Annotated in this window: 38 protein-coding genes and 1 other RNA gene; 27 read left to right on the top strand and 12 right to left on the bottom strand. The window is 72.1% G+C overall.

The window, feature by feature from the left end:
• The first annotated feature begins 116 nt into the window (after window positions 1–116).
• Together DEJ05_RS14395 and DEJ05_RS14390 are read left to right on the top strand one after the other, a co-directional pair.
• The gene (locus DEJ05_RS14395; RefSeq protein ID WP_111110750.1) at window positions 117–956 is read left to right on the top strand and encodes a DUF1684 domain-containing protein; all 840 of its coding nucleotides are present in this window, start codon (window positions 117–119) and stop codon (window positions 954–956) included.
• A 101-nt stretch (window positions 957–1,057) separates the two neighbouring features.
• The gene (locus DEJ05_RS14390; protein WP_111054616.1) at window positions 1,058–2,080 is read left to right on the top strand and encodes a transporter; all 1,023 of its coding nucleotides are present in this window, start codon (window positions 1,058–1,060) and stop codon (window positions 2,078–2,080) included.
• Between the two features lie 69 nt (window positions 2,081–2,149).
• On the opposite strand, the gene DEJ05_RS14385 is transcribed toward DEJ05_RS14390, so the two are convergent.
• On the bottom strand, window positions 2,150–2,710 hold the full coding sequence (locus DEJ05_RS14385) for a histidine phosphatase family protein (protein ID WP_111110749.1): 561 nt from the start codon (window positions 2,708–2,710) through the stop codon (window positions 2,150–2,152).
• A 103-nt stretch (window positions 2,711–2,813) separates the two neighbouring features.
• Here DEJ05_RS14385 and DEJ05_RS14380 point away from each other — a divergent pair, with 103 nt between their 5' ends.
• The 3 genes from DEJ05_RS14380 to DEJ05_RS14370 are packed head-to-tail and all read left to right on the top strand — an operon-like array spanning window position 2,814 to window position 6,573.
• Window positions 2,814–4,052 (top strand): LLM class flavin-dependent oxidoreductase, encoded by a 1,239-nt coding sequence (locus tag DEJ05_RS14380; RefSeq protein WP_111110748.1) that lies wholly within the window; start codon window positions 2,814–2,816, stop codon window positions 4,050–4,052.
• Window positions 4,049–5,434: an NtaA/DmoA family FMN-dependent monooxygenase gene (locus DEJ05_RS14375; RefSeq protein WP_111110747.1), complete on the top strand. Its 1,386-nt coding sequence runs from the start codon at window positions 4,049–4,051 to the stop codon at window positions 5,432–5,434. Before DEJ05_RS14380 ends, DEJ05_RS14375 begins: the two co-directional genes overlap by 4 nt.
• Window positions 5,431–6,573, top strand: a complete 1,143-nt coding sequence (locus tag DEJ05_RS14370) for an LLM class flavin-dependent oxidoreductase (RefSeq protein WP_111110746.1) — start codon at window positions 5,431–5,433, stop codon at window positions 6,571–6,573. The genes DEJ05_RS14375 and DEJ05_RS14370 overlap by 4 nt, the downstream gene beginning before the upstream one ends.
• A 214-nt stretch (window positions 6,574–6,787) precedes the next feature.
• On the opposite strand, the gene DEJ05_RS14365 is transcribed toward DEJ05_RS14370, so the two are convergent.
• Genes DEJ05_RS14365 through DEJ05_RS14355 form a run of 3 tightly spaced genes read right to left on the bottom strand, consistent with a single transcriptional unit; the run spans window position 6,788 to window position 9,733 of the window.
• Window positions 6,788–7,804 (bottom strand): transporter substrate-binding domain-containing protein, encoded by a 1,017-nt coding sequence (locus DEJ05_RS14365; protein WP_111046890.1) that lies wholly within the window; start codon window positions 7,802–7,804, stop codon window positions 6,788–6,790.
• A 40-nt stretch (window positions 7,805–7,844) separates the two neighbouring features.
• Window positions 7,845–8,618 (bottom strand): amino acid ABC transporter ATP-binding protein, encoded by a 774-nt coding sequence (locus DEJ05_RS14360; protein ID WP_111110745.1) that lies wholly within the window; start codon window positions 8,616–8,618, stop codon window positions 7,845–7,847.
• Complete coding sequence (locus tag DEJ05_RS14355) at window positions 8,618–9,733, bottom strand: amino acid ABC transporter permease (RefSeq protein WP_111110744.1); 1,116 nt, start codon at window positions 9,731–9,733, stop codon at window positions 8,618–8,620. The genes DEJ05_RS14360 and DEJ05_RS14355 overlap by 1 nt, the downstream gene beginning before the upstream one ends.
• Window positions 9,734–9,887: 154 nt before the next feature.
• On the opposite strand from DEJ05_RS14355, the gene DEJ05_RS14350 reads away from it, so the two are divergent.
• The 4 genes from DEJ05_RS14350 to DEJ05_RS14335 all read left to right on the top strand — a co-directional run bounded on the left by DEJ05_RS14350 (window position 9,888) and on the right by DEJ05_RS14335 (window position 14,230).
• Complete coding sequence (locus DEJ05_RS14350) at window positions 9,888–10,139, top strand: DUF4287 domain-containing protein (RefSeq protein WP_111110743.1); 252 nt, start codon at window positions 9,888–9,890, stop codon at window positions 10,137–10,139.
• 86 nt (window positions 10,140–10,225) lie between these two features.
• Entirely contained in the window at window positions 10,226–11,221 is a 996-nt protein-coding gene (locus tag DEJ05_RS14345) for a hypothetical protein (RefSeq protein ID WP_111110742.1), read from the top strand.
• A gap of 82 nt (window positions 11,222–11,303) precedes the next feature.
• Window positions 11,304–12,683 (top strand): alpha/beta fold hydrolase, encoded by a 1,380-nt coding sequence (locus DEJ05_RS14340; RefSeq protein ID WP_111110741.1) that lies wholly within the window; start codon window positions 11,304–11,306, stop codon window positions 12,681–12,683.
• Complete coding sequence (locus DEJ05_RS14335) at window positions 12,680–14,230, top strand: GMC family oxidoreductase (protein ID WP_111110740.1); 1,551 nt, start codon at window positions 12,680–12,682, stop codon at window positions 14,228–14,230. Before DEJ05_RS14340 ends, DEJ05_RS14335 begins: the two co-directional genes overlap by 4 nt.
• A 28-nt stretch (window positions 14,231–14,258) precedes the next feature.
• Here the strand turns inward: DEJ05_RS14335 and DEJ05_RS14330 are convergent, their stop codons facing one another.
• The gene (locus DEJ05_RS14330; RefSeq protein ID WP_111104359.1) at window positions 14,259–14,825 is read right to left on the bottom strand and encodes a GIY-YIG nuclease family protein; all 567 of its coding nucleotides are present in this window, start codon (window positions 14,823–14,825) and stop codon (window positions 14,259–14,261) included.
• 676 nt (window positions 14,826–15,501) lie between these two features.
• A complete protein-coding gene (locus tag DEJ05_RS14325) occupies window positions 15,502–16,347 on the bottom strand; it encodes a siderophore-interacting protein (protein WP_111110739.1) in 846 nt (281 codons plus the stop codon).
• An 84-nt stretch (window positions 16,348–16,431) separates the two neighbouring features.
• Between DEJ05_RS14325 and DEJ05_RS14320 the strand changes: the two genes are divergently transcribed.
• The 10 genes from DEJ05_RS14320 (at window position 16,432) to DEJ05_RS14275 (ending at window position 27,051) form a co-directional block, all read left to right on the top strand.
• The gene (locus DEJ05_RS14320; protein WP_111110738.1) at window positions 16,432–17,124 is read left to right on the top strand and encodes a heme oxygenase (biliverdin-producing); all 693 of its coding nucleotides are present in this window, start codon (window positions 16,432–16,434) and stop codon (window positions 17,122–17,124) included.
• A 204-nt stretch (window positions 17,125–17,328) separates the two neighbouring features.
• The gene (locus DEJ05_RS14315) at window positions 17,329–19,986 is read left to right on the top strand and encodes a phosphoenolpyruvate carboxylase (RefSeq protein WP_111110737.1); all 2,658 of its coding nucleotides are present in this window, start codon (window positions 17,329–17,331) and stop codon (window positions 19,984–19,986) included.
• 346 nt (window positions 19,987–20,332) lie between these two features.
• The gene (locus DEJ05_RS14310) at window positions 20,333–21,541 is read left to right on the top strand and encodes a multidrug effflux MFS transporter (protein ID WP_258370585.1); all 1,209 of its coding nucleotides are present in this window, start codon (window positions 20,333–20,335) and stop codon (window positions 21,539–21,541) included.
• A gap of 59 nt (window positions 21,542–21,600) precedes the next feature.
• Window positions 21,601–21,936 (top strand): STAS domain-containing protein, encoded by a 336-nt coding sequence (locus DEJ05_RS14305; RefSeq protein WP_017886068.1) that lies wholly within the window; start codon window positions 21,601–21,603, stop codon window positions 21,934–21,936.
• A complete protein-coding gene (locus tag DEJ05_RS14300; RefSeq protein WP_035808261.1) occupies window positions 21,936–22,349 on the top strand; it encodes an ATP-binding protein in 414 nt (137 codons plus the stop codon). Before DEJ05_RS14305 ends, DEJ05_RS14300 begins: the two co-directional genes overlap by 1 nt.
• A gap of 130 nt (window positions 22,350–22,479) precedes the next feature.
• Window positions 22,480–23,463, top strand: coding sequence for an AraC family transcriptional regulator (locus DEJ05_RS14295; protein ID WP_111110736.1), 984 nt, complete (start codon window positions 22,480–22,482; stop codon window positions 23,461–23,463).
• A 64-nt stretch (window positions 23,464–23,527) separates the two neighbouring features.
• Window positions 23,528–24,148 (top strand): alpha/beta hydrolase, encoded by a 621-nt coding sequence (locus DEJ05_RS14290; protein ID WP_111110735.1) that lies wholly within the window; start codon window positions 23,528–23,530, stop codon window positions 24,146–24,148.
• A 106-nt stretch (window positions 24,149–24,254) separates the two neighbouring features.
• The gene (locus DEJ05_RS14285; protein WP_111110734.1) at window positions 24,255–25,334 is read left to right on the top strand and encodes a hypothetical protein; all 1,080 of its coding nucleotides are present in this window, start codon (window positions 24,255–24,257) and stop codon (window positions 25,332–25,334) included.
• Between the two features lie 134 nt (window positions 25,335–25,468).
• Window positions 25,469–26,314 (top strand): Nif3-like dinuclear metal center hexameric protein, encoded by an 846-nt coding sequence (locus tag DEJ05_RS14280; RefSeq protein WP_111110733.1) that lies wholly within the window; start codon window positions 25,469–25,471, stop codon window positions 26,312–26,314.
• Window positions 26,315–26,316: 2 nt separating this feature from the next.
• Entirely contained in the window at window positions 26,317–27,051 is a 735-nt protein-coding gene (locus DEJ05_RS14275; RefSeq protein ID WP_027465445.1) for a zinc ribbon domain-containing protein, read from the top strand.
• Window positions 27,052–27,455: 404 nt separating this feature from the next.
• On the opposite strand, the gene rnpB is transcribed toward DEJ05_RS14275, so the two are convergent.
• The 3 genes from rnpB to map all read right to left on the bottom strand — a co-directional run bounded on the left by rnpB (window position 27,456) and on the right by map (window position 29,615).
• Window positions 27,456–27,816, bottom strand: an RNA gene (gene rnpB / locus DEJ05_RS14270) — RNase P RNA component class A.
• 144 nt (window positions 27,817–27,960) lie between these two features.
• A complete protein-coding gene (gene ppgK / locus DEJ05_RS14265; RefSeq protein WP_111110732.1) occupies window positions 27,961–28,710 on the bottom strand; it encodes a polyphosphate--glucose phosphotransferase in 750 nt (249 codons plus the stop codon).
• 41 nt (window positions 28,711–28,751) lie between these two features.
• Window positions 28,752–29,615 (bottom strand): type I methionyl aminopeptidase, encoded by an 864-nt coding sequence (gene map, locus DEJ05_RS14260; RefSeq protein ID WP_111110731.1) that lies wholly within the window; start codon window positions 29,613–29,615, stop codon window positions 28,752–28,754.
• 218 nt (window positions 29,616–29,833) lie between these two features.
• Between map and DEJ05_RS14255 the strand changes: the two genes are divergently transcribed.
• From DEJ05_RS14255 to DEJ05_RS14230, 6 genes are all read left to right on the top strand, one after another.
• Window positions 29,834–30,013, top strand: coding sequence for an SPOR domain-containing protein (locus DEJ05_RS14255; RefSeq protein WP_111023013.1), 180 nt, complete (start codon window positions 29,834–29,836; stop codon window positions 30,011–30,013).
• 125 nt (window positions 30,014–30,138) lie between these two features.
• A complete protein-coding gene (gene glnA, locus DEJ05_RS14250) occupies window positions 30,139–31,476 on the top strand; it encodes a type I glutamate--ammonia ligase (protein WP_027465449.1) in 1,338 nt (445 codons plus the stop codon).
• Window positions 31,477–31,512: 36 nt separating this feature from the next.
• Complete coding sequence (locus tag DEJ05_RS14245; protein ID WP_111110730.1) at window positions 31,513–34,464, top strand: bifunctional [glutamine synthetase] adenylyltransferase/[glutamine synthetase]-adenylyl-L-tyrosine phosphorylase; 2,952 nt, start codon at window positions 31,513–31,515, stop codon at window positions 34,462–34,464.
• 548 nt (window positions 34,465–35,012) lie between these two features.
• Entirely contained in the window at window positions 35,013–36,647 is a 1,635-nt protein-coding gene (locus DEJ05_RS14240) for a glycosyltransferase family 2 protein (protein ID WP_111046873.1), read from the top strand.
• Window positions 36,640–38,226 carry a glycoside hydrolase family 26 protein gene (locus tag DEJ05_RS14235; RefSeq protein ID WP_111110729.1) on the top strand — a complete coding sequence of 529 codons (1,587 nt, stop codon included), beginning with the start codon at window positions 36,640–36,642 and terminating at the stop codon, window positions 38,224–38,226. The genes DEJ05_RS14240 and DEJ05_RS14235 overlap by 8 nt, the downstream gene beginning before the upstream one ends.
• Window positions 38,223–39,650, top strand: a complete 1,428-nt coding sequence (locus DEJ05_RS14230) for a UDP-glucose/GDP-mannose dehydrogenase family protein (protein ID WP_071403961.1) — start codon at window positions 38,223–38,225, stop codon at window positions 39,648–39,650. The genes DEJ05_RS14235 and DEJ05_RS14230 overlap by 4 nt, the downstream gene beginning before the upstream one ends.
• A gap of 442 nt (window positions 39,651–40,092) precedes the next feature.
• Here the strand turns inward: DEJ05_RS14230 and glnA (DEJ05_RS14225) are convergent, their stop codons facing one another.
• Window positions 40,093–41,517, bottom strand: a complete 1,425-nt coding sequence (glnA, locus tag DEJ05_RS14225; RefSeq protein ID WP_027465453.1) for a type I glutamate--ammonia ligase — start codon at window positions 41,515–41,517, stop codon at window positions 40,093–40,095.
• A 141-nt stretch (window positions 41,518–41,658) separates the two neighbouring features.
• Between glnA (DEJ05_RS14225) and DEJ05_RS14220 the strand changes: the two genes are divergently transcribed.
• Window positions 41,659–42,114, top strand: coding sequence for an RDD family protein (locus DEJ05_RS14220; RefSeq protein ID WP_071244549.1), 456 nt, complete (start codon window positions 41,659–41,661; stop codon window positions 42,112–42,114).
• A gap of 677 nt (window positions 42,115–42,791) precedes the next feature.
• Here DEJ05_RS14220 and DEJ05_RS14215 read toward each other — a convergent pair.
• Complete coding sequence (locus DEJ05_RS14215; protein ID WP_111110728.1) at window positions 42,792–43,508, bottom strand: DUF4191 domain-containing protein; 717 nt, start codon at window positions 43,506–43,508, stop codon at window positions 42,792–42,794.
• A gap of 128 nt (window positions 43,509–43,636) precedes the next feature.
• Here DEJ05_RS14215 and DEJ05_RS14210 point away from each other — a divergent pair, with 128 nt between their 5' ends.
• Window positions 43,637–44,500 carry a hypothetical protein gene (locus tag DEJ05_RS14210; protein WP_146245114.1) on the top strand — a complete coding sequence of 288 codons (864 nt, stop codon included), beginning with the start codon at window positions 43,637–43,639 and terminating at the stop codon, window positions 44,498–44,500.
• A gap of 82 nt (window positions 44,501–44,582) precedes the next feature.
• On the opposite strand, the gene sucB is transcribed toward DEJ05_RS14210, so the two are convergent.
• A partial coding sequence (gene sucB / locus DEJ05_RS14205) for a 2-oxoglutarate dehydrogenase, E2 component, dihydrolipoamide succinyltransferase (protein ID WP_111110726.1) occupies window positions 44,583–45,694 on the bottom strand: 1,112 nt, incomplete at its 5' end.

Raw genomic sequence — 45,694 nt, 5'->3', positions numbered from 1 at the left:
CCGCCCGTGCGCGCCCGCCCCCGCCCGCCGACCCGCCCGCGCCCCCGCCCCGCCGCCCGCCGACGCACGGCGACACGATCGTCGCGCCGCCGGGCCACGAGTCGTACGGTCGACCCATGAGCACGACGACCCCGACGAGCGATACCACCCCGACGACCCCGGCCGCACCGACCTTCGCGGAAGCGTGGACCACGTGGCACGACGACCACGAGCAGGCCCGGGCGAGCGAGCACGGGTTCCTCGCGATCACGAGCATCCGCTGGCTCACCGCCACACCGGAACGCTTCGAGGACGCCCCGGGCAGCTGGTCGACGGACGAGGACGGCCCGGTGGTCGCACTGGCCGACGACGAGACGATCGAGGTCGACGGACAGCCGGTCACCGGGACGCACCGGTTCGGCCCGCTGCCGGAGCGCTCGAGCACGAACGTGGTGTGGCGCGACGGCGACGAGACCGTGGTGATCGAGGTCGCCCGGCGCGGCGGCAGTGACCTGCTGCGCCCGCGGCACCCGTCGAACCCGACCCGCGTCGAGTACCGCGGCACCCCGGCGTACGCCCCTGCTGAGCGCTTCGTCGTGGACGCGCACTTCGAGCCGTTCGACACCCCGCGCGAGGTCACCGTCGGCAGCGTCGTCGACGGCCTGCTGCACGTGTACGAGGCCCCCGGCGTCCTGACGTTCGACCTCGACGGGCCGCGGTCGCTCCTGGCGTTCAACGGGCACGGCGGGGGTCTGCACGTGCTGTTCACCGACCGCACGAGCGGAGTCACGACGTACGCGGCGAACCGGAGTCTCGACATCGCCGCGCCGGATGCCGACGGTGCCACCCGCATCGACTTCAACCGGGCGACGAACCTGCCTTGCGCGTACACCCCGCACGCGACCTGCCCGCTGCCGCCCGCCGAGAACCGGCTCGACGTCGCGGTCGAGGCGGGCGAGCAGCTGCCCGCAGCCTGACCGCGGAGCACGCACGGCCCGCGGGCACGCACGCCCCGCCGCGCGCACGGCCCCCGACCGCGCGACGCCGCAGCCGACCAGTCCACGAGAATGGGGGAGCCATGCCACGACCCACCTCCCGCATCCCGCTCAACACCCTCGCCGTCCCGTTCGGCCTCGCCGGCTTCGCCGAGACGTGGTCGTACGCCGCCCCCGTGCTGCACCTGCCCACCGTGGTGCCGCAGGTGTTCTGGGCGATCGCCGCCGTCGCGTGGGTGTGGCTGCTCGGTGCGCACATCGTCCGGGGCGCACGCGTCAGCGAACGGCTGGTCGACCAGCTCCGCCACCCGGCGCAGGGCCCGATCGCCGCGCTCGTCCCCGCGACCGCGATGCTGCTCGGCGTCGACCTCGCGCGGTTCGCCCCCGTCGCCGGGCAGGTCGTGGTGCTCGCCGCCGTGGCCACCGCGGCCGGGTTCGCCGCCTGGCTGCTGAGCACCTGGTTCGAGGGCCGGCTCGCCCTGGAGTCCGTGCACGGCGGCTACCTGCTGCCGACCGTCGCCGCGGCCCTGGTCGCCTCGGTCGCCACGCACGAGGTCGGCGTCGGCTGGTTGTCCTGGCCGGCCCTCGGCGTCGGCGTGTTCTTCTGGGGCGTCATGACCGGCCTGCTGCTCATCCGGCTGGCGTTCCGGCCGGCGCTGCCGGGGCCGCTCGTGCCGACGATGGCGATCCTGGTCGCGCCGCCGGCGGTCGCCACCCTGTCGGTGTTCGCCCTCACCGACGGCGCTGTGACCCTGCCCGTGCAGGCCATCGCGGGGCTCGGGGTCCTGATGGTGCTCGTGCAGCTGGCCCTGCTGCCGCGGTATGTCCGCCTGGCGTTCTCGCTCGGGTTCTGGTCGTTCGTGTTCCCGGCCGCCGCGGTCGCCACCGCCGCGGTGGAGTGGTTCCGGGCACTCGCGCTGCCGTCCGCCTGGATCCCCACCACCGCGTTGCTGGCGCTGCTGAGCGTGCTCGTCGCGGTCGTCGGTGCCCGCTCGATCGGCCTCGCCGTGCACCACCTGCTCGGGCAGGCCGAGCGGACCCTGCACGACGCCGACGACGAGGACGCCGCCCCCGGCCCCGTGACGGGAGCGACGCGCGTGGTCTGACGAGCGAGGCAGTCGGGCCGCGCAGGCGGCGGACGGGAGGCCCGTGGCGGCCCCGCCCCGCGCCTCCCGTCAGGTCGCGGGGACGCGTCTCCAGCCGCCGGTCGCCCGCCAGGCGGGCGCGTCGAAGTGGAAGACGCTGCCCATGCCGGGCTGGTCGAGGGCGCGCGTGATCGGGACGCCGCGCAGGTGGGCCAGGAGCAGTGCGCCGACCGCACCGTGCGACACGATCGTGACGTCGCCGGTGGCGCAGTGCCGGCGGACGGCCGCGACGATGCGCTCCTGGGCGTCGATCGCCCGCTCCCAGCCGCGGACCGACTGCTCGGGCTCCGCGAAGAACGCGTCGACGACGGCCTCGAACTCGGACGGCGGCAGGTAGCCGGTCGCGCTCCGGTCGATCTCGCCCAGCAGGGGGTCGCGCTCGACCGGCAGTCCGACGGCGCTGGCGAGCAGGTCTGCGGTCTCGACGGCCTTGCGCTCGGTGCTCGAGACGATCCGCCGGGAGACCGGTGTCCATGCGAGCCGGTGTGCGGCGGCGGCCCGGACGCGACCCTCGGGCGACAGCCCCCACGACTCGATCGGGACCGCGGGGTCGACCACCACTTCAGCGTGGGTCAGGAACGACGAGACCATCCGGCGATCCTCGCACGGTGCGCGGTGCGTCACACGGCGACACCGTCGGTCACGTTCCGCAACACCGCTTCGCCGCCCGGCCGAACCGTCCTAGCGTCGCCCCATGACCGTGCCCGACCGAATCACCCTCGTCACCGCGCTGCAGGGCGCCGGCTGGCACCCCGCCGCCTGGCGCGCCGCCGGCCCGGCAGCGCAGCGCCTCACGAGCCTCCGGCACTGGCGCGACGTCGTCGTCGAGCAGGACCGGCTCGGCGTCGACGCCGTCACCCTCGAGGACTCGTTCACCGCCGGCCCCACCGACCCCGACGGCGACCTCGACACGTCGACCGTCGTCGGCCGCCTCGACGCCCTCCTCGTCGCGAACGCGGTCGCCCCCGCGACCCGCGCGATCGGTCTGGTGCCCTCCGTCTCGGTCACGCACACCGAACCGTTCCACGTCGCCACGGGCCTCCAGACCCTCGACCACGTCTCGCTGGGGCGGGCCGGATGGCGGATCCAGGTGAGTCCGACGACCCGCGAGGCCGCGCTGTTCGGCCGCCGCCCCGGCGGCGACGACGCGGCCACGCTGTTCGACGAGGCCCGCGAGGCCGTCGAGGTCGTCTCCCGCCTCTGGGACAGCTGGGACGACGACGCGATCATCCGCGACGTCACGACCGGCCGCTTCATCGACCGCGACCGCATCCACGACGCAGCGTTCTCCGGCTCGTTCGTGTCGGTGCACGGCGCGTCGATCGTGCCGCGGTCGCCGCAGGGGCGGCCGCCGGTCTTCGCGCTCGCGCACCGCTCCGACGCGGCGGCGTTCGCGGTGGACGCCGCGGACGTCGTGCTGGTCACGCCCGGCTTCGACGGCCGGGAGGCACGGGACACGCTGGCACTCGTCCGTGGCGCCGAGCAGGCGGCCGGGTCCGACCTCCGTCGTCCCGTCCTCGCGGACCTCGCGGTGCTCATCGGGTCGTCGCCGGCAGCCGCCGCCGACGAGCTCGCCGCACTCGACGCGGCCGCCGGCGCCCCGTACGCCGTCGGCTCCGGGTCGGACACGTCCGTCCTCGCGACGACGGTGCCGGACCTCGTGGCACGGATCGGGGACCTGCGGGCCCTCGGGTACGCCGGCGTCCGGCTCCGTCCGCTGCGCATCCCGATCGACTCGACCGCCATCGCGCGGCAGCTCGTCCCGGCGCTCGTCACCGCGGGACTCCGCGCCGACGTGGCGTCCCGTCCCACCGCCGACCTGCGCACGCGGCTCGGCATCGCGCCGGCGGTCAGCCGGTACGCGCGTCCTGCCGTCACCGGTGTCGGTGTCAGTTCCGGTGTCGGTTCCGTCTCCTCGGGGGTCTCAGCATGAGCGCCAAGCGTCAGGTCCACCTCGCCGCCCACTTCCCGGGCGTCAACAACACCACCGTCTGGAGCGACGACCGAGCCGAGAGCCAGATCGCGTTCTCGTCGTTCGAGCACTTCGCCCGGAACGCCGAGCGGGGGTTCTTCGACTTCCTGTTCCTCGCCGAGGGGCTGCGGTTGCGCGAGCAGAAGGGACGCATCCACGACCTCGACGTCGTCGGACGCCCGAACACGCTCGCGATCCTCGCCGCGCTGGCCGGGGTCACCGACCACATCGGGCTCGTCGGCACGCTGCAGACGACCTTCAACGAGCCCGTCGAACTGGCGAAGCAGCTCGCCACGCTCGACCACCTGACCGACGGTCGTGCCGGCTGGAACGTCGTGACGAGCTCGGACGCGTTCCACGGTGCGAACTTCCGCCGCGGCGGGTTCCTCGACCACGCCGACCGCTACACGCGAGCCGCCGAGTTCGTGGAGCTGTCCCGCGAACTCTGGGACTCGTGGGAGTCGGACGCGATCGTGGTGAACGGGTCGGGCGCCGCCGGGCCGCTGGCGGCCGGCGTGTTCGCCGACCGCTCCCGCATCCACGACGTCGACCACCACGGTCCGCAGTTCGACGTGACCGGCACGTTCCCGGTCCCGCGCAGCCCCCAGCGCCACCCCGTGATCGTGCAGGCCGGCGACTCCGACGAGGGCCGCGACCTCGCCGCCGGGCACGCCGAGGTGATCTTCTCGCTGCACACCGAGTTCGACGACGCGCAGTCGTTCTACCGCGATGTCACCGAGCGACTCGAACGGGTCGGCCGGTCGAAGGACGAGCTGCTGATCCTGCCCGGCGCGACCTTCGTGCTCGGCGACACGGCGGACGAGGCCGAGGAACGTTCCCGGGCGATCCGCCGTGCCCAGGTCAGCCCGGCGACGGCGATCGCGTTCCTCGAACAGGTGTGGAACCGTGACCTGTCGTCGTACGACGTCGACGGGCCGTTGCCCTCGATCGAGCCGGACCTCGAGGGCGCCGACATCACCCGTGGCCGCGTCCGCCACACCCGCGACGTGCCCGCATTGGTGCAGTCGTGGCGCGACCTCGCCGCGGCCGAACACCTGTCGATCCGTGACCTGGTCATCCGGGTCTCGACCCGTGGCGGCTTCGTCGGGACGCCCGCACACATCGCCGCCGAGATCGACCGGTACGTGCAGGAACGCGCCACCGACGGGTTCGTCGTCGTGCCGCACACCAACCCGTACGGGCTCGACGAGTTCGTCGACCGGGTCGTCCCACTGCTGCAGGAGCGCGGCGTCTACCGGCAGTCGTACGACGAGGGCGCGACGCTCCGGCAGACGCTCGACCTGCCCGGACGGGTCCTCGACCGGCAGCGGGTGCTCGCATGAGCCGGGTCCCGCTCTCCGTCCTCGACCTCGTCCCGGTGAGCAGCGGGTCGACCCCGGCCCAGGCCCTGGCGAACACGGTCGACCTGGCCGTCGCCGCGGAACGTGCCGGGTACGCCCGCTACTGGCTCGCCGAGCACCACCTGAACCCAGGCGTCGCGGGCAGCGCCCCGACGATCGTCATCGGTGCGGTCGCCGCAGCCACCTCGATCATCCGGGTCGGCAGCGCCGCGACCCTGGTCGGCAACACCCGCGGGCTGCAGATCGCCGAGACCTTCGGCACGCTCGCTGCGCTGTACGGGCCGCGCATCGACCTCGGGCTCGGCCGCTCAGGAGCACCAGCACCCGGCACCCCGAAGCCGCCGTCGCTCGCCCCGCGGACCGACCAGGTCGTCGACGGCCTGCTCGTCCCCGCGCCGTTCGAGTTCCGCATCGCGCCGGGCAGCCGGTTCGCCCTGCAGGGGGAGCTGCTCGGCCGGGTGCCGGGCGACGTCGAGCGGTTCGCGGGCGAACTCGACCTGATCCGCGGCCTGTTCGCGGGCACCTGGTCGCGGGACGGTGCGGTGATCGAGGCCCCACCGGCCGCGGGCGCCGCCGTCGAGCTGTGGATCCACGGCTCCACCGGCGGCGAGAGTGCCCGGATCGCCGGCGCGCTCGGCCTGCCCTACGGCGCGAACTACCACACGTCCCCGGGCACGGTCCTGGCGTCGGTGCAGGCCTACCGCGACGCGTTCCGCCCGGGCGTGCTCGACGCGCCGCACGTCATCGTGTCGGCCGACGTGCTCGTGGCGCCGACCGCGGCCGAGGCGGACGAGCTCGGGCTCGGGTACGCCCAGTGGGTGCACTCGATCCGCTCCGGCGTCGGGGCGATCGAGTACCCCGCCCCGGACCAGGCTCGGGAGCTGCGGCTCCCCGCTGAGGCCGAGGCGTCGGTGGCGGACCGGCTCGCGACCCGGTTCGTCGGCGAACCGGTACACGTCGCGGAACGGCTCGAGACGCTCCGGCGGGTCACGGGCGCGGACGAGTTGCTCGTCACGACGATCGCGCACGACCACGACGCCCGCGTGCGCTCCTACGAGCTGCTCGCCGCGGAGTGGGTGGCGCCTGTCGTCGAGGGGGAGTCCGCTCTGGCTGCGCGCTAACTCGCTGCGTGCGCATGTTCCGACGTCCCACCTGTCGTTCGACTGGTGGGACGTCGTTCGTTGCCCACGCATCGGGTGCGTGTGCATGTTCCGACGATCCACGAGTCGTTCCCCTGGTGGATCGTCGATTGTCGATCGTCGAGCGGGGAGTGCCGCCCCCCGCACGCACGACACCCCCGCGACCACGACGGCCACGGGGGTGTCACGGCACACCTCAGCTGTTGTCGAGCGGCAGACCCTCGGGGTTCACCTCGGACGTCTTCACGGCCTCGTTCGACAGGTTGTAGGCCGCGAGCCACTTCGCGTAGGTGCCGTCCTCGATCAGCTCGTTGATCGCCGCCGCGACGGGCTTCGCGATCCCGCTGCCCTGCTTCGTCGTCGCGGCGATGAGCCCCTGCAACGAGGAGCCGGCGCCGGAGTACGTGCCCGCGGTCTTCGTCGCCTTCGCGGTGCCCTTGCTCTGCGTGTTCTGGTAGGCGATCGTCGGGTTCGGGCCGAAGTATGCGTCGATCTTGCCCGAGTCGAGCGCGAGCTTGATCGCGTTGCCGTCCGGGTAGTACTTGATCGTGAAGTCCTCGCCCTTCGCCCGGAGTTCCTTCTGCCACTCGAGCAGGATGTTCTCCTGGTTCGTGCCGGAGCTGACGGACAGGGTCTTCCCGGCGAGCACGGACGGGTCGCCGTCGAAGCGCAGCGAGCTCGACGCCAGCACCTGGAACGCCAGGTTGTCCTGCCGGTACGAGGCGAAGTCGTACTTCTCCTTGCGCTCCTCGGTCACCGTGACGTTCGAGAACCCGGCGTCGTACTTGCCGCTGTCGATGCCGACGAACAGGTTGTCCCACGTGGCGTTCTGCACGTCCGCGCGCAGCCCGAGCTTCGCGGCGACGAGCCGTCCGAGGTCGGGCTCCGAACCGGTGATCGTCTTCTGGTCGTCACCGGTGAAGGCGAGCGGCGGGAACCCGGCGGGCAGGGCCCCCACGCCGATCGTGAGCTTGCCGGACTTCCGGACCGCGGCGGGGAGCGCGTCGTGCAGCTTCGTGTCCTCGGTGACCTCGACGGTCGTCTCCTTCGCCGCACCGTTCGAGGCGGCGCCGATGGTGACGGAGCCGTCGGGTGCGCCGCTCGTGTCGGCGGAAGCGCCCGCGGAGCACCCGGCGAGGGCGACGACGACGCCGGCTGCGAGGACGAGGAAGCCGGCGCGGTTGCGCCAGCGGGCGGGGGTGATCGTGGACATGGTTCTCCTTGGGGTGCGTGCGGGGATCGGGGGTCTGGGGTCAGCGGACGCGGGACAGGAAGTCGCGCGTGCGGGTGTGCTGCGGGTGGTCGAGCACCTGGGCCGGCGGCCCCTGCTCGACGACCCGCCCGTGGTCGAGGAACACGACGTGGTCGGCGACCTCGCGGGCGAAGGCGATCTCGTGGGTGACGATGACGAGCGTGGTGCCCGTGTCCGCCAACCCCCGGATGACCCCGAGCACCTCGCCGACGAGCTCCGGGTCGAGCGCCGAGGTCGGCTCGTCGAGCAGGACGACCGACGGCTCGAGCGCCAGGGCCCGGGCGATCGCGACCCGCTGCTGCTGCCCGCCGGACAGCTGCCGGGGGCGGGCGGAGCCGCGGTCGCCGAGTCCGACCCGATCGAGCAGGGTCTGTGCCCGCGCTCGGGCCGTGGCGACGGGGACTCCGGCGGCGATCGGCCCCTCGGCGACGTTCTCGAGCGCGGTGAGGTGCGGGAACAGGTTGAAGTGCTGGAACACGAACCCGATCCGGGCACGCTGCCGCAGGATGTGCCGCTCGGGCAGCTCCTTCCAGCGGGGGACCCCGTCGCGGCCGGTGCGCAGGCGGACGCCGATGGGCTCGTCGCCGACGGTGACGACCCCGCGGTCGAGCGGTTCGAGGTGGTTGATCGCCCGGAGCAGCGTGGACTTGCCGGAACCGGAGGGGCCGAGGACGACGGTCACGCTGCCGGTCGGCAGCGACAGGTCGATGCCGTCGATGACGACGCTGTCCCCGAACGCCTTGACGGCCCCGTGGATCGCGATGGCGGCGCTCATCAGATGCTCCTGTCGTCGACGGTGGAAGCGGACCCGGACGCGACCACGCGCTCGGCGGCGGCTGCCCGTGTGCGGCGACCCGCGCCTCCAGGCCGTCCCGGACCACGTCCGGGCCCGCCGCCCCGCAGCGCGCTCCGCACCCGCTGCCACGGTGTCGGCGGCAGCGCACGGACCGACCCGCGGGCCGTCCAGCGCTCGACGTAGTACTGCACGATCGAGACCGCGCTGGTGAGCACGAGGTACCAGATGGTGGCGACGACGAGCAGCGGGATGATGTCGCCCGGGTAGGTGCTCGACAGGTTCTGCACCACGCCGAACAGGTCGAGCAGTGACACGTAGAACAGCAGCGACGAGGCCTTCAGCAGGCCGACGACCTGGTTCACGAACGCCGGGACGATCGACCGCAGCGCCTGCGGCATGATCACCCGCAGGAACTGCCGGCGACGGGGGAGCCCGAGCGCCTGCGCCGCCTCGTGCTGCCCGTGGTCGACGGCGAGCACCCCGGCACGGACGATCTCGGACGCGTAGGCGATCTCACTGAGGCTCAGCCCGATGACCCCGATCGCCAGGTCGCCGAGCAGGTTCGCGGTCGGCACCTCGAACTGCGGCCCGAAGGGGATCCCGATGCCGATGGTCGGGTACAGCGACCCGAGGTTGTACAGGAAGACGAGCACCAGGATGAGCGGCACCGACCGGAACAGCCACACGTACCCCCACGCCAGCCCGGACAGCACCGGGTTGTGCGACAGCCGGGCGATGGCCACCAGGATCCCGCCGGCGAAGCTGATCACGGCGCTCAACGCGGTGGCGGTGAGCGTCAGCTGCAGGCCGGTCAGCACCGCCGGGCTGAACAGCCACTTGCCGACGGCCGGCCAGCCCCACTGCTCGTTCGTGAACAGCGTCTCGCCGAAGTTCAGCAGCACGACGAGCACGAGGGCCGCGGCGATCCACCGCAGCGGGTGCCGCAACGGCACGACGGAACGGTCGAGTGCGGCGTGTCCGGCCGCGTCGATGGTCGCCGTCTCCGGCCTGGAGGCGCGGCTCGCCCCGGTCGTCCGGCCCGCGTCGTCGACGCTGGTCGCCTCCCACTGCGGGGCCCTGGTGGTCTCGGTCATGTCGCGACGGTAGGAGGGCCGGCCGACGCCGACAACGCCTCGCGCAACACCCCGCCACGCGGCGCAACACCCGGCCATCCGGCGCAACGCGGCGTCACAGAACGGTGTCCTGCGTGACGTTCCGTGACGGCCGACGGAGCGCTACCGTTGCGCCATGACAGCGCATCGTGTGACCGCCCCGGTGCCCCCGGCGGACGGCACCAAGGTGCAGGGTCCGGCGTCGTACTTCCCGAGCATCGAGACGACGTACGGGCGCCCGGTGCAGGAGTGGCTCGACCTGGTCGCCGACCGGCTCGACGACCACCAGCACATGGAGGTCGTCGGGTGGCTCAAGGCCGAGCACGGCCTCGGGCACGGGCACGCGAACGCCCTGGTCGCCTACGTGAAGCACGCGCTGGCCTCCTGAGCGGTTTTGCGTGGTGTGGTGCCGCGGCGGTGTCGGTCGCGGTGCGTGGTGCGGCGGGTGTCGGTGGTCGTTCCTAGCGTGGGGGCGTGGCCGAACCCGTCGATGCGTGGTGGCGCCGCCGACAGTGGTCGCGCGGCGAAGCGGTGCCGTACGCCGTGGGACAGTTCCGCGCCGACTGGGCGCCGTACCCGGTGCTCATCCGGCAGTACCACCCCGACTGGAACCACGGCGTCGTCCTGACCCAGGTCCCCCCGGCGGCCGAGGTCCTGCTCACCTGGGAGTGCGACGTCGGGCACGTCTTCGTGGCGACCCCGTCTGAACAGCGGTCCCGCCCGGGCCGTGAGCGCCGCCGCTCCGTGTGGTGCCCCGAGTGCGCCGTGCAGGCCCAGCCGCAGCGGTGGCCGGTGCTGCCGTCGGACTGGCCGCAGGCCGTGCCGGTGCCGCAGCGGGTCGTCCGGAGTGCCGGACGACAAACGCTGCCCGCGGCTCCGGTGCGCGGGGTCCCGGCCGGAGCCGTCGCGTCGAGCCGTTCCCGGTCCCGGTCCCGTCGGCCCGTCGCCGGGTCGGCCGGGTCGGCCGGTGGGGCGCCACGGCGGACCGCTCAGTCCGTTCCCCGCACGATCTGCCCGAAGACCCCGCGGCTGCCGTCGGGTGAGTCGTTCACGAGCGTCTGCGCCCCGGCGACGGCCTCGGCGGTCGAGGCCGAACTCCGCGGCATGCTGTCCGAGCGGTTCGCATTCACCTACGACCACTCCGCCATCCGACTCGACCGCCCGTTCTTCGACCACGTCGAGGCCTGGCCGGACATCATCCTGCCCGAGCTCCGCGTCGCCATCGAGTACGACTCCACCGGTCGGCACGGCCTCGAGCACGTCGGCCCGCGGCAGGAGACCGACCGGAAGAAGGACCGCGCCGTCCGCGCCGTGGGGTGGGAGGTCGTCCGCATCCGCACCGGGCGGCTCCCCGCGCTCGGCCCGTACGACCTCCAGGTCTCGGGGATCTCCGGCCGGACCGTCGACCGGCTGGCGGACACCCTGCGCGAGCTCCGGGGCGCGCTGTTCGTCGACGCGTACGCCCGGTGACGCCGTCGATCGGGGTACACGCGCGACCCGGCGGGGTACGGCCCGGCTGGGAGCGGTCGCGAGCGACGGGTAGGTATACAGGGTGACCACCGTCTTCTGTCTCCACGCCCTCGGCGCGAGTTCCGGGGAGTTCGCGCTGCTGCGCGCCGAACTCCTCGGCGACCTCGACCTGATCGGCATCGACCTGCCCGGCTTCGGCCGCAGCCCGGCGTCGTCCGGCACCACCGTCGAGGAGATGGCCGTCCTGGTGGAGCGCGCGATCGGGGCGAGCGGCTCGACGGAGTGGATGCTCCTCGGGCACTCGATGGGCGGCAAGGTCGCCACGGTCGTGGCCGACCGCACGATCTCCGGCGCGAACGGCCTGTTCGGGCTGCGGGCCGTGGTGCTCCTCGCCGCGTCCCCGCTCGCCCCGGAGCCGATGGACGACGACCGCCGCTGGACGATGCTCTCGTGGGCTGCCGGCGGCCCGATCTCCGTCGAGGACGCCGAGGAGTTCGTCGCCGCCAACACCGCGTCGCCCCTGGCGCCTGCGCGGCACATCGCGGCGGTGCAGGACGTCGAGCGGACCGACCCCGCGGCCTGGACGGACTGGCTGTCCCGCGGCAGCCGCGAGGACTGGTCGGACGCCGCACCGAACCCGGTGCCGGCCCTGGTGCTCGCCGGTGCCGAGGACGGCGACCTCGATGCCGACGCCCAGCGCCGCCTGACCCTGCCGCACTGGCCGAACAGCGAGCTCCACGTCGTCGACGGCGCCGCCCACCTGCTGCCCTGGGAACAGCCCGAGGCCGTGGCCGAGCGCATCCGCGACTTCTGGCAGCGCCGGGTCACGGGGTCGCCGGTCGTCCCCGTGGAGCACGCCCGCGTGATCGCCTCGCCGCGGGTCAGCGCCCGGACCCGCGGCCTGCTCGCCGAGCGCGCGCTGCCCGACGACCCGTCGGCCGCACCCCACGCGCTGACGCCGACGCAGTTGGACACCCTGCGCGCCGTCGCACGGATCGTCGTCCCGCAGCCCGGCACCGACCAGGTCGACCTGGCGCTGCGGGTCGACGCGCAGCTGGCCGCGGGGCTCGGCGACGGCTGGCGGCCGGACGGCCTGCCGGTGGACGCCGAGGCCTACCGTGCCGCACTCGACGTGCTCGCTGCACCTGCCCGCGACGGCGTGCTCGACCAGGCCCTCGAGTCCGTGGCGGTCGGGCGGTACCGCGCTGACGGCGACCTCGACGCCGAGCAGCTGCGCGCGTGGTTCGAGGACGCCAGCGTCGACCTCGTGAAGCACTGGCTCGCACACCCCGCCACCATGGCCGCCATCGACTTCGACGGCTACGCGAACGGCGGCGACGGCGTCCGCAAGCAGGGCTTCCAGCTGCTCGCGGCGGGCGAGCGCGAGGCCTGGGAACCCGAGGCCCCCGCCGGCACCGCCACCACGATGGACACCGCACCGACGACCGGAGCTGCACGATGAGACTCGACGGACAACGCACGTACGGCACGGACGACGTCGTCGACGTGGTCGTGGTCGGCACCGGGGCCGGGGGAGCACCGCTCCTCGCATCGCTGGCCCGCAGTGGCCTGACGGTCGTCGCGCTCGAAGCTGGCCGCAACACCGAGCCGGGCGACCACGTGCCGGACGAGGTCGCCGCCCCCGGTGACATCAACTGGATGGACGAGCGGCTGAGCGGCGGTGGAGCCCCCACGGCCTTCGGCCCCAACAACAGCGGCACGGGCGTCGGCGGGTCGACGCTGCACTGGGGCGCGTTCACTCCGCGGCCGAGCGAGCACGACCTGCGGCTGCGGACCGAGAGCGGCGCGGGGCAGGACTGGCCGATCAGCCACGCCGAGCTCACCGGCTGGATCGAGCAGGTCGAGCACGACGTCGGCGTCGCCGGCCCCGAGCACTACCCGTGGGACCCCTCCCGCCGCTACCGGATGCGCCCGCCGGCCCGGAACGCCTCGTCGGACATGATGATGCGCGGCACCGCGGCCGCCGGGATCACCGCGACCGACGCCCCGGTCGGCCTGACCACCGAGGACCGGCACCAGGAGCACCACGGGCTGCGCCAGGCCTGCGTGTCCTGCGGCTCCTGCCACCAGGGCTGCCGCAACGGCTCGAAGGTGTCGATGGACACGACGTACCTGCCCGCCGCAGTGGCGTTCGGTGCCGAGATCCGTCCGGAGTCCTTCGTGCACGGTATCGAGCTCGACGCGGCGGGACGGGTCGAGGCGGTCCTGTACACGGCCGACGGCCGCGAGCACCGCCAGCGCTGCCGGTCACTCGTCCTCGCCGCGGGTGGTGTCGAGACGCCGCGACTGCTGCTGCACACCGGTGTCGCGAACGGCAGCGGGCAGGTCGGCCGGAACTTCACCGCGCACGGAGCCACCCAGGTGTGGGCGCGGTTCGACGAGTCGATGCGCTCGTACCGTGGGTACCCGTCGTCGATCATCACCGAGGACTTCGTCCGACCGGCGGACGCCGACTTCGCGGGCGGCTACCTCATCCAGAGCCTGGGCGTGCAGCCGCAGACCTTCGCGACCTCGCTGGTCCGGGGCGGCGGACTCCGCGGTGCCGAGCTCGTCCGGGCGCTGCAGGACTACCCGTTCTCGGCCGGCGTCGGCATCAACGCCGAGTGCCTGCCGTACGACGACAACCGCCTCGAGCTGACCGACGAACTCGACGAACACGGTGTCCCGCGTGCCCGGGTGTCCTTCACCCCGGGCTCGAACGAGGAAGCGATCCGCCGCCACGCGGTCCGCACGATGACGACCATCGTCGAGGCCGCTGGCGGTCAGGACGTCCGGGTGCTCGAACGCACGGCGCACACCATCGGCACCGCGCGGATGGGCACGGACCGCGAGACCTCCGTCGTCGACCAGGACGGCCGCTCGTGGGACGTCCCGAACCTGTGGATCGCCGACAACTCGGTGTTCCCGAGCGCGGTCATCGCGAACCCGGCGCTGACGATCATGGCGCTCTCGCTCCGTACCGCCGACCGCATGCTGCAGGCCGCCTGAGCAGGCACCCCGACCGCCCGGTCGGGGCTCAGCCTCGGAGCGCGAGCGCCTCGCTCGTCCACCGGGCGTGCAGGTCCCAGGGGTCGTCGACCCCGGCAGCGACGGTGTCCACGTGGGCCAGGAGTTCCGGCGTCACCCGGAACCACTCGGTACCCGGGTACCGGCTGGCGGCGAACGCGGCATGCCGTCGGCGTTCGAGGGTCCGGTCACCGCGCTCGAACGCCAGCAGGTCCTGGTGCGGGATCGCCGCGAGCCGCTGCCGGGGGTTCATCGTCGTGCCGATCTTGATGCGGTCGCCGAAGTCGTCGCGCATCCGCAGGTAGTAGACGACGTCGACCCGAGGGGGAGCGAGGTCGCCGTCCGGCACGTCACCCCATCGCCACTCGCACCGGGCACACACCATCCCCGAGGGGTAGCGCACCCCGACCCGCGAACCGCACGCCGGGCACGGGCCGGGCAGTGCGTCCTCGATGCCGGGGTGTTCGGCCGCGAGGTCGGCGATGAACGCGACGTGCGCGCCGCACAGGGGGACGCCCGCGAGTCCGTCCGCGAGCACGCCCGCGCAACCCGGCACGCAGCACGACGAGGTGACCATGCGCCGAACGCTAGCTCGACCCACCGACGTGCCCCGGGCCTCCCGGCCGCCGCGCGCGCTGGGCCCACCGGGTCGAACCGTGCGTACCTGGTCGAATCGGGCGTCCCTGGTCGAATCGGGCGTACCTGGTCCGTTCTTCCGACCAGGTACGCCCGATCCCACCAGCCATCGCGCCCGTTATGGGAAAGAACGGGCGCACCTGCGGGAAACGGGCGCCCCGCACGTCCGCCGAACCGGGCGTACCGACCAAGATCGGGCGTACCTGGTCGAACCGGGCGTACCTGGTCCGTTCGTCCGACCAGGTACGCCCGTTCCCACCAGCCATCGCGCCCGTTCTGGGAAGGAACGGGCGTACCTGCGGGAAACGGGTGCCCCGCACGTCCGCCGATCCGGGCGTACCGACCGAGAACGGGCGTACCGACCAAGATCGGGCGTACCTGGTCCGTTCTTCTGACCAGGTATGCCCGTTTCCACCAGCCATCGCGCCCGTTCTGGGAAGGAACGGGCGTACCTGCGGGAAACGGGTGCCCCGCACGTCGGTCGATCCGGGCGTGCCGACCGAGATCGGGCGTGCCTGGCTGAATCGGGCGTACCTGGTCCGTTCGTCCGACCAGGTACGCCCGTTCCCACCAGCCATCGCGCCCGTCCTGGGAAGGAACGGGCACGCAGGCCACCGTCAGTCGGTGAAGATCACCCCGACGGGCTCGCGCTTCTCCTCCTGGAACTCGTCCTCACCACGACCGAGCGCCCAGTACGCCGACAACGACATCTCGCGCTTCTCCAGCCCCCAGTCGTCCTGCAGCAGCCGACGGATCGCCTTCATCGCGGTCCGCTCGCCGTGCGCGAAGACCTGGACGGGCCGGGAGGCACGCGGCAGCCCGCGGGCCGTCTCCAGCAGGAGCGTGCCCGGCTGGGCGCCGGTGGCGTCCCGGTGCAGCCACCGCAGGTCGACCCCGGCCGGGTGCCTGATGTCCTGCTCGTCCGCGGGCCCGGCCACCTCGACCAGGGCGAACCCGGTGGCGGAGTCGGACATCGACTCGAGTGCCGCGCCGATCGCGGGCAGGGCGCTGTCGTCACCGAGCAGCACGTGCGTGACCGCCGGGTCGGTGGTCGGCGCGTAGCCACCACCGGGCCCGGACAGGGCGAGCCGGTCGCCCGGCTGCGCGGACGCTGCCCAGGGACCGGCGAGGCCCTCGTCGCCGTGCACGACGAAGTCGATCGCGATGGTCCGCGTGGTGTGGTCGACCGCGCGCACCGTGTAGGTGCGGCGGGCCGGGCGGTCGTGCTTCGGGAGGGTCTCGCGCAGGGCCTCGAGGTCGTACGGCGGCACGAGTCCGAGCGACGGCTTCGCGAGCAGGAGCTTGACGTACTTGTCGGTCGAGCCGAGCCGGTCGGGGTCGGCCTGGGCGACGAAGTCCTCGAAGGCCGAGCCGCCCAGGTGCACGCGCACCATGTGGGGTGAGAGCCGTTCGGTGCGGTCGACGACGAAGACGTGCTGGGGGCGTTTGGGTTTCGAGCTCATCGTGGGGGAGCTTCCTCTCGCGGGTTCGGCGCCACCTGGGTGATCCCTGCTTGACGCGCGCAGCACTAAGGTTAGCCTTACCTCATGGACTCGACCGTCATCCCGTTCTCCGAGCTGCTGCGGCGTCGCACGCGGCGCTCGCACGGTGCCTCGGCCACGAGCGGCTTCATGCAGGACCTGCTCGGCGGCGACTGCGACGTCGCCGACTACGCGGACCTGCTCGGACAGTACGCCTTCGTGTACGACGCACTCGAGCGGGCGGCGGAACGCATGGCCGACCACCCCGTGGCGGCGCCGTTCGTCACCGCGCAGCTCACCCGGATGCCGGCGATCCGTGCCGACCTCGAGTACCTGATCGGCCCGGACTGGCCCGAGCTGGTGTGCCCGCTGCCCGCGACGACCGCGTACGTGCGACGCCTCAACGAGGTCGCGGCGGAGTGGCCCGGCGGCTTCGTGGCGCACCACTACACGCGGTACCTCGGCGACGTGTCCGGCGGGCACGTGATCGGGCAGGTGCTGGCCGAGCGGTTCGGGTTCGACACGAACGGTGTCCTCTTCTACATCTTCGACCAGGTCGCCGACCCGAGCGACTTCGAGCACACCTACCGCGCCCAGCTCGACGCCGCGCCCTGGACGGCAGAGGAACAGGAGCGGGTGATCGCCGAGGTCGAGCTCGCCTACGAGCTGAACCGTGGGCTGCTCGCCGGCCTCGATGCCCGCCGTGCGCCGTTCCGTCAGGAGCCGGGGGACACGACGGTCGCCGCCGTCACGGCCTGACCGCACAGCGGGTGTCGTCGAGGCGGGCCAGCGCGGACCCTGCCCCGCGTCCGTCCGGACCCCGCCCGCGTCCGTCCGGACCCCGCCCGCGTCCGTCCGGACCCTGCCCCGCGTCCGTCCGGACGGTCGACGTCATGCGCCCCCGGGTGCCGATACGCTGCTGGGACCCGGGACCAGCCTCCCGGACGACCCGGAAAGGACTCCATGACGGCGATCGACGGATCTGCACGCCACGAGCGCGCGCGGGACGACGTCAGCGGTGCGGTCGACAGTGACCTGCGCGCCGACGTCCGGTACCTCGGCAACCTCCTCGGCCGGGTGCTGCGGGAGAACGGGGGCGACGAACTGCTCCACGACGTGGAGTCGTTGCGCGCCGCCGTGATCGACGCCTACGAGGGCGACCACGCCGAGGGTGCAGCGCGTGCCCAGGCGATCGTCTCGGGCATGTCGGCCGAACGCGCCGAGGCCGTGGCGCAGGCGTTCACCACCTACTTCCACCTCACGAACCTGGCCGAGGAGCACCACCGCGTGCGGGTCCTCCGGCAGCGCGGTGACGACGGCGGCGTGGCCGGCGACTCGTTCCCCGCCACCTACGCCGAGCTCGTCGCCGAGGTCGGCGAGGCCGAGGCCGCCGAGCGCCTCCGCACCCTGCGGTTCCACCCGGTGCTGACGGCCCACCCGACCGAGGCCCGCCGCCGCGCGGTCACCACGGGTGTCCGCCGCATCACGGACCTCATCGACGAGCGCGACCGCGCCCGGAACGCGACGGCCCGCGCCGAGAACGAGCGCCGCCTGCTCGAGGAGATCACGACCCTCCTGCGCACCTCGCCGCTCCGGACCACCCGGCCGACCCCGCTCGACGAGGTCCGTACCGCGATGAGCGTGTTCGACCAGACCCTGTTCGAGATCGTCCCGCAGGTCTACCGCCTGCTCGACGACCGGCTGCAGGGCGACGACGCCGGCCACGCTCCCGTGATCGCCCCCGCGTTCGTGCGGTTCGGCACCTGGATCGGCGGCGACCGCGACGGCAACCCGCACGTGACGGCCGACGTCACCCGCCAGGCCGCCGAGATCGCGGCGGAGCACATCCTGCTCGGCCTCGCCCGTGCGACCACCCGCATCGGCAGCGCCCTGACGCTCGACGCGAGCGACACCCCCGCCGACGCCGGCCTCACCGCCCTCGTCGCCGCGCAGGAGTCCCTCGACCCGGGCATCGCCGAGCGCATCGGCGTCCGCGCACCCAACGAGACCCACCGTCGTGCGCTCCTGTTCGTCGCCGCGCGCATCGACGCCACCCGGACCGGCACCACGCCGCTGGCCTACGACGGCCCCGAGGCGCTGCTGGCCGACCTCCGCACGATCCAGGCGTCCCTCATCGCAGCCGGCGCGATCCGCCCGGCGAACGGCGAGCTGCAGAACCTGATCTGGCAGGTCGAGACCTTCGGGTTCCACCTGGCCGAGCTCGAGGTCCGCCAGCACTCGCAGGTGCACCGCACGGCCCTGGCGGAGATCCGCGCCGGTGGCGAACTGAGCGAGACCACCGAAGAGGTCCTCGCCGTGTTCCGCACGATCGCCGGGCTGCAGTCCCGCTACGGCGTCCGCGCGGCGAACCGGTACATCGTCTCGTTCACGCAGTCCCCGGCCGACCTGGCGAACGTGCACGAGCTCGCGGTCGCCGCGCTCGGGTCCGCCGAAGCTGCGCCGGTGCTCGACGTCATCCCGCTGTTCGAGACCTTCGCCGACCTGCACGCCAGCGTCGACATCCTCGACGAGGCCGTCCGCACCGAGGCCTTCCAGCGACGCCTCGCCGCGACCGGCCGTCGGCTCGAGGTCATGCTCGGCTACTCGGACTCGTCGAAGGACGTCGGTCCGGTGTCCGCGAACCTGGCGCTGTACGACGCCCAGGCCCGCATCGCCGACTGGGCCCGCGACAACGACATCGAGCTGACCCTGTTCCACGGCCGGGGCGGTTCGCTCGGCCGGGGCGGCGGTCCCGCCAACGAGGCCGTCCTCGCCCAGCCGCCGGGATCGATCGACGGCCGGCTCAAGCTCACCGAGCAGGGCGAGGTCATCTTCGCCCAGTACGGCGACCAGGACATCGCCGCCCGCCACCTCGAGCAGATGGCCTCGGCGACGCTCTTCGCGTCGACGCCGTCGAACGAGGCGCGGACCGCCGCCGCGGCCGCCCGGTTCGCCGATCTCGCCCAGCAGCTCGACGACGTCTCGCGCGTCGCGTTCTACGACCTGGTCAAAGCCGACGGCTTCGCGCCCTGGTTCGCCCGGGTCACCCCGATGGAGGAGATCGGCCTGCTGCCCCTCGGCTCCCGCCCGGCCCGTCGTGGCCTGTCGGTGGAGTCGCTGGAGGACCTCCGCGCCATCCCGTGGGTGTTCTCGTGGACGCAGGCGCGCATCAACCTCGCCGGTTGGTACGGGCTCGGCTCCGCGCTCGAGGCCGTCGGCGACGTCGATGTCCTCCGCGCCGCCTACGCCGAGTGGCCGCTCTTCGCCGCGATGATCAAGAACGTCGAGATGTCGCTCGCGAAGACCGACGAGCACATCGCCCGCCGGTACCTCGAGCTCGCCGACCGCGACGACCTCGCCGCGAAGGTGCTCGACGAGATGGTCCGCACCCGCGACTGGGTGCTCCGTGTCTCCGGCGGTAGCGACGTGCTCGAGGACCGACCCGTTCTCGCCCGCGCGGTGCGCCTCCGCAGCCCGTACGTCGACGCGCTGTCGCACCTGCAGCTCCGTGCGCTGCGCGCCATCCGCACCTCCGGCAGCACGGACCCGACGGACGCCGACCACCGGCTCCTGCTGCTCACCGTCAACGGGATCGCGGCCGGCCTGCAGAACACGGGCTGACGCCCCCACCCCACGGACAGGAGTCCCGGTGCCAGCTGGCACCGGGCCTCCTGTCCGTCCGCGCGCACGTCCCGGGCCGCACCGCCCAGCGGTCACGAAGCGTCGGCTGCGCCGTCGCCGGGCGACGGAACGCGACCACTCGGCGGACGTGAGCGGGGTGTCGTGACCGCTCGCGGCGCCGGACGGGAGGCCCGTGGCGGGCCCGCACCGGGCCTCCCGTCCGTCCGCGCGCACGTCCCGGGCCGCACTTCGTGAGCAGGAACGGTCGCGTCCGGCACCGCGAACCGACTATTCCTGCTCACGAAGTGTCCGTCGAATCGATTCGGGGACGCGTAGCGTGTCCGAGGTGACGACGGAGCGCAGCCTGGGACCGACGACGACCGTGCTGCCCCCGATCGTGCCGCTGGCGCTCATCGTCGGGGTCTCGCCGTTCGCGACGGACATGTACATCCCCGCACTCCCGGCCATCGCACGCGACCTCGGCACCACGCCCGGCGCCGTGCAGCTGTCGCTCACGGCGTTCCTCGTGGCCTTCGCGGTCGGCCAGCTGCTCGTCGGACCGGTGAGCGACGGGATCGGTCGTCGGCCGATGCTCGTCGTCGGCACCGCCCTGTTCGCCCTCGCGTCGGTCGGCTGCGCGCTCGCGCCCGACGTCGTGACGCTGGTGGTGGCCCGCGTCGCCCAGGGACTCGCCGGTGCCGCGGGCGCCGTGGCCGGTCGGGCGATGGTGTCCGACGTGACGAGCGGCACCCGGATGGCGAAGGTGTTCGGCACGCTCGCGGCCATCAACGCGATCGGACCCGTGGTGGCCCCGCTGGCCGGGGGAGCGGTGCTGACGGTCGGCACGTGGCGGCTCATGTTCGTCGTGCTGGCCGTGCTCGGCGCCGTGTTCTTCGTGGCCGTGGTCCTGCGGTTCCGCGAGACCCTGCCGCCGGAGCGCCGTGGCGGGGTCGGGTTCGCGGCCAACGGGCAGCGGATCCGCGAGCTCCTGGCGATCCCGCGGTTCCGGGCCTACGTGCTGAGCGGGGTGCTGTCGACGGTGGGGTTCTTCGCCTACATCGCGACGAGCTCGTTCGTGTTCCAGTCGGAGTTCGGGTTCTCCGAGGGGCTGTACACGCTCGTCTTCGCCACGAACGCGTCGATGATGATCGTCACGACGCTGCTGTTCGGCCGGCTCGTCGGACGGTTCAGCGAGGACGCCCTGCTGACCCTGGGCCTGGTCGTCGGGACGGTCGGGGCCACGGCTGTGCTGGTGTCGGCGCTCCTCGGGCTCGGGCCGGTGCCGGTGTGGTGCGCCCTCGCGGTCGTGACGGCCGCGTGGGGCTTCGTCCTGCCGGCGGCGATGACCCGCACGCAGCACGTCGGCGCGGCACACCCGGGCACCGCGGCCGCCCTGCAGGGCGGTCTGACCTTCGGCATCGGCGGTCTCGGCACCCCGCTCGCCGGCGCCCTCGGCGGTACCGCACTGGCGATGGGCGGGGTGATGGCAGCGCTGATGGCCGCGGCCGTCGTGGTCCAGGTGACGGCGACGCGGCGAAACCGGTCCCACAACTGAGGGGCTGAGCCGGTAGGTTGCTGGTTGCAAGGCGCACCGATCTGAGGAGACCCACCGAGATGGACATCGTCGTACACGAGGCGGAGACCGACACCGCCGTCCTGGAGTGCAGCGGCCGGCTCAACATGGTCTCCGCGCCCACCTTCCGCGAGACCGTCGCGCAGATCGTCGGCAACGGACGTTCGCGGCTCGTGGTCGAGCTCTCCGGGGTCGAGTTCATGGACTCCTCCGGCCTCGGCGCCCTGGTCGGCAGCTTGAAGACCGCACGCCAGGCCGGCGGCGACCTCCGCATCGCGGCGCCGTCGGAACAGGTCCAGATGGTGCTCAAGCTCTCCAACATCGACAAGATCCTGCGGACGTACCCCGACGGGGACGCCGCGGTGACCGACTGGTGATGACCGCCCCCGTCGCCGAGCACATGCTCGCACTGGCGTGCCCCCCGGACGACGTGTCCGCCGTGCACGACTTCCTCGCAGGCGTCTGGCAGCACGAGCCGTCCGTCGCCGCCGAGGACCGGATGGCCCTCGAGCTCGCCCTGGTCGAACTCACCTCGAACGTCATCGAGCACGGCGCCCGCCCGGACGGTGTCTCGTGCGAGCTCCGGCTCGAGATCGGCGACGAGCGCTTCCAGGCGCTGCTCTCCGACGACGGGGTCGCGGCGACGGTCGATCCCGACGCCGCCGTGCTGCCCGACGACTTCGCCGAGGGCGGTCGCGGGCTCGCGCTCGTCCGCATGGTCGTCGACGACCTGCGGTACGAACGCGTGGCCGACCGGAACCGCTGGACGGTGCTTCGCTCCCGGCACTGAGCGGGAGCACGGCCGTCATCGATCGGCCGAGTCGCAACGGTCGTCCGCCCAGCGCACTCCGTGGGCCGTAAACCGCAATGACGGGTCGGCGATTGTCGCGTTTCCCGGATACCGTGTCACGATTCGCGCGATGACTGTCGAGCCTGATCCCCGGATCCGGTTCGAGACGTCCGGCGCCGGACTCGACGCGGCCGTGCAACTGTACGAAGAGGCCTACGAGAGCACGGGGTTCTCGGCGTCCCGGACCGATCGTCCGTTCGCGTACCGGTTCCAGGTCGTTGGCGACGGATCGATGACCTTCCGCTCCACCCGGTTCGACGGGCGGATGCAGGGCGAGGTCGAGGTCCCCGACGAGTACGTCGTGATGTGGACGTCGGACGGGGGTGGCCGCGTCGACGTCGGTCGCCAGGAGGTCGACTTCGCACCGGGGGCCCCGCGGGTGTTCCCGACGCGGCGTCCCTTCGTGTTCGACCTGCAGGACGTCCGCCAGAGCCTCGTGCAGTTCGACCGCACGTACCTGGAGGGCGTCGCCGCCGAGGTGCACGGCACCCGGCCCGGCCCCCTCGTGTTCGACCACACCGCAGCGCCCCGGCCCGAGGACCTCCGCGCCTGGAACGCCCGGGTGCAGCGCGCCGCGGCGATCGTGCTCGGCCCGGCACCGCTCACCGCACTGGCCCTCGCCGAGACCGTGCGGGAGACCGCGCTGGCGTTCCTCGACACGTTCCCGCACGAGACCATCGCCTCCGACGTCGCGCTGCCACAGGGTGCCACTGGTCGTGTGCGCGAGGCCGTGGAGTTCATGCACGCCTTCGCCCACACGCCCGTCACGACGACGGACGTCGCCGAGCACGTCGGCCTGAGCGTCCGGGGGCTGCAGCAGGCGTTCCAGCGGCAGGTCGGAACAGCGCCGAACGCGTTGCTGCGGGGGATCCGGCTGGACCGCGTGCACGAGGAACTCCGCCGCGCGTCGGCGGGCGACCTGACGGTGGCGAGCGTTGCCTTGCGCTGGGGCTTCGCGCACCTCGGTCGGTTCTCGGCTGCGTACGCGTCGCGCTTCGGGCAGTACCCGCGCGACACGCTGCAGCAGCCCCGGGGCGCGGTCCCGCAGCTCTGAGCCGGGCAGCGCACCGCGCGTCACACTCCGGAACGGTGCCTCGCTTCTTCGCTACGCTGCCCCGGTGAGCAGAGCGCGACCGTGGGTGATCGTCCCCGGCATCTGGAACTCGGACCCGGACCACTGGCAGTCCGTCTGGGAGCGAGAGCAGCAGGACGAGCACGACCAGCGCGGCCAGCGCGTCCAGCACGACCAGCACCAGCAGCGCGCCGCCGTCCGCATCGCCCCCACCTCGTGGAGCGACCCGGACCCGGACGACTGGTGCGCCGCGATCTCCACGGCCGTGGCCTCGTGCCCGGAGCCCCCGGTCCTCATCGCCCACAGCCTCGGTGTCCTGGCCGTCGCCGACTGGCTCGCCACCACGGCGGACGCTCCCGCGCTCGTCGCCGGTGCCTTCCTCGTCGCCCCACCCGACCCGCTCGGCGACACGTTCCCGGACGAGGCATCGGGCTTCGTGACGCCGCGCCCGGTGCCCCCTGCCCAGCGGGTCCCGACGCGCCTCGTCGTGAGCGACGACGACCCGTACTGCAGCGACCGGGCGCTCGTGTTCGCCGACGCGATGGGCGCGGACGTCGTCCGCGTCGGTGCCCTCGGGCACGTGAACGTCGCGAGCGGCGTGGGGGACTGGCCCGCGGGCCGGGAACTGCTGCGGGCGTTCGAGGACGGCCTGCGCCCACCTCGGTGACGACGGGCGCGACACGCCGCTCAACTCCGCCCCGATATGGCAGGCGGTGCAGCGACACACCGCGGATGTCCCGCGTTTCGGCCCGCGCGATATTTATCCTTCGGACATGGAGACCCAGTCCGGCGCACGCACCCCGCTCGTGGACCCGTTCGGCCGCGAGCTCGAGGAGTGGCTCCGCGACGCACCGGCGACCCGTGCCCCGTACGTGCCGGACCTCGTCGTCCCGCCCGTCACCGGGCCCGTTCAGCGCCCCGGACACGCCGCGAGCAGCAGCACCGCCGCCGCAGCGACCGCCGATGCGACGACCGCCGACCAGCTGAGCATCCCGGCGCACGTCGCCACCCCGGCCCCGGCCGACGAGATCACCCCGTCGGCACCCGTCGCCGCCCCCGCGTTCCGCCGCGACCGCGCCCGCCACGCCGCCGTCTGCGCCCCGTCGTTCCCGGAGCCGCCGGAGCGTCTGGCCCTGCGCATCGAGGACCTCGCGGTGGAGGTGTCGTCGTCCACGGGCCGCAGCAGCATCGAGCGCATCGTCCTGCTCGAGGACGAGGTCCGCCGCCGTGACGAGGACCTCGCTCGCCTCGCCGCGTGGGAGGCCACCGTCGCCGGCTCCGAGGACCCCGAGGTGACGGCCGCCCGCGCCTTCGCCCACACCGTCTTTGCCGACCTGCTCACCGACGCCGCCGCCGAGGCGGACCGCCGCGACCGTGCCGCAGCCCGCCGCGCAGCGACCGCGCCGGTGGCGCTCGCCACCCGGCCGGCTCCCGTGCCGACCCGCGCAGCACGGAGCGTCCCCGCAGCAGCGCAGGCCGCACCCACCGCGGAAGCCGCGCCGGTGGTGGAACTCGTCACCCCGGAACGCGACGAACCCGTCCGACCGGTGCTGGGCCTCCCGGCCGTGTCCCCGGTGTCCGCGACGACGCGACCGACCCCGCTCGTCCTGCCCGCCACCGGGCCGACGGTCATCGACCGCGCGGCCTTCGCCGCCGCGCTCACCGCGCACCAGGGCGTCACCGCGAGCACGCCGGTCGTCCTGCCGGACGCCGTCGCTGCACCCGTCGTCCCGGCCCCCGTCGTGGACGCGACGGAAGCCGACACCGACTCCGCCACGGCGGCAGCGCCGGCCCCGGCCGGCTGGTGGTCGCGACTCGTCGACCGCCTGCTCGGCCTGCTCGGTCGTCGCTGACGACCCGCGATCGCGGCGCGGTCGGTTGCACCGCTTCCGGTCACAAGGCTTCCGGCTGCACTGCCTGGAGGCCCGGATCACCCCACACGGACCGGCTGCCCCGTGCGGGGCGGTCGCCTCGGTAGACTGACGGGATGCCGACGCTCCGCGAACTCCAGGCCGTGATCGAGGACCTGTGGCCCGCCGCCGGTGCCGAGTCGTGGGACTCCGTCGGCCTCGTGGCGGGCGACCCGGACGCCACCGTCGAGCACGTGCACCTCGCCGTCGATGCGGTGCCGGCCACCGCCCGTGAAGCCGTCGGAATCGGTGCCGGGCTTCTGCTCACGCACCACCCTCTGCTGCTCCGTGGGGTGACGACGATCGCCGAGTCGACCTACAAGGGCAGCGTCCTCGCGACCCTCGTGCGTGGCGGCAGCGCCCTGCTCGCGGCGCACACCAACGCCGACGTCGTGACGACCGGCACCTCGGCCGTCCTCGCCGACCGCCTCGGGCTCACCGAGCAGCGACCGCTCGACGCCGGAGCCGACCCCGACACGGGCATCGGTCGCGTCGGCGTGCTGCCCGAGGGGACGACCCTCGGCGCCCTCGCCCGGAAGCTCGTCGACCTGCTGCCGCCGACGGCCACCGGCGTCCGTGTCTCCGGTGACTTCGACCAGCCCGTCCGCACCGTGGCGCTCTGTGCGGGTGCCGGCGACTCGCTGCTCGCCCACCCCGCCGTGCTCGACGCCGACGTCTACATCACGAGCGACCTGCGGCACCACCCGGCATCGGAGTTCCGCGAACAGGCGCTCCTCGGCGGCGGACCGGCGCTCATCGACACCTCGCACTGGGCCACCGAATGGCTCTGGCTCGACGTCGCCGCAGAGCAGCTGCGCACCCGGGCCGGGGTCCGTGTCACCGTGAGCGACCTCCGCACCGACCCGTGGGACTTCGCCGTCCTGCCGGCCGCCGAACCCACCACCCCCACAGAAGGAGCCTGACCATGAAGGCAGCACCCGAGGACCAGGTCATCCTCCTCGACGTCCAGCGTCTCGACAACGACGTCACCCGCATCGCGCACCGCATCACGTCGTTGCAGAAGGGCGACCAGCTGACCGAGCTGAGCAAGCAGGCCGCGGCGCTCCGGAGCGAACTCGTCGCCGCCACCGGCGAGGTCGAGGACGCCGAGCGCGACCTCGCCCGCCTGGAGTCCGACACCGCTGTGGCACAGGCCCGTGTCGAACGCGACACCACGATGCTGCAGAACGTCGCGAACGCGAAGGACGCCGCCGGACTGCAGAGTGAGCTCGACTCGCTGCAGCGGCGCATCGGCGGCCTCGAGACCGCCGAGCTCGAGATCATGGAGAACCTCGACGGCCTCCGCGCCCGGGTCGGTGACATCGAGGCGAAGCTCGCCGACGTCGAGGCCGCCCGCGGTGGCCTGGTCGCCGAGCGCGACGCGGAGATCGCCCGGCTCACGGCCGACCGCGAGTCCGCCGAGCAGGCCCGTGCCGACGTCGCCGCCAAGGTGCCGGCCGAGCTGCTCGCCCTGTACGACCGGCAGCGTGCGCGCTACGGCTTCGGCGCCTCGCTGCTGCAGGGTGGCGTGTCGACGGCCTCGGGCGTGGCGCTCAACAACTCCGACCTGCAGACCATCCGCCGGGCTGCGCCTGACGACGTGGTGCTGTGCCCCGACAGCGACGCGATCCTGGTGCGGACGGCCGAGTCCGGGCTGTAGTCGCGAGCGACGTCCGTGGCGGAGGCGCGGTGCCAGCTGGCACCGCGCCTCCTGTCCGTTCGTGGGCTGGTCGCAACGCGTCGGGTGCGTGCCGCCGAGCGGTCACGAACTGTCGGCTGCGGCCGTGCCGGCCGACGGTTGGTGACCACTCGGCGAACCTGAGCGGGGAGTCGTGACCGTGCGCGCCGCCTACCGGGAGGCCCGTGGCGGCGCCGCACCGCGCCTCCCGTCCGTCGTGGGCTGGTCGCAACGCGTCGCTCGCCTGCCGCCGAGCGGTCACGAACGGTCGGCTGCGGCCCTGCCGGCCGACACTTTGTGACCACTCGACGAACCTGAGCGGGGAATCGTGACCGCGCGCGCCGTGCACGCCGACCGCCGCGGGCCAACGCAGCACGGAGAAGGGGCGAATGGGCCGGCCGTACGCCGGGTTCTGTCCCGCCGCTTGCACGGCGGTGACGGCCATCTCTCTCGGACCGACGTTGCCGTCGGCCTCCAGCGGTCTACCCGAGGACTCGGCGAGCAGCCTCAACGTCCTCTGTCTGACCTTGCTCCGGGCGAGGTTTACCGAGCGGATCCGGTCACCCGGACCCCTGGTGGTCTCTTACACCACCGTTTCACCCTTACCGACGTTGCCGCCGGCGGTCTGCTTTCTGTGGCACTGTCTCGCGGATTGCTCCGGGTGGGTGTTACCCACCGCCCTGCTCTGTGGAGCCCGGACGTTCCTCGGCGCTCCCGGGGGAGCGACGCGACCGTCTCACCGACCCATTCGCTGGAGCGAGTCTACCCGGCTCCGCGGTGCCCGATGCGAGGGGAGCCCCACGCACACGGGTACCTGATGAGAACGGGCGTACCTGGTCGGAAATTCCGACCAGGTACGCCCGATTCGGCCAGGTACGCGCCCGACCCGGACTAGACGCTGCGCGCCGCCAGGGTCGCGGCACCGATGATGCCGGCGTTGTTGCGGAGCGTCGCGGGGATGATCTCGGCCTGCAGGTCGAGCAGCGGGAGGAACTCCTCGTACTGCTTCGAGACCCCGCCGCCGACGACGAACAGCTCGGGGGAGAGCAGGGCCTCCAGCGTCGAGTAGTACTTCTGCAGGCGCTTCGCCCAGTGCTTCCACGACAGGTCGTCGCGCTCCTTGGCGGCGAACGAGGCGCGCGACTCGGCGTCGTGTCCCTCGATCTCCAGGTGCCCGAGCTCCGAGTTGACGATGAGCACGCCGTCGTTGATGAGCGCGGTGCCGATGCCGGTGCCGAGCGTCGTCACGATGACCAGGCCGTCCTTGCCCTTGGCCGCACCGAACTGCTGCTCGGCGAACCCGGCGGCGTCGGCGTCGTTGACGAAGTGGATGGAGCGGCCGAGTTCCTTCTCGAACAGCGCCTCGGCCTCGAAGCCGATCCACTTCTTCGACACGTTCGCGGCGGACATCGTCTTGCCGTCCCGCACGATCGCCGGGAAGCAGACGCCCACGGGGACGTCGTCACCGGGGGCGAGCTCGCCGATGATCTCCTTGACCACCGCCGTGATGTCCTGGGGCTTCCCGCCCTCGGGCGTGGCCTTCTTGATGCGGTCCGTGGTGAGGGCGCCGGACGCGACGTCGACGATCGCGCCCTTGATGCCCGTACCACCGATGTCGACGCCGACTGCGAGGGAGGTCATGAGGTTGTCGTGCCTTTCGGTTGCCTGCCGGAGGTGTCCGGTCAGGAGACGGTGAGGAGCTCCGCGCCGCGTTCGGTGACGACGAGGGTGTGCTCGAACTGCGCGGTCCACGACTTGTCACGGGTCGAGACCGTCCAGTCGTCGGACCAGATGTCGGCCTCGATGCCGCCGAGCGTGAGCATGGGTTCGATGGTGAACACCATGCCGGGTTCGATCACCGTGTCGTACTGCGGTGCGTCGTAGTGGGGGATGATCAGGCCGGAGTGGAACGCCCGACCGACGCCGTGTCCGGTGTAGTCGCGGACGACGCCGTAGCCGAAGCGCTTCGCGTACGCCTCGATGGCGCGACCGATGACGTTGACCTGCCGGCCCGGGGCGACGGCCTTGATGCCGCGACGCAGTGCCTCTTCGGTCCGGGTGACCAGGTCCGACACCTCGGGCGCTGCCTGCCCGACGACGAACGTGCGGTTCGTGTCGCCGTGCATGCCGTCCTTGTAGGCGGTGATGTCGATGTTGACGAGGTCGCCCTCCTGCAGGACGGTGTCGTCGGGGATCCCGTGGCAGATGACCTCGTTGAGGCTCGAGCAGAGCGACTTCGGGTAACCGCGGTACCCGAGCGTGGAGGGGTAGGCGCCGTGCGCGACGACGAACTCGTGCCCGATGCGGTCCAGCTCGTCGGTGGTCACACCGGGGCGGATGGCCTGACCGACGGCGTCGATGGCCTGCGACGCGATGCGTCCGGCGACGCGGATGCGCTCGACCTCGTCCGGCGTGTAGGTGTCACCGAGACCGTGCTCGTGGGGCTCGACCTTCCCGACGTACTCCGGACGCTCGATGTCCTTCGGGACGGCGCGGTGCGGGGAGATGCGGCCGGCGGTCAGGTGTCCGTGTTCGTCCCGGGGCATGCGGACCACTCTAGCCGCGGCGCGACGCGCCGAGCGCAACCGCCCCAGGGCGCAGCCCGACGCGCCGAGCGCGACCGCCCCGGGGTGCGGCCCGACGCGCCGAGCGCAACGCCCCGGGGTGCGGCGCGACGTGGTGGACGTGACTGCCTGGAGGCCCGGTGCCGGTCCGGCGGACCGGCACCGGGCCTCCAGGCAGTCACGTGGGTACGGTGGGCGGCATGAGCGAAGAACGCATCGAGTCCCAGTGGTGGTTCAACGACAAGACCGGCCAGGTCGAGCAGGGCCCGCAGTCCCCGCAGCGTGACCGGATCGGCCCGTTCGCGACGCGTGAGGAGGCGCAGCACGCGCTCGACCGCATCGCCGCGAACAACGAGAAGTGGGACGCCGAGGACCGCTGAGCACCGCGGCCGGCGCCCCGCCGACGCCCCGGTGACGGCGCGTCGCACGGCCCCGCACACACCGCCGGACCACTAGCCTGGGACGAGGCCCGCCAGCGGCCACCCGATACACGGAAAGGTCGTGCATGGACAAGCAGACGGACTTCGTGCTCCGCACCATCGAGGAGCGCGGCATCAAGTTCATCCGACTCTGGTTCACGGACGTCATCGGGACGCTGAAGTCGGTCGCGATCGCCCCGGCCGAGGTCGAGGGCGCGTTCGCCGAGGGCATCGGGTTCGACGGCTCCGCGATCGAGGGCCTCACCCGTTCGTACGAGGCCGACGTCCTGGCACACCCGGACCCCTCGACCTTCCAGATCCTGCCGTGGCGCGGCGAGATCGACCCCACCGCGCGGATGTTCTGCGACATCACGACGCCGGACGGGCAGCCCGCCGTGGCCGACCCCCGCAACGTGCTGAAGCGCACCCTGGCGCGGGCGAGCGACCGCGGGTTCACGTTCTACACGCACCCCGAGATCGAGTTCTACCTGCTGAAGAGCCGCGAGTGGAAGGACGGCGGCCCGCAGCCCGTCGACCAGGCCGGCTACTTCGACAACGTGCCCGGCGGCAGCGCGCACGACTTCCGCCGCCGGTCGGTCCGGATGCTCGAGGACCTCGGCATCTCGGTCGAGTTCTCGCACCACGAGGCCGGCCCCGGGCAGAACGAGATCGACCTCCGCTACGCCGACGCACTGACGATGGCGGACAACATCATGACCTTCCGCACCGTGGTGAAGGAAGTCGCGATCGAGCAGGGCGTCTACGCGACGTTCATGCCGAAGCCGATATCGGGCCAGCCCGGTTCCGGCATGCACACCCACGTCTCGCTGTTCGAGGGCGACCAGAACGCCTTCTACGAGGCCGGTGGCCAGTACCAGCTGTCGCAGACCGCCAAGCACTTCATCGCCGGGGTGCTCAAGCACGCGCCGGAGATCACCGCGGTGACGAACCAGTTCGTCAACTCGTACAAGCGGCTCTGGGGTGGTGACGAGGCCCCGTCCTTCGTGACCTGGGGCCACAACAACCGCTCGGCCCTGGTGCGCGTGCCGCTCTACAAGCCGAACAAGGGCCAGTCCTCGCGCATCGAGTACCGCGGCATCGACTCGGCGGCGAACCCGTACCTGGCGTACTCGCTGCTGCTCGCCGCCGGCCTCAAGGGCATCGAGGAAGAGTACGAGCTCCCCGCCGAGGCCGAGGACAACGTCTGGAGCCTCAGCGACTCGGAGCGTCGGGCGCTGGGCTACAGCCAGCTGCCCGCGAGCCTCGACCACGCCCTGAGCCTCATGGAGGACTCCGAGCTGGTGGCCGAGACCCTCGGCGAGCAGGTGTTCAACTTCGTGCTGCTCAACAAGCGGCAGGAGTGGAAGCGCTACCGCGACCAGGTCACCCCGTTCGAGCTCGACACCAACCTCGGCGCGCTCTAGAACCGAGCGCCCTGACCCCTCGGGAGCACGTTCCACATGACCGGTCGGACGACGACGTCACGTTCGGAGCTGGCCCGTCTGGGGTTCGCCGAGCTGTCGGAGAGCCTCGAGCGGGCTGCCGACCTGGAGGCCCGGTTCGGCCCCGATGTGCCGCTGCCGGTCGCCGGGTCTGCCGCGCTCTGGGGCGGCACCGCTGATCCGGACGGCGCCCTGCGGATGCTCGAGCGGTTGCTCGAGCGCGCGCCGGACGAGCTCCGCCCCGTCCTGACGGACAACGCGGCGACCGAGCGCCTGATCCGCCTGCTCGGCGCTTCGATCGGTCTCGGGGAGTTCCTGCACCGGCGTCCGGCCGAGCTGGCACTGCTGCTCGAACCGGTCGGCGAACCGTGGTCGCAGGAGCGGTACACGGCGTCGCTGACCGAGGCCGTCGACGGTGCCACGGGTGAGGACGCCCGGATGCGCCTGCGGGTGCGCTACCGCCGGCACCTCGCCCAGATCGCCCTGTTCGACGTGCTGCACGCCGTGCCGACCGATGCCTTCCCGGCCGTCGCGGCGGGGCTCGCCGACCTGGCGGGCGCCACCCTCGACGCCGCGGTCGACATCGCCCGACGCGAGGTCCCGTTCCCCGCGGCCGACGTCGCGGCGACCCCGCTCGCGGTGATCGCGATGGGCAAGGCCGGCGCCCGCGAGCTCAACTACGTCAGCGACGTCGACGTCATCTTCGTCACGGAGCCCACCGACGACGTCTCCACCGACCGGGCCGTGCTCGTCTCCACCCGCATCGCGATCGCCGCGATGCACGCGATCACGGACCTCGCCGCCGAGCCCGCGCTGTGGGAGGTCGACGCGAACCTCCGGCCCGAGGGCAAGGACGGTGCACTCGTCCGCACCCTCGACTCGCACGTGGCGTACTACGAGCGCTGGGCGAAGGGGTGGGAGTTCCAGGCGCTGCTCAAGGCCCGCCCGATCGCAGGGTCCGCTGACCTGGGTGCCCGGTACGCCGAGGCCGTCGCGTCGTTCGTGTGGAACTCGTCCACCCGGCCGGGGTTCGTCGAGTCGGTGCAGCGCATGCGCGAGCGGGTGACCGAGCACATCCCCGACGCCGACGTCGACCGGCAGCTCAAGCTCGGCCCCGGAGGCCTGCGGGACGTCGAGTTCACCGTGCAGCTCCTGCAGCTCGTGCACGGCCGTGACGACCCGTCCGTGCGGGTCCGGTCGACGCTCGAGGCGATGGACGCCCTGACCGACGCCGGGTACGTCGGCCGTGCCGAGGCCGCTCGGTTCGGGCCGGACTACGCCCTGCTGCGCGTGCTCGAGCACCGCATCCAGCTCCGGCGCCTGCAGCGGACGCACCTCATGCCCTCCGACGAAGAGGAGCTGCGGGTGCTCGCCCGTTCGAGCGGCGTCGCAGCGTCGGCCCCGGCGCTCGAGGCCCGCTGGCGCGCCGTGAAGCTCGAGGTCCGCGGGCTGCACGAGCGCCTGTTCTACCGGCCGTTGCTGTCCGCGGTGGCGTCGACCGAGGACGAGATCGTCCTGACCAACGACCAGGTCGTCGACCGGCTCGCCGGCGTCGGGTTCGTCGACCCCGCCGGAGCCGTCGGCCACATCCGCGCCCTCACGCAGGGGACGAGCCGGCGTGCGGCGATCCAGCGGAACCTGCTCCCGGTGCTCCTGCGCTGGATGGCCGAGGGGCCGGCGCCGGACCGTGCGCTGCTGGCCTTCCGGCGGTTGAGCGACGGCCTGGGGGAGTCGAGCTGGTTCCTCCGCATGCTGCGCGACTCGTCCGGTGCCGCACACTCGCTCACCACCGTGCTGTCCGAGTCGGCGTTCCTGTCCGGGCTGCTCGAGCGGTTCCCCGAAGCGGTCGCCTGGCTCGACGAACCCGAGGCGCTCCTGCGTCCGCGGCCGATCGACTCCCTGCTCGCCGAGATGACCGCGACCACCGCCCGGCACGGCAACGACGTCGACGGCTCCGCGGCTCTGCTGCGCTCGGCCCGACGTCGGGAGACCCTGCGGCTCGGCATGGCCGCCGTGCTCGGCTCCCTCGACGTCGACGGCCTCGGCCCGGCCCTGAGCGACGTCACCGAGGCCACCCTCGCCGGCGCCCTCGCGCTCGCCCGCCGGGACGCCCCCGAGGGCTTCGAGTTCGGCATCATCGCGATGGGCCGGTACGGCGGGCGGGAGCTCGGCTTCGGGTCGGACGCCGACGTGCTGTACGTGTACCGGGCCCCCGACCTGGCGCCCGAGGTCGCGTCCCGGACCGCCCAGACCATCGTGCGCGAGCTCAACCGGCTCACTGAGGACACCATCCACCCGCTCGACCTCGACATCGACCTGCGCCCCGAGGGCAAGAACGGTCCCGTTGTGCGGACGCTCGAGTCCTACGGCGCCTACTACGCCCGCTGGTCGCTCACGTGGGAGGCGCAGGCGCTCCTCCGTGCCCGCGGTGCCGTCGGTGACGCACAGCTCCTGCGTGACTTCGAGCACCTCGCCGACCGCACGCGGTACCCGGAGCGGATCGACGACCACCAGGTGCGTGAGGTCCGCCGCATCAAGGCCCGCGTCGAGTCGGAGCGGCTGCCCCGCGGCGCGGACCCGGCCCGGCACCTCAAGCTCGGCCGCGGGTCACTCAGCGACGTCGAGTGGTTCGTGCAGCTCCTGCAGCTGCAGCACGCGCTCGAGATCCCGTCGCTCCGGACCACGTCGACGCTCGAGGCGCTCGACGCCGCGGTCGACGCGGGACTCGTCGGCGCCGAGGACGGCGAGCGGCTCGGTGCCGCCTGGCGCTTCGCGTCGCGCACCCGCAGCGCCCTCGTGCTGTGGTCGGGGAAGACCACCGACGCGCTGCCCGTCGACCGCGTCCAGCTCGAGGGTGTCGCACGGCTGATGGAGTACCCGCCGGGCTCCGCGAGCCGCCTCGAGGACGACTACCTCGGCGTCACGCGGCGCGCACGACAGGTGTTCGAGCGCGAGTTCTACGGCGCCTGACCTGCCGCCGACGCAGCGCCTGACCGGCCGCCGACGCAGCGCCGAGCACCTCGCGACACGCCCGAGCGTCTGCGGACGGACCCGACCTGAGCAGCCATCGAAGGTTAATTCTCCGTGTCGCACGACGTCCCCCGACGGCACCCTCTTCGTACCCCTGTTCGAAACAGAGCCCGCCTCGTTACCGGGCCGTGACCGAACTCCCACCGGACCGCCAGGGGACCTTTTCCGACGTCCCCCGACACGCCGCGTGACCACCTGCTGACCTGGGCTTTCCGTCGGACCCGACCCGTGCCTCCAGGCCGCACCTGTCGCCCATCGGGGCGACCCTGCGTCGAGGCGTGGTCCGCAGGAGTGCTGTCAGCACCACGGGGGACCACTCCGACCGGCCGAGAGGGGGACCGGTGTGTACCCCGTAACGCGCCCGTAACGCCCCCGGACGGGGGCCGCGTTGCGCGCGCGTTCAGGTTCTGCATCAATTGCATCACCCGAACCGGCCCTGATTCCCCGATGAAGCGGAATCTCCACCTCGAACGTTGAAGCAGGGATCAGTGTTCACCTTCATTCTGCAGATCAGGCAGATGGTCGAAGGCCACCCCGAGTTCTACCTGTTCGCCGTGTACTCCGCGGTGATCTGGTTGCTCTGGTTGCTCAAGGTCGTCATCTCCGCCCGCTACCGCCCCTTCACCGGCACCTTCGTCGGTACCACCAGCGTCGTCGTCCCCGTCGTGGACGAACCGCTCGACCTGTTCCGTGACGTCATTGGCCGCATGGTCGAGCAGCAGCCCGGCGAGATCATCGTCGTCATCAACGGTGCCCGCAACGAGGCGCTCGAGGAGGTCTGCGACGAGTTCGCCCCGCTCGTCCGCTGGACCCACACGCCCATCCCGGGCAAGCGCAACGCCGTCAAGGTCGGCACCGAGATGTCCAACGGCGACATCACCGTGCTGGTCGACTCCGACACCGTCTGGACCCCCGGCGCGCTCGAGGAACTCCTCAAGCCGTTCGCCGACGAGTCCGTCGGTGGCGTGACGACCCGGCAGCGCATCCTCGAACCGGAGCGCAGCTGGATCACCCGCTGGGCCGACTGGCTCGAGAACTCGCGGGCGCTCTACTCGATGCCGGCACAGAGTGTCCTCGGGCAGATCGGCTGCCTGCCCGGGCGCACCATCGCGTTCCGCCGGAGCATCCTCATGCGGGTGATGGACCGGTTCATGCACGAGAAGTTCATGGGCGTGTTCCTCGAGGTCTCGGACGACCGGACGCTGACGAACCTCACGCTCAAGGAGGGGTACCGGACCGTCTACCAGTACACGTCACTGGTCTACACGGACGCCCCGCTGCAGGTGAAGAAGCTGTTCAAGCAGCAGCTCCGCTGGGCCCGCGGCTCGCAGTACAACACGCTGCGGATGCTGCCGTGGATGCTCGGCCACGCGCCGGTCCTCGCGGCGTTCTTCATCACCGACATCATCCTGCCGTTCATGCTCTTCGGCGTGATCGCAGGCTGGATCTACCGTGCCTTCACCGGCCAGGGCGAGAACCTGTACCAGGGCATCCTGTCGCAGTACGGCTTCTCGACCGGGTTCGTCTACGTCGCGGCGCTCATGGTGATCTCGAGCGTGCTGAGCATGGCGATCCGCCAGATGCGGCACCTGTCCGAGAAGCCGAGCGACTTCTTCCGCCTGCCGATGTTCATCATCGTGTCGACGTTCTTCCTGATGCCGATCCGGCTCATCGGCTTCTTCCGCCTGGCGCACGCGTCCGGCTGGGGGACCCGGGCCGGCGCCTACGCCGGTGGCCCGATGCAGGAGGACCCGGCGGACGCCGTCCAGCCGCTGTCCTCCACGGCGCAGATCCCGGTCAGCCCGATCGACGCCGAGCGTGCCCGGTCGGCCGGGTCCGGGCAGGCGGGTTCGGGCGCTGGTTCGCCCGCTCCGCTCGAGACCGTCGACCAGGTGGCCGTGGACCGTGCGTTCGACGAGCTCTTCGGCGCCGACGCGGCGACCAACTCCACCACCACCGTGCTCGCCACCCGCCGCGAGGCCGCAGCAGCGGTCGCGCAGCAGGAGGCCCAGCGAGCAGCCGCGCCGGCCCCCGCCCGAGCCCGCCGGTACAACCCGTACGCAGCGATCCCGTACGTGATCGGCATCGCGATCTTCGCCCTGGAGGCGTTCCTCATTGTCTGACTTCATCCGTTCCTCGAGTGCTTGGTGGGCGCAGTCCAGCAAGCACGCCCGCCGGACGGCCATCGGCACGACGGCCATCGTGCTGGCGCTCGGCCTCATCACCTGGTCGGTGTGGATCTCGCCCTCCGGCCCCGTCTCGACCGCCGTGCACCAGGCGCTGGGCGTCGAGGCGCCGAAGGCCAAGACGGTGTCCGCCGCCGAGCTGCAGACGCAGCTCGACGCCGCCCAGGAGCGCATCTGGTCGCTCGAGGGCAAGCTCGACTCCCGCACGGCCCAGGCCGGGTCGCGTGGCGACCAGATCTCGGAACTCAAGGCGCAGATCGCGTCGCTGCAGTCCCAGCTCGGTGCCGCGAAGGACTCGGGAGGCTCGTCCAACGTCAACGCCGCGGGTTCCGGCAGCGGTGGCTCGGTTTCCGGCGGGTCCGGTGCCGGTTCGGCCGCCGGGTCCGGCTCGGGCTCGTCCGACAACGGGTCCGGCAGCGGCTCCGGTTCCGGCAACGGCTCCGGGTCCGGGTCCGGCTCTGGCTCCGGCAACGGTGGCGGCTCGAAGCCGAACCCCGGTCCCTCCACCGACCCGGGTGCCACCCCGGTCGTCACACCGACCAAGGCCGAGATCCTCGGTCAGCAGTCGCGCTGGTACGGCCTGTACACCGCGCAGTCACCGTTCAACTGGGCCGAGTACGACGAGGTCTCCCGTCAGGTCGGCACCGCGTCGAACATGACCGGCTTCTTCCAGGGCTTCGACCAGGAGTTCAATGCCCCCGCGGTGCAGCGCTCCTGGGCCAACGGCCGTGTCCCGCTCATGACGTGGGAGACCGTGCCGGCGCAGACCGGCAACGACCAGAAGTACGTCCCCGGGTACACCAACGAGGACATCTCCGGTGGATCGTTCGACGCCTACCTGACGAAGTACGCCAAGGCGCTGGCGGCCAACGGGCAGCCGATGGTCATCCGTCTCGACCACGAGATGAACGGCTCCTGGTACAACTGGTCCGAGGGTGACGACCAGAAGAACCCGGCCGGCTCCTACGTGAAGATGTGGCAGCACGTGCACGACGTCTTCCAGGCGAACGGTGCGAACAAGTACGTCATCTGGGACTGGTCCCCGAGCCGCATCGACAAGCTCGGCAACCCGAAGTACCAGACGCTCGACTACATGCGGCAGTACTACCCGGGTGCGGACTACGTGGACTGGGTCGGCATGAGCGGCTACTACCGCGATGCCACCGAGCAGCCCACGTTCGGCACGACCTTCGGAGCGACGCTCGCGCAGCTCCGCCAGATCGCGCCGGGCAAGGGCATCATGCTCAACGAGATCGGGGCGACCGAGACCGGCACGAGTGTCGCGAACCCGCAGAAGACGCAGTGGATCAACTCGCTCTTCGATGCGCTGGCGGACCCCGCCAACAAGGACATCGTCGGCTTCGCGTACTTCAGCGAGACCGCGACCACCATCATCGACGGCAAGCGCACCACGAACGACTGGCGTCTCAACTCCCGCGCCGATTCCCTCAAGGCCTTCGCCGAGGGCATCAAGCGCAACGACATCGACTACGACCTGCAGGAGGTCACGCAATGAGCGAGTCCAAGAAGTCGACCGCATCGGCCGACACCCGCCCCGCACCCGTCATCAGCGTCATCGGCACCGGCTACCTCGGCGCCACCCACGCGGCCGCCATGGCCGAGATGGGCTTCGAGACCATCGGTGTCGACATCGACCCGTCGAAGCTCGCCGCACTGTCCGCCGGTGAGGTCCCGTTCTTCGAGCCCGGGCTGCCCGAGCTCATCACGAAGCACGTCGCCAGCGGCAAGCTCCGCTTCACCTCCGACATCGCCTCGGCCGTCGCCGCCGCGGACGTCCACTTCGTCTGCGTCGGCACCCCGCAGAAGGCCGGGTCGCACGCCGCGAACCTGGCCTACGTCGAGAGCGCCACCCGTGGCGTCGCCGAGAACCTCACCCACCCGGGCCTCATCGTCGGCAAGTCGACGGTCCCGGTCGGCACGGCAGCGCGGCTCCGTGGCATCGTCCGCGAGTTCACCCCCGCCGGGATCGACGCCGAGCTCATCTGGAACCCCGAGTTCCTGCGTGAGGGCAAGGCCGTCGAGGACACCCTGCACCCGGACCGTCTGGTCTGGGGTGGAGCCTCCGAGGCCGCCGACGCCGTGATCCGCGAGGTCTACGCCGCGCCCATCAGCGAGGGCACCCCGGTCATCACGACCGACCTCGCCACCGCGGAGCTCGTCAAGGTGAGCGCGAACGCGTTCCTCGCCACGAAGATCTCGTTCATCAACGCGATCTCCGAGATGTGCGCCATCACCGGCGCCGACGTCTCCACGCTCGCCGACGCCCTCGGCCACGACGCCCGCATCGGCCGGAAGTTCCTGAACGCCGGCCTCGGCTTCGGCGGCGGCTGCCTGCCGAAGGACATCCGGGCGCTCATGTACCGCGCGAACGAGATCGGCGCGGGCCAGGTCGTCGGCCTCATGCAGCAGGTCGACGAGATCAACATGGGGCAGCGCCAGCGGGTCATCGACATGGCGATCGACTCGGCCGGGGGATCGGTGCTCAACCGTCGCGTGGCCGTCATCGGTGCCGCGTTCAAGCCCCTGACCGACGACGTCCGGGACTCCCCGGCGCTGAACGTCGCCGCCGCGCTGCACCTCCGCGGAGCCCAGGTGACGCTCTGGGACCCCGAGGCGATGGAGCCCGCGAAGCGCTCGTTCCCGACGCTGAGCTATGCCGCCTCGATGACGGACGCGATCGAGGGCGCCGACGTCGTCCTCGTGCTCACCGAGTGGGACGACATCATCACCGCCGACCCGGTCGCCCTCGGCGACCTCGTCGGGCGCCGCGTCGTGATCGACGCGCGCAACTGCCTCCCGGTCCTCGACTGGGTGAAAGCGGGGTGGACCGTCCGTTCCCTGGGACGTCCCACGCCGGTCACGGGTGCACCCGTGAGCGTCGCAGCGGGGACGAACGACGCGTTGGCCACGAGCCGCTAGTCACCGTTCGCGAGACGGGGTCCGTGCCGGGCGGCGCGGGCCCCGTTCCCGTGCGCCCGGGGCCTGGTCTGTCCGGGCGTACCTGGTCGAATCGGGCGTACCGGGTCGAATCGGGCGTACCTGGTCGGAAGTTCGGACCAGGTACGCCCGATTCCGCTTTCCAGTCCGGCTGCTATGGGAAGGAACGTGCGTCGCGACCGCCTGGAGGCCCGACACCCGCCCGCCGGACCGGCACCGGGCCTCCAGGCGGTCGGGTCCGCACCCCGCGCGCACGGTGGCAGCGTCCTCTCGCGAAAGCGACAGAATCCCGCGGAACGTTCGCGGCGTTCTGTCGCTCTCGCGGGTGCCAGCGCCTTGGCCGTCAGCGCACTGTCGCTTTGGCATACACACGAAGGGCCCCGCACCTGACGGTGCGGGGCCCTTCGTGTGGTGTCAGCGGGACTCAGACCCCGAAGTACAGCTCGTACTCGAACGGGTGCGGGCGCTGGGCCAGCGGGAGGATCTCGTTCTCACGCTTGTAGTCGATCCAGGTCTGGATGAGGTCCTCGGTGAAGACGTTGCCCTTCGTGAGGAACTCGTGGTCCGCCTCGAGCGCGTCGAGCGCCTCGTCGAGGGAGCCGGGGACCTGCGGGATGCCCTTGGCCTCCTCGGGCGGGAGCTCGTAGAGGTCCTTGTCGACCGGCTCGTGCGGCTCGATGCGGTTCTGGATGCCGTCGAGGCCCGCCATCAGCTGCGCGGCGAAGGCGAGGTACGGGTTGCCGGAGGCGTCGGGCGCACGGAACTCGATGCGCTTGGCCTTCGGGTTGGTGCCCGTGATCGGGATGCGGATCGCCGCCGAGCGGTTGCCGGCCGAGTAGACCAGGTTGACCGGAGCCTCGAAGCCCTTGACCAGACGGTGGTACGAGTTGATCGACGGGTTGGTGAACGCGAGCAGCGCCGAGGCGTGCTTCAGGATGCCGCCGATGTACCAGCGGGCGAGGTCCGACAGACCGCCGTAGCCGTTCTCGTCGTAGAAGAGCGGCTTGCCGTCCGACCAGAGCGACTGGTGGGTGTGCATGCCCGAGCCGTTGTCGCCGAAGAGCGGCTTCGGCATGAACGTGGCGACCTTGCCCCACTGGTCAGCCGTGTTCTTGACGATGTACTTGAACTTCAGGATGTCGTCCGCGGCGTGGACCATCGTGTCGAACTTGTAGTTGATCTCCTGCTGGCCGCCGGTGCCCACCTCGTGGTGCGAGCGCTCGAGCTCGAAGCCCGCGTCGATCAGCTTGAGGGTGATGTCGTCGCGCAGGTCGGCGGTCTTGTCGACCGGCGACACGGGGAAGTAGCCGCCCTTGTACGGGGTCTTGTTGGCGAGGTTGCCGCCCTCTTCGTCACGACCGGTGTTCCAGGCGCCCTCTTCGGAGTCGACCGCGTAGAAGGACTCGTTCTGCGTGACCGAGTAGCGGACGTCGTCGAAGATGTAGAACTCGGCCTCGGGGGCGAAGAACGCGGTGTCCGCGATGCCCGTCGACGCGAGGTACTTCTCGGCCTTCTTAGCCACCTGGCGCGGGTCGCGGCCGTAGATCTCGCCGTTCCGCGGGTTGTAGATGTCGAAGATCATGATGAGCGTGCGCTCGGCGCGGAACTGGTCGACGTACGCCGTGGTGACATCGGGGATCAGCTGCATGTCGGACTCGTGGATCGACGCGAAGCCGCGGATGGAGGAGCCGTCGAACAGCTGGCCGACCGAGAAGAAGTCCTCGTCGACGGTGGATGCCGGGATGTTGAAGTGCTGCTGCACACCGGGCAGGTCCGTGAAGCGGATGTCGAGGAACTTGACGTCGGTGTCCTTGATGAAGGCCAGGACCTCGGAGGAATCGCTGAACATGGGGCCGATCTCCAATGGGTTGGGTGATGTCGGAGGCACCGGTCAAGGCACCTCCGACGAGGCTATTGACACGGGGTTTCCCGGACATGACTGGTTTGTTTCGGGCGTGTTACGCCCGGGCTGTCGCCTACGCTGGGGACCATGGCCCGCAGCACCCCCAGTCCGTCCGCGCCCTCCGAGCACCCGGACGGATGGCCGGGCAAGGACCTCGGTCTGCCCGAGTCCGGGCCCCGGAGTGTCGGGCGGATCGGGCGGCGGGTCGTCGCGCTCCTCATCGACGGCGCACTTGCTGACCTGGTCGCCTACGTCACCGGGGTCTGGTCGCCGGTGAACGGTTCGGGCGACATCGCGCACTCCTGGGTGCAGATCGCCATCTTCGCCGTGCTGCAGATCGTGTTCATCTGCCTGCTGTCCGGGTCGTTCGGGCACATCTGCGTCGGACTGCGCGTCGTCCCGATGCGCGGGGGCTACGTGGGGGTGTGGCGGCCGATCCTCCGGACGGTGTTGCTCTGCCTGGTGGTCCCGGCGCTCATCATCGACCGCGACAGCCGGGGTGCGCACGACCGCATCGCGGGGACGGTGCTCGTCCGCCGCTGAGCCGGGGCTCGGCTGGTCGGCTGGTGCGGCGCGCGGGCGGTGGCCGTCGGCACCGTGCGAGGTTGCTCGTCGGGTGCGAGGTTGCGTACTCCGTGCGTGCTCCGTCCCTTCGCACCGAGTACGCAACCGCGCACCATGCAGGGCTCAGCCGCTTGCCGTCGCACCGTGCGAGGTTGCGCGACGGGTGTGAGCGTGCCCGTCCCGTGCGCCGTCGGAGTCCCGCACCGAGCTGGCAACCTCGCACGCCCCGTGCGCCGTCGGAGTCTCGCACGGAGCCGACAACCTCGCACGGTTCAGGGCCGGGGCCGCGCCCTCGCACCGTGCGAGGTAGGGCGCCGGGCATGCGCCGCTCGCCCTCGCACCGTGCGGGGTTGCTCATCGGGTGCGAGCAGGCACGCCCCGTGCGCCGTCGAAGTCCCGCACCGAGCTGGCAACCTGGCACGGTCCAGGGCCGGTGCCGCGCCGTCGCACCGTGCGAGGTTGCTCACCGGGTGCGAGTCGGCCCGCCCCGTGCGCGGTCGGAGTCCCGCACCGAGCTGGCAACCTCGCACGGTTCAGCGAAGGTCGCACGGTGCGGGACTCGCGAACACCCCCGCCCCCGCCGGCACTCCACGCACGCACGAGAACGCCCCCGACCAGATCTGGTCGGGGGCGTTCTCGTGTGCGGAGGGCTTCGGTCAGCGCGGCCGTCCGGCGCGAGCCCGCATCGGGTCCATGCCCTTCGGGATCGAGGCCGCGGGGCTCTGCGTCAGCGAGTCGAGACGGTTCGCGACCGCCAGGACCTCGTTGCGGTTGAGCGACTTCTTGAGCTTGTTCATGGCACGGGGCAGCTTGTGCAGCGTCAGGCTCTCACCGGTGCCGTCACCCACGTGCAGCACGTGCACGGCGACGTTCGGGACGATGCGCTGCACCTTGCGGCGCTCCTCGTCGACCTGGCGGTTGAGGTTGCCACGCTGGCCCTCGGTGATCAGGACGACGCCCGGGCGACCCACGGCGCGGTAGACCGCTGCCTGCGAGCGACCGTGCACCGCGACCGGCATCTCGCTCGAGCGCCACTGGCGACGGAGCGAGTTCGACAGCACGGCACCGACGGCGCCGGGCTGGCCTTCGATCTGCGAGTACGCGGCGCGTTCGGCCAGACGGCCGAGCACGATGAGGAAGAGCAGCACACCGAGCAGCACACCGGCGACGATCCACAGGATGATCGCGAGCCAGTTCTGCCCCGGCAGGAGCAGCGCCAGCAGGACACCGAGGACGACCGGGCCGACGAAGGCGAGGGCGAACCACCAGACCGACGACGGGTCGGCCTTTCGGGTCATCTGGAAGACCTGGAACATCTGCTTGAGACGCCCCGGCTCCTTCGCCTTCTTGTCTGTGGAAGAGCTGCGTGCCATGCGAACAGGATACGGCCTCCGTGCGCCGGGGGAGACCGTCGCGTGTCCGGCTGTGCGCGAACACGTCTTGTCCACAGGTGGTGCGGGAGAGCCTGGAGGCCCACCGCGCCACCGCCACGCTGGTCACCATGGAGACGAGCACCGACGACCACCCGGATCGCTGGATCGCGACCGGCAACGAGCACGACGTGCTCACCTGGGTCGCCGACCGCTCCGCGGCCGCCGAGCGGCACCTCGTCCCGGTGGCCGCGGTCGGTCGGACCTCGACGGGGCATCTCGTGGTCGACCTCGACCGGCCGACCGGCACACCGCTCGTGGCGGCGCTCGACCGGCTCGGCACCCCGACCACCGGCGTCGCGGTGACCCTGACGGTCCCGCTCCTGGAGCTCCTGGTGGCGGTGCACGACGGCGCGGTCCTACTCGGTACAGCCGGCATCGACGACGTGCTGGTGGACGACTCCGGTGCCGTCGTGCTCTGCGACCGCCCGACGAACGCGACGAACCCGACGAACGCGACGAACCCGATGAACCCGATGACCCCGACGAACCCAACCAACGCGAGGACCCCGACGCGCACCGCACCCCCGACGCGCACCGCGCACTCGACCGACGCGACCCGCACCCTCGTGCTCGCAGCCCGGACGGTGTGGGACCGCGTCGACCCGGCCGATCCCGCTCAGCAACCCGTGCTCGACGCGCTGCAGGACGCCCTCGACGGTGACGGACCGAGCGCACGAACGGCACTCGACGTCGTCCGGGCCACCGCTGCGCCCCGGCCGTTCCGTTGGACGCCCGTGCCGAGCGACCTCGCGTTCGCTGAACTGCCAGCTCCGGACGGGCAGGACGGACTGCTCGAGCGCCTGCGGGACGTGGTCGAGCACGGCGTCCCGCTCGGAGCCGACCGACGGCTCCCGCTCCGCCGCGTGCTCGTAGGGCTCGTCGTCGCCGTCGGGTCGGTGGTCGCCGCCCTGACCCTGCTCGGCGGCGGGTAAAGCCGAACCCGCCCGTGAACGGGAACGGGAACGGCCCCGGCTCCCACGAGGGGAACCGGGGCCGTCTGCCGTGCTGCTGGGATCAGTACCCGAGGTTCGGAGCGAAGTTGCCCTCTTCGAGACGGTTCTTCACCGCGACGAGGTACCGCGAGGCATCCGCACCGTCGATGATCCGGTGGTCGTACGACAGCGCCAGGTAGACGAACGAGCGGATGGCGATGGCCTCCTGGCCGTCGACCTTCACGACCGCCGGGCGCTTCGTGACGATGCCGGTGCCGAGGATCGCCGACTGCGGCAGGAACACCACGGGGGTGTCGAACAGCGCGCCACGCGAACCGGTGTTGGTCAGCGTGAACGTGCCGCCGGCCAGCTCGTCGGGCTTCAGCTGGTTGTTCCGGGTGCGCTCGGCGAGGTCCGCGATGGACTTCGAGAACTGCGCCAGGTCCAGCGAGGCCGCGTCCTTGATGACCGGGGTCAGCAGGCCGCGCTCGGTGTCCACCGCGATGGAGACGTTCTCGGAGTCCGGGTAGACGATCTCGTCACCCTCGACCGTGGAGTTGATCTTCGGGTGGGCCTTCAGTGCCTCGGACGCCGCGAGGGCGAAGAACGGCATGAAGGAGAGCTTCGAGCCGGTCTTCTCGAGGAACTCCGCCTTGTGGGCGTCGCGGAACTGCGCCACCTTCGTGACGTCGACCTCGACGACGCTCGTGAGCTGTGCGGTCGAGGTCATCGACTGCACGGCACGCTCGGCGACCACCTTGCGCAGGCGGGTCATCTTCTCGCGGGTGCCGCGCAGCGGCGAGACCTCGGCGACGAACGGGCCGGACGCGGCGGCGGGTGCTGCTGCTGCCGAGGCGGCCGGGGCCTTCGCGGCGGCGGCGAGGACGTCCTCCTTGCGGATGCGCCCCCCGACACCGGAGCCGGTGACCGTGGACAGGTCGACACCCTGCTCGTTGGCGAGCTTGCGCACCAGCGGGGTGACGTAGCCCGAGGCTGCGCCGTCCTGCGTGGGGTTCGGCACCGCTGCGGCGGCCGTGGTGCTCGGCGCGGACGCCGGAGCCGGAGCGGCCTGGGCCGGCACGGCTGCCGGCGGAGCGGCTGCGGGCGGCGGGACCGGAGCGGCGGCCGGGACCGGCGCTGCCGCGGGCGGGGCGGACGGTGCCTGCGGGGCGGCGGGCTGCGTCTGGCCTGCGG

Origin of the sequence: Curtobacterium sp. MCLR17_045, assembly GCF_003234405.1 — a bacterium.
Lineage (GTDB): Bacteria > Actinomycetota > Actinomycetes > Actinomycetales > Microbacteriaceae > Curtobacterium > Curtobacterium flaccumfaciens.
This window is presented reverse-complemented; position numbering and strand designations above follow the sequence as displayed.

Coding starts and splice junctions, on each gene's coding strand:
- DEJ05_RS14395 (WP_111110750.1), top strand. CDS start 117: ATGAGCACGACGACCCCGACGAGCGATACCACCCCGACGACCCCGGCC.
- DEJ05_RS14390 (WP_111054616.1), top strand. CDS start 1,058: ATGCCACGACCCACCTCCCGCATCCCGCTCAACACCCTCGCCGTCCCG.
- DEJ05_RS14385 (WP_111110749.1), bottom strand. CDS start 2,710: ATGGTCTCGTCGTTCCTGACCCACGCTGAAGTGGTGGTCGACCCCGCG.
- DEJ05_RS14380 (WP_111110748.1), top strand. CDS start 2,814: ATGACCGTGCCCGACCGAATCACCCTCGTCACCGCGCTGCAGGGCGCC.
- DEJ05_RS14375 (WP_111110747.1), top strand. CDS start 4,049: ATGAGCGCCAAGCGTCAGGTCCACCTCGCCGCCCACTTCCCGGGCGTC.
- DEJ05_RS14370 (WP_111110746.1), top strand. CDS start 5,431: ATGAGCCGGGTCCCGCTCTCCGTCCTCGACCTCGTCCCGGTGAGCAGC.
- DEJ05_RS14365 (WP_111046890.1), bottom strand. CDS start 7,804: ATGTCCACGATCACCCCCGCCCGCTGGCGCAACCGCGCCGGCTTCCTC.
- DEJ05_RS14360 (WP_111110745.1), bottom strand. CDS start 8,618: ATGAGCGCCGCCATCGCGATCCACGGGGCCGTCAAGGCGTTCGGGGAC.
- DEJ05_RS14355 (WP_111110744.1), bottom strand. CDS start 9,733: ATGACCGAGACCACCAGGGCCCCGCAGTGGGAGGCGACCAGCGTCGAC.
- DEJ05_RS14350 (WP_111110743.1), top strand. CDS start 9,888: ATGACAGCGCATCGTGTGACCGCCCCGGTGCCCCCGGCGGACGGCACC.
- DEJ05_RS14335 (WP_111110740.1), top strand. CDS start 12,680: ATGAGACTCGACGGACAACGCACGTACGGCACGGACGACGTCGTCGAC.
- DEJ05_RS14330 (WP_111104359.1), bottom strand. CDS start 14,825: ATGGTCACCTCGTCGTGCTGCGTGCCGGGTTGCGCGGGCGTGCTCGCG.
- DEJ05_RS14325 (WP_111110739.1), bottom strand. CDS start 16,347: ATGAGCTCGAAACCCAAACGCCCCCAGCACGTCTTCGTCGTCGACCGC.
- DEJ05_RS14320 (WP_111110738.1), top strand. CDS start 16,432: ATGGACTCGACCGTCATCCCGTTCTCCGAGCTGCTGCGGCGTCGCACG.
- DEJ05_RS14315 (WP_111110737.1), top strand. CDS start 17,329: ATGACGGCGATCGACGGATCTGCACGCCACGAGCGCGCGCGGGACGAC.
- DEJ05_RS14305 (WP_017886068.1), top strand. CDS start 21,601: ATGGACATCGTCGTACACGAGGCGGAGACCGACACCGCCGTCCTGGAG.
- DEJ05_RS14300 (WP_035808261.1), top strand. CDS start 21,936: ATGACCGCCCCCGTCGCCGAGCACATGCTCGCACTGGCGTGCCCCCCG.
- DEJ05_RS14295 (WP_111110736.1), top strand. CDS start 22,480: ATGACTGTCGAGCCTGATCCCCGGATCCGGTTCGAGACGTCCGGCGCC.
- DEJ05_RS14285 (WP_111110734.1), top strand. CDS start 24,255: ATGGAGACCCAGTCCGGCGCACGCACCCCGCTCGTGGACCCGTTCGGC.
- DEJ05_RS14280 (WP_111110733.1), top strand. CDS start 25,469: ATGCCGACGCTCCGCGAACTCCAGGCCGTGATCGAGGACCTGTGGCCC.
- DEJ05_RS14275 (WP_027465445.1), top strand. CDS start 26,317: ATGAAGGCAGCACCCGAGGACCAGGTCATCCTCCTCGACGTCCAGCGT.
- ppgK (WP_111110732.1), bottom strand. CDS start 28,710: ATGACCTCCCTCGCAGTCGGCGTCGACATCGGTGGTACGGGCATCAAG.
- map (WP_111110731.1), bottom strand. CDS start 29,615: ATGCCCCGGGACGAACACGGACACCTGACCGCCGGCCGCATCTCCCCG.
- DEJ05_RS14255 (WP_111023013.1), top strand. CDS start 29,834: ATGAGCGAAGAACGCATCGAGTCCCAGTGGTGGTTCAACGACAAGACC.
- glnA (WP_027465449.1), top strand. CDS start 30,139: ATGGACAAGCAGACGGACTTCGTGCTCCGCACCATCGAGGAGCGCGGC.
- DEJ05_RS14245 (WP_111110730.1), top strand. CDS start 31,513: ATGACCGGTCGGACGACGACGTCACGTTCGGAGCTGGCCCGTCTGGGG.
- DEJ05_RS14230 (WP_071403961.1), top strand. CDS start 38,223: ATGAGCGAGTCCAAGAAGTCGACCGCATCGGCCGACACCCGCCCCGCA.
- glnA (WP_027465453.1), bottom strand. CDS start 41,517: ATGTTCAGCGATTCCTCCGAGGTCCTGGCCTTCATCAAGGACACCGAC.
- DEJ05_RS14220 (WP_071244549.1), top strand. CDS start 41,659: ATGGCCCGCAGCACCCCCAGTCCGTCCGCGCCCTCCGAGCACCCGGAC.
- DEJ05_RS14215 (WP_111110728.1), bottom strand. CDS start 43,508: ATGGCACGCAGCTCTTCCACAGACAAGAAGGCGAAGGAGCCGGGGCGT.
- DEJ05_RS14210 (WP_146245114.1), top strand. CDS start 43,637: ATGGAGACGAGCACCGACGACCACCCGGATCGCTGGATCGCGACCGGC.